Source organism: Butyricicoccus sp. Marseille-Q5471, from assembly GCF_951230135.1.
In the GTDB taxonomy this organism is placed as follows: domain Bacteria; phylum Bacillota; class Clostridia; order Oscillospirales; family Butyricicoccaceae; genus Agathobaculum.
In genome coordinates this window covers 286,195-343,518 of the sequence record NZ_CATNVC010000003.1, presented here as the reverse complement: position 1 = coordinate 343,518, position 57,324 = coordinate 286,195, and the positions used below count along the sequence as shown (strand labels likewise).

56 protein-coding genes (2 of these 56 cut by a window edge) are annotated in these 57,324 nt (G+C 56.9%); 18 read left to right on the top strand and 38 right to left on the bottom strand.

Translation table 11 applies throughout. From position 1 onward, the window contains the following. The 5 genes from QOX26_RS06190 to QOX26_RS06170 form a co-directional block, all read left to right on the top strand. Nucleotides 1-15, top strand: partial view of a carbohydrate ABC transporter permease gene (locus QOX26_RS06190; RefSeq protein ID WP_283674093.1) — the end only. It extends 828 nt beyond the left edge of the window; 15 of the gene's 843 nt are visible here — the last part of the coding sequence; its start codon lies beyond the left edge, outside the window; its stop codon occupies nt 13-15. Beyond that, nucleotides 12-842 carry a carbohydrate ABC transporter permease gene (locus QOX26_RS06185; RefSeq protein WP_283674092.1) on the top strand — a complete coding sequence of 277 codons (831 nt, stop codon included), beginning with the start codon at nt 12-14 and terminating at the stop codon, nt 840-842. Before QOX26_RS06190 ends, QOX26_RS06185 begins: the two co-directional genes overlap by 4 nt. A 16-nt stretch (nt 843-858) precedes the next feature. After that, complete coding sequence (gene malQ, locus QOX26_RS06180; RefSeq protein WP_283674091.1) at nt 859-2,364, top strand: 4-alpha-glucanotransferase; 1,506 nt, start codon at nt 859-861, stop codon at nt 2,362-2,364. After that, complete coding sequence (locus QOX26_RS06175; protein ID WP_283674090.1) at nt 2,361-4,733, top strand: glycogen/starch/alpha-glucan phosphorylase; 2,373 nt, start codon at nt 2,361-2,363, stop codon at nt 4,731-4,733. The genes malQ and QOX26_RS06175 overlap by 4 nt, the downstream gene beginning before the upstream one ends. A 258-nt stretch (nt 4,734-4,991) precedes the next feature. Beyond that, the gene (locus QOX26_RS06170) at nt 4,992-5,675 is read left to right on the top strand and encodes a PHP domain-containing protein (protein WP_283674089.1); all 684 of its coding nucleotides are present in this window, start codon (nt 4,992-4,994) and stop codon (nt 5,673-5,675) included. Between the two features lie 167 nt (nt 5,676-5,842). Here QOX26_RS06170 and QOX26_RS06165 read toward each other — a convergent pair whose 3' ends face one another. Continuing rightward, the gene (locus QOX26_RS06165; RefSeq protein ID WP_283674088.1) at nt 5,843-6,004 is read right to left on the bottom strand and encodes a hypothetical protein; all 162 of its coding nucleotides are present in this window, start codon (nt 6,002-6,004) and stop codon (nt 5,843-5,845) included. Between the two features lie 12 nt (nt 6,005-6,016). On the opposite strand from QOX26_RS06165, the gene QOX26_RS06160 reads away from it, so the two are divergent. Then, nucleotides 6,017-8,107 (top strand): heavy metal translocating P-type ATPase, encoded by a 2,091-nt coding sequence (locus QOX26_RS06160; RefSeq protein WP_283674087.1) that lies wholly within the window; start codon nt 6,017-6,019, stop codon nt 8,105-8,107. A 52-nt stretch (nt 8,108-8,159) separates the two neighbouring features. On the opposite strand, the gene QOX26_RS06155 is transcribed toward QOX26_RS06160, so the two are convergent. From QOX26_RS06155 to QOX26_RS06105, 11 genes are all read right to left on the bottom strand, one after another. Further along, nucleotides 8,160-8,537 (bottom strand): GNAT family N-acetyltransferase, encoded by a 378-nt coding sequence (locus QOX26_RS06155; protein WP_283674086.1) that lies wholly within the window; start codon nt 8,535-8,537, stop codon nt 8,160-8,162. 296 nt (nt 8,538-8,833) lie between these two features. Further along, nucleotides 8,834-9,748, bottom strand: a complete 915-nt coding sequence (locus QOX26_RS06150; protein WP_283674085.1) for a DMT family transporter — start codon at nt 9,746-9,748, stop codon at nt 8,834-8,836. Between the two features lie 110 nt (nt 9,749-9,858). Then, nucleotides 9,859-10,557, bottom strand: a complete 699-nt coding sequence (locus QOX26_RS06145; RefSeq protein ID WP_283674084.1) for an MgtC/SapB family protein — start codon at nt 10,555-10,557, stop codon at nt 9,859-9,861. 128 nt (nt 10,558-10,685) lie between these two features. Beyond that, nucleotides 10,686-11,447, bottom strand: a complete 762-nt coding sequence (locus QOX26_RS06140) for an HAD family hydrolase (protein WP_283674083.1) — start codon at nt 11,445-11,447, stop codon at nt 10,686-10,688. A 26-nt stretch (nt 11,448-11,473) separates the two neighbouring features. Next, a complete protein-coding gene (locus tag QOX26_RS06135) occupies nt 11,474-12,511 on the bottom strand; it encodes an endonuclease/exonuclease/phosphatase family protein (RefSeq protein WP_283674082.1) in 1,038 nt (345 codons plus the stop codon). Between the two features lie 30 nt (nt 12,512-12,541). Beyond that, the gene (locus QOX26_RS06130; RefSeq protein WP_283674081.1) at nt 12,542-13,540 is read right to left on the bottom strand and encodes a LacI family DNA-binding transcriptional regulator; all 999 of its coding nucleotides are present in this window, start codon (nt 13,538-13,540) and stop codon (nt 12,542-12,544) included. A 22-nt stretch (nt 13,541-13,562) separates the two neighbouring features. Next, entirely contained in the window at nt 13,563-13,997 is a 435-nt protein-coding gene (locus tag QOX26_RS06125; protein WP_283674080.1) for a hypothetical protein, read from the bottom strand. A gap of 294 nt (nt 13,998-14,291) precedes the next feature. Continuing rightward, a complete protein-coding gene (locus tag QOX26_RS06120; RefSeq protein WP_283674079.1) occupies nt 14,292-15,524 on the bottom strand; it encodes an ABC transporter substrate-binding protein in 1,233 nt (410 codons plus the stop codon). A gap of 50 nt (nt 15,525-15,574) precedes the next feature. Then, nucleotides 15,575-16,696, bottom strand: coding sequence for an ABC transporter ATP-binding protein (locus QOX26_RS06115; RefSeq protein ID WP_283674078.1), 1,122 nt, complete (start codon nt 16,694-16,696; stop codon nt 15,575-15,577). Between the two features lie 233 nt (nt 16,697-16,929). Next, nucleotides 16,930-18,765: an ABC transporter permease gene (locus QOX26_RS06110; RefSeq protein WP_283674077.1), complete on the bottom strand. Its 1,836-nt coding sequence runs from the start codon at nt 18,763-18,765 to the stop codon at nt 16,930-16,932. Next, complete coding sequence (locus QOX26_RS06105) at nt 18,762-19,541, bottom strand: HAD family hydrolase (RefSeq protein ID WP_283674076.1); 780 nt, start codon at nt 19,539-19,541, stop codon at nt 18,762-18,764. Before QOX26_RS06105 ends, QOX26_RS06110 begins: the two co-directional genes overlap by 4 nt. Nucleotides 19,542-19,778: 237 nt before the next feature. Here QOX26_RS06105 and QOX26_RS06100 point away from each other — a divergent pair, with 237 nt between their 5' ends. After that, on the top strand, nt 19,779-20,657 hold the full coding sequence (locus QOX26_RS06100; RefSeq protein ID WP_283674075.1) for a PfkB family carbohydrate kinase: 879 nt from the start codon (nt 19,779-19,781) through the stop codon (nt 20,655-20,657). A 96-nt stretch (nt 20,658-20,753) separates the two neighbouring features. Continuing rightward, complete coding sequence (locus QOX26_RS06095) at nt 20,754-21,770, top strand: LacI family DNA-binding transcriptional regulator (protein ID WP_283674074.1); 1,017 nt, start codon at nt 20,754-20,756, stop codon at nt 21,768-21,770. 73 nt (nt 21,771-21,843) lie between these two features. On the opposite strand, the gene QOX26_RS06090 is transcribed toward QOX26_RS06095, so the two are convergent. From QOX26_RS06090 to QOX26_RS06065, 6 genes are all read right to left on the bottom strand, one after another. Beyond that, nucleotides 21,844-21,963, bottom strand: a complete 120-nt coding sequence (locus QOX26_RS06090) for a hypothetical protein (protein ID WP_283674129.1) — start codon at nt 21,961-21,963, stop codon at nt 21,844-21,846. A 17-nt stretch (nt 21,964-21,980) separates the two neighbouring features. Then, entirely contained in the window at nt 21,981-22,382 is a 402-nt protein-coding gene (locus QOX26_RS06085; RefSeq protein WP_283674073.1) for a TraX family protein, read from the bottom strand. A gap of 170 nt (nt 22,383-22,552) precedes the next feature. Then, nucleotides 22,553-24,280, bottom strand: coding sequence for an ABC transporter ATP-binding protein (locus QOX26_RS06080; RefSeq protein ID WP_283674128.1), 1,728 nt, complete (start codon nt 24,278-24,280; stop codon nt 22,553-22,555). 43 nt (nt 24,281-24,323) lie between these two features. After that, the gene (locus QOX26_RS06075) at nt 24,324-25,127 is read right to left on the bottom strand and encodes a tRNA 2-thiocytidine biosynthesis TtcA family protein (protein ID WP_283674072.1); all 804 of its coding nucleotides are present in this window, start codon (nt 25,125-25,127) and stop codon (nt 24,324-24,326) included. Next, the gene (locus tag QOX26_RS06070; RefSeq protein WP_283674071.1) at nt 25,124-25,882 is read right to left on the bottom strand and encodes an SDR family NAD(P)-dependent oxidoreductase; all 759 of its coding nucleotides are present in this window, start codon (nt 25,880-25,882) and stop codon (nt 25,124-25,126) included. Before QOX26_RS06070 ends, QOX26_RS06075 begins: the two co-directional genes overlap by 4 nt. A 13-nt stretch (nt 25,883-25,895) precedes the next feature. Further along, nucleotides 25,896-26,219, bottom strand: a complete 324-nt coding sequence (locus QOX26_RS06065) for a hypothetical protein (RefSeq protein WP_283674070.1) — start codon at nt 26,217-26,219, stop codon at nt 25,896-25,898. A gap of 147 nt (nt 26,220-26,366) precedes the next feature. Here QOX26_RS06065 and rnr point away from each other — a divergent pair, with 147 nt between their 5' ends. From rnr to QOX26_RS06045, 4 genes are all read left to right on the top strand, one after another. Continuing rightward, nucleotides 26,367-28,601, top strand: coding sequence for a ribonuclease R (rnr, locus tag QOX26_RS06060; protein ID WP_283674069.1), 2,235 nt, complete (start codon nt 26,367-26,369; stop codon nt 28,599-28,601). Nucleotides 28,602-28,641: 40 nt separating this feature from the next. After that, a complete protein-coding gene (locus tag QOX26_RS06055) occupies nt 28,642-29,484 on the top strand; it encodes a patatin-like phospholipase family protein (protein ID WP_283674068.1) in 843 nt (280 codons plus the stop codon). A gap of 54 nt (nt 29,485-29,538) precedes the next feature. Continuing rightward, the gene (gene uraA / locus QOX26_RS06050; protein WP_283674067.1) at nt 29,539-30,813 is read left to right on the top strand and encodes a uracil permease; all 1,275 of its coding nucleotides are present in this window, start codon (nt 29,539-29,541) and stop codon (nt 30,811-30,813) included. Between the two features lie 115 nt (nt 30,814-30,928). Next, on the top strand, nt 30,929-32,017 hold the full coding sequence (locus tag QOX26_RS06045; RefSeq protein ID WP_283674066.1) for a hypothetical protein: 1,089 nt from the start codon (nt 30,929-30,931) through the stop codon (nt 32,015-32,017). A gap of 66 nt (nt 32,018-32,083) precedes the next feature. Here QOX26_RS06045 and gap read toward each other — a convergent pair whose 3' ends face one another. Continuing rightward, nucleotides 32,084-33,094 carry a type I glyceraldehyde-3-phosphate dehydrogenase gene (gene gap / locus QOX26_RS06040; protein WP_283674065.1) on the bottom strand — a complete coding sequence of 337 codons (1,011 nt, stop codon included), beginning with the start codon at nt 33,092-33,094 and terminating at the stop codon, nt 32,084-32,086. Nucleotides 33,095-33,350: 256 nt separating this feature from the next. Between gap and QOX26_RS06035 the strand changes: the two genes are divergently transcribed. Then, nucleotides 33,351-34,418: a sensor histidine kinase gene (locus QOX26_RS06035; protein ID WP_283674064.1), complete on the top strand. Its 1,068-nt coding sequence runs from the start codon at nt 33,351-33,353 to the stop codon at nt 34,416-34,418. A 49-nt stretch (nt 34,419-34,467) separates the two neighbouring features. On the opposite strand, the gene QOX26_RS06030 is transcribed toward QOX26_RS06035, so the two are convergent. The 4 genes from QOX26_RS06030 to QOX26_RS06015 form a co-directional block, all read right to left on the bottom strand. Next, the gene (locus QOX26_RS06030) at nt 34,468-35,097 is read right to left on the bottom strand and encodes an S-layer homology domain-containing protein (RefSeq protein ID WP_283674063.1); all 630 of its coding nucleotides are present in this window, start codon (nt 35,095-35,097) and stop codon (nt 34,468-34,470) included. A gap of 210 nt (nt 35,098-35,307) precedes the next feature. After that, nucleotides 35,308-36,702: an aminopeptidase gene (locus tag QOX26_RS06025; RefSeq protein WP_283674062.1), complete on the bottom strand. Its 1,395-nt coding sequence runs from the start codon at nt 36,700-36,702 to the stop codon at nt 35,308-35,310. Between the two features lie 12 nt (nt 36,703-36,714). Beyond that, nucleotides 36,715-37,296 (bottom strand): dephospho-CoA kinase, encoded by a 582-nt coding sequence (gene coaE, locus QOX26_RS06020; protein WP_283674061.1) that lies wholly within the window; start codon nt 37,294-37,296, stop codon nt 36,715-36,717. Nucleotides 37,297-37,351: 55 nt separating this feature from the next. Then, the gene (locus QOX26_RS06015; protein WP_283674060.1) at nt 37,352-38,377 is read right to left on the bottom strand and encodes an L-threonylcarbamoyladenylate synthase; all 1,026 of its coding nucleotides are present in this window, start codon (nt 38,375-38,377) and stop codon (nt 37,352-37,354) included. 109 nt (nt 38,378-38,486) lie between these two features. Between QOX26_RS06015 and QOX26_RS06010 the strand changes: the two genes are divergently transcribed. Continuing rightward, nucleotides 38,487-38,939, top strand: coding sequence for an HIRAN domain-containing protein (locus tag QOX26_RS06010; protein WP_283674059.1), 453 nt, complete (start codon nt 38,487-38,489; stop codon nt 38,937-38,939). Here QOX26_RS06010 and prfA read toward each other — a convergent pair whose 3' ends face one another. The 6 genes from prfA to QOX26_RS05980 form a co-directional block, all read right to left on the bottom strand. Further along, complete coding sequence (prfA, locus tag QOX26_RS06005; protein WP_283674058.1) at nt 38,940-40,004, bottom strand: peptide chain release factor 1; 1,065 nt, start codon at nt 40,002-40,004, stop codon at nt 38,940-38,942. A gap of 24 nt (nt 40,005-40,028) precedes the next feature. Beyond that, on the bottom strand, nt 40,029-40,427 hold the full coding sequence (locus QOX26_RS06000; RefSeq protein ID WP_283674057.1) for a hypothetical protein: 399 nt from the start codon (nt 40,425-40,427) through the stop codon (nt 40,029-40,031). Between the two features lie 17 nt (nt 40,428-40,444). Beyond that, a complete protein-coding gene (locus QOX26_RS05995) occupies nt 40,445-41,194 on the bottom strand; it encodes a YdcF family protein (protein ID WP_283674056.1) in 750 nt (249 codons plus the stop codon). Next, nucleotides 41,191-43,119: a ribosomal protection-like ABC-F family protein gene (gene abc-f / locus QOX26_RS05990; protein ID WP_283674055.1), complete on the bottom strand. Its 1,929-nt coding sequence runs from the start codon at nt 43,117-43,119 to the stop codon at nt 41,191-41,193. Before abc-f ends, QOX26_RS05995 begins: the two co-directional genes overlap by 4 nt. Nucleotides 43,120-43,352: 233 nt before the next feature. Continuing rightward, on the bottom strand, nt 43,353-44,090 hold the full coding sequence (locus QOX26_RS05985; RefSeq protein WP_283674054.1) for a hypothetical protein: 738 nt from the start codon (nt 44,088-44,090) through the stop codon (nt 43,353-43,355). A 20-nt stretch (nt 44,091-44,110) separates the two neighbouring features. Continuing rightward, nucleotides 44,111-44,629, bottom strand: a complete 519-nt coding sequence (locus tag QOX26_RS05980) for a peptidylprolyl isomerase (RefSeq protein WP_283674053.1) — start codon at nt 44,627-44,629, stop codon at nt 44,111-44,113. 339 nt (nt 44,630-44,968) lie between these two features. Here QOX26_RS05980 and QOX26_RS05975 point away from each other — a divergent pair, with 339 nt between their 5' ends. Continuing rightward, nucleotides 44,969-45,670, top strand: coding sequence for a ClpP family protease (locus tag QOX26_RS05975; RefSeq protein ID WP_283674052.1), 702 nt, complete (start codon nt 44,969-44,971; stop codon nt 45,668-45,670). Nucleotides 45,671-46,118: 448 nt separating this feature from the next. Here QOX26_RS05975 and QOX26_RS05970 read toward each other — a convergent pair whose 3' ends face one another. Beyond that, entirely contained in the window at nt 46,119-46,301 is a 183-nt protein-coding gene (locus QOX26_RS05970; RefSeq protein WP_283674051.1) for a hypothetical protein, read from the bottom strand. 549 nt (nt 46,302-46,850) lie between these two features. Here QOX26_RS05970 and QOX26_RS05965 point away from each other — a divergent pair. The 3 genes from QOX26_RS05965 to QOX26_RS05955 all read left to right on the top strand — a co-directional run bounded on the left by QOX26_RS05965 (nt 46,851) and on the right by QOX26_RS05955 (nt 49,421). Next, a complete protein-coding gene (locus QOX26_RS05965; RefSeq protein WP_283674050.1) occupies nt 46,851-48,008 on the top strand; it encodes an iron-containing alcohol dehydrogenase in 1,158 nt (385 codons plus the stop codon). 253 nt (nt 48,009-48,261) lie between these two features. Further along, entirely contained in the window at nt 48,262-49,170 is a 909-nt protein-coding gene (locus QOX26_RS05960) for an asparaginase (RefSeq protein ID WP_283674049.1), read from the top strand. A 62-nt stretch (nt 49,171-49,232) separates the two neighbouring features. After that, a complete protein-coding gene (locus tag QOX26_RS05955) occupies nt 49,233-49,421 on the top strand; it encodes a ferredoxin (RefSeq protein WP_283674048.1) in 189 nt (62 codons plus the stop codon). A 51-nt stretch (nt 49,422-49,472) separates the two neighbouring features. Here QOX26_RS05955 and QOX26_RS05950 read toward each other — a convergent pair whose 3' ends face one another. The 8 genes from QOX26_RS05950 to dnaN all read right to left on the bottom strand — a co-directional run. Next, nucleotides 49,473-50,105 carry a hypothetical protein gene (locus tag QOX26_RS05950; RefSeq protein ID WP_283674047.1) on the bottom strand — a complete coding sequence of 211 codons (633 nt, stop codon included), beginning with the start codon at nt 50,103-50,105 and terminating at the stop codon, nt 49,473-49,475. Nucleotides 50,106-50,118: 13 nt separating this feature from the next. Then, nucleotides 50,119-50,556, bottom strand: a complete 438-nt coding sequence (gene rnhA, locus QOX26_RS05945) for a ribonuclease HI (protein WP_283674046.1) — start codon at nt 50,554-50,556, stop codon at nt 50,119-50,121. Between the two features lie 296 nt (nt 50,557-50,852). Next, nucleotides 50,853-53,405 carry a DNA gyrase subunit A gene (gyrA, locus tag QOX26_RS05940; protein WP_283674045.1) on the bottom strand — a complete coding sequence of 851 codons (2,553 nt, stop codon included), beginning with the start codon at nt 53,403-53,405 and terminating at the stop codon, nt 50,853-50,855. Nucleotides 53,406-53,452: 47 nt separating this feature from the next. After that, on the bottom strand, nt 53,453-55,387 hold the full coding sequence (gene gyrB / locus QOX26_RS05935; RefSeq protein WP_283674044.1) for a DNA topoisomerase (ATP-hydrolyzing) subunit B: 1,935 nt from the start codon (nt 55,385-55,387) through the stop codon (nt 53,453-53,455). A gap of 28 nt (nt 55,388-55,415) precedes the next feature. Beyond that, a complete protein-coding gene (gene remB / locus QOX26_RS05930) occupies nt 55,416-55,691 on the bottom strand; it encodes an extracellular matrix regulator RemB (RefSeq protein ID WP_283674043.1) in 276 nt (91 codons plus the stop codon). Nucleotides 55,692-55,834: 143 nt separating this feature from the next. Beyond that, on the bottom strand, nt 55,835-56,935 hold the full coding sequence (gene recF / locus QOX26_RS05925; protein WP_283674042.1) for a DNA replication/repair protein RecF: 1,101 nt from the start codon (nt 56,933-56,935) through the stop codon (nt 55,835-55,837). A 21-nt stretch (nt 56,936-56,956) separates the two neighbouring features. Beyond that, the gene (locus tag QOX26_RS05920) at nt 56,957-57,175 is read right to left on the bottom strand and encodes an RNA-binding S4 domain-containing protein (RefSeq protein WP_283674041.1); all 219 of its coding nucleotides are present in this window, start codon (nt 57,173-57,175) and stop codon (nt 56,957-56,959) included. After that, on the bottom strand, nt 57,168-57,324 hold the end of the coding sequence (dnaN, locus tag QOX26_RS05915) for a DNA polymerase III subunit beta (RefSeq protein WP_283674040.1). Its footprint extends 953 nt past the window's final position; 157 of the gene's 1,110 nt are visible here — the last part of the coding sequence; its start codon lies beyond the right edge, outside the window — the gene reads right to left on this strand; the stop codon is at nt 57,168-57,170. Before dnaN ends, QOX26_RS05920 begins: the two co-directional genes overlap by 8 nt.

The following is a 57,324-nucleotide window of genomic DNA, read 5'->3' as shown; positions in this document are numbered from 1 at the left end:
GAGGTGCAGCAATGAAGAAAAGGCGAAATCCCGCGCTGACCATTCTGTTTTCGGTCATTTCGGTCGTGTATATCGCACCGATTCTGATTGTGCTGATGAACTCCTTCAAGCGCAAGGCCTATATTAACCGCTATCCCTTCGCTCTGCCCAACGCCGACACCTTTGTCGGGCTGGAGAACTACACCTCTGGCATCGAAAAAATTGACTTCTGGCGGGCATTCGGCTACAGTGTGTTTATCACAACCGTGTCGGTCGCTGTCATTTTACTGTGCACCTCAATGTGCGCGTGGTATATCACGCGCGTGCCCGGGCCGTTCAGCCGCATTTTCTATACGCTATGCCTGTTTGCCATGGTTGTGCCCTTCCAAATGGTCATGTTTCCCCTGTCCAAGGTGACCGATTTGCTGCGTTTGAACACGCCCATCGGCATTGTGCCGGTTTATCTGGGCTTCGGTGCGGGTCTGGCCGTGTTTTTGTTCTGCGGCTTCATGCGGTCGATTCCGATTGAGGTCGAGGAGGCCGCGATGATTGACGGCTGCTCACCCACGCAGACCTTCTTCTTCGCCGTGCTGCCCATGCTGCGGCCGACGCTGATTTCGGTCGGCATTCTGGAAACGATGTGGATTTGGAACGACTATCTGCTGCCGCTGCTCGTGCTCAACCAGAAAAAATACAAAACCCTGCCCATCGCCATCCAATACCTCAAGGGCGGCTACGGCTCGATCGACTGGGGCGCGATGATGGCAATGCTTGTGCTCGCCATCGTGCCGATCATCGTTTTTTATCTGGCGCTGCAAAAGCACATCATCAAGGGCGTGGCCGCGGGCGCGGTCAAGGGCTGAAAAGGAGGGGTTTTTTATGCGAACAAGCGGCATTTTGCTGCACATTACCTCGCTGCCGTCCCGTTGGGGCGTTGGCACGCTGGGCGCTGAGGCACGTGCCTTTGTCGACCGCCTGCACGAGGCCGGGCAGACATTTTGGCAGATTCTCCCCGTCGGCCCGACCGGCTACGGCGACTCGCCCTACCAGTCGTTTTCGACCTTCGCGGGCAATCCGTACCTGATTGACCTCGACACCCTGTGCGACGAGCACCTGCTTGCCCCCGCCGAATACCAGACCATAGACTGGGGACAGGACGCGGAGCACGTGGACTTCGGCCTGCTCTATCAGCACCGTTTCGAGGTGCTCGACCGAGCATGCTCACGGCTGCTGGAAACAGAAAACGAGGATTTTGACACATTCTGCACCGAAAACGCCGACTGGCTTGAGGATTACGCGCTGTTTTTCGCCCTCAAGACGGCACACGGCGGCGCACCGTGGTCCGAATGGGAACTTGGGCTGCGCTTCCGCGAGCGACAGGCGCTTGAGGCTGCAAGGCTTGAGCATGCTTACCAAATGTCGCTCTGCCGCGCGGCGCAGTACCTGTTTTTCCGGCAGTGGGCGGCGCTCAAGACCTACGCAAACGGCCTTGGCGTGCGCATCATCGGCGATTTGCCTATCTACGTTTCGGCGGACAGCGCCGATGTGTGGGCAAACCCCGGTCTGTTCCAGCTTGACGCGTCGCTGCGCCCGACCGAGGTTGCCGGTGTGCCGCCCGACGGCTTTACCGACAAGGGGCAGCTTTGGGGCAATCCCCTGTTCGACTGGGACGCGCACGCCCGCGAGGGCTATTCGTGGTGGATTTCGCGCGTGCGGCGGCAGTTTGACCTGTTCGACGTGCTGCGCATCGACCATTTCCGCGGCTTTGACACCTATTACGCCGTGCCCGCGGGCGATGCGGACGCGAAAAACGGCCGCTGGCGGCAGGGGCCGGGCATGGAGCTGTTTCGCGCCCTGCACGATGCGCTCGGCGCGCGACCGATTATCGCGGAGGACTTGGGCTATCTGACCGATTCGGTGCGCCGTTTGCTGCTGGAATCGGGTTTTCCGGGCATGAAGCTGCTGCAATTTGCCTTTGACAGCCGCGAGGACAGCGACTATCTGCCCCACAACTACACCAAAAACTGCGTGGTCTATGCGGGCACGCATGATAACGATACCATCAACGGCTGGATGCAGACCGCGCCTTCCGAGGACGCCGCCTTTGCCCGCGCCTATCTGCGCCTGACCGCCGAAGAGGGTTGGAACTGGGGCGTGATGCGTGCCGTCTGGGCGAGCGCGGGCGACACCGCCATCGTCACCATGCAGGACGTGCTCGGCCTTGGGAGCGAGGCGCGGATGAACACTCCGTCCACCCTCGGCGGCAACTGGACGTGGCGCATGCGTCCGGGCGCGTTCACCGAAACCCTTACGCGGCGGCTATATCACGATACCGCGCTTTACCGCCGTCTTCCACCCGATGCATCAAAGGAGGAATCCAAATGACCGAACGAATGAAGGCCGTACAAACCGCACTGGACACATTTTTGCTGCGCGAATATCACAAAACGGCCGCCGAAGCCAGTCCAAACGAGCTGCACATGGCGTTGTCACGCGCGATGATGAACGTCATTTCCGCCGATTGGCGCACCAGCCGCGCGGCGCACGCCGCCGCACGCCATACATTTTATCTTTCGGCAGAATTTCTCGTCGGCCGCGCAATTTTCAACAACCTGCTCTGCCTTGGCATGACGCAGGAGGTCGAAGAATTGCTGCGCGCGCAGGGCGCCTCGCTTGAGGAACTGGAGTCGGTTGAGGACGCCGCGCTCGGCAACGGCGGTTTGGGACGGCTCGCCGCCTGCTATCTCGACTCGGCCGCCACCCTGTCGCTCCCGCTTGACGGCTACGGTATCCGCTACCGCTACGGTCTGTTCAAGCAGCAGATCGAGCAGGGTTTTCAAAAGGAACAGCCGGACGACTGGACGCACTGGGGCGACCCGTGGTCGGTGCGCTGCGACGAGGAAGCGGTTGAGGTTGCCTTCGGGCGGCACACCGTCCGCGCCGTGCCGTACGATATGCCGGTCATCGGCTACGGCACGCACAACATCGGCACGCTGCGCCTGTGGCAGGCGGAGCCGCTGATTCCCTTTGATTTCATGCGCTTTAACGATCAGGATTACGACGGCGCGGTTGAAGCCAAAAACCGTGCCGAGGATATTTCCCGGGTGCTATACCCGAACGACTCGAGCGACGAGGGCAAGATTCTGCGGCTGGAGCAGGAGTATTTCTTCTCCTCGGCCTCGCTGCAGGACATGGTGCGCGCCTACAAGCGCGTGCACGGCACAGATTTTTTGCAGTTTGCCGCCCTGCACGCCGTGCAGCTCAATGACACGCACCCCGTGCTCGCCATTCCCGAGCTGATTCGCCTGCTGAAAAACGAGGGGCTTTCCTTCGACGACGCATTTGAAATCGCTCGCGCGGTCTTCTGCTACACCAACCATACCGTCATGCCCGAGGCGCTCGAAACCTGGCCGAAGGACTTGCTTGAACGCGCCGTGCCCGGCATGTACGCCATCATCGAGCAGATTGACGCCCGCCTGCACCGCGAGCTGACCGACCGCGGCGTGCCTGCCGACCGCATTTCCCGCATGTCCATTACCCGGGGGGACGCGGCGCACATGGCCGATCTTGCGGTTTACGCAGGGCGTTTCGTCAACGGCGTCGCGCGGCTGCACACCGAAATCCTCAAAAGCAGCGTGCTCGCCGACTGGTACGCCGTCTACCCCGAGCGCTTCCAGAACAAGACCAACGGCATCACCCAGCGCCGCTGGCTGGCGCTCGCAAACCCTGAATTGTCGGCGCTGCTCACCCGCCTGCTCGGCTCAGAGCGCTGGCTGACCGACCTGTCCGCCCTGCGTGAGCTGCTGTCCTTTGAAAACGACCAAGGCGTGCTGCGGGAGTTTATTTCAATAAAGAAAACCCGCCATCAGGCCTTTGCCGCGTGGCTGCGGCGCGTGCACGGCATCGAGGTCGATCCCGACACGGTTTTTGACGTGCAAATCAAGCGCATTCACGAGTACAAGCGCCAATTGCTGGGCATTCTGGCGATTTTGGAGCTGTATTTTGAGATAAAAAGCGGCGAGCTCTCCGATTTTGCGCCGACCACCTTCTTTTTCGCGGGCAAATCCGCGCCCGGCTATCTGCGTGCCAAGGGCATCATCAAGCTGATTGGCGCGGTGTCCGACCTGATTGCGGCCGACCCTGCCGTCGCGGGAAAAATCCGCGTGGTGTTTGTGCCCAATTATAATGTAACGGCCGCGCAGCAAATCATTGCGGCGGCCGACGTGTCCGAGCAGATTTCAACCGCGGGCACCGAAGCCAGCGGCACCGGCAACATGAAGCTGATGGCGAACGGCGCGGTCACGCTCGGCACGCTCGACGGCGCGAACGTCGAAATTGTCGAGGAAGCGGGACTGGAGGCCAACTATATTTTCGGCGCACATGTTGAGGAAATTCACGACCGCGCGGCGGACTACGACCCGAACGCGCTCTACCAGTCGGACAGCCGCATCCGCCGCGTGCTCGACGCGCTTGTGGACGGCACGCTTGACGACGGCGGCACGGGATATTTTCAGGAGCTGTACGACTCGATTCTCAAGGGCGCATCGTGGCACAATCCCGACCAGTATTACCTGCTGCTCGATTTTGGGCGCTATCTGGACGCAAAGCTGACCGTCAACCGCGATACGTGCGATGAAATCGCCTTCGCGCGCAAGGGCTGGCGCAACATCTGCACCTGCGGCAAATTCTCGTCCGATCGGGCGATTGCGGAGTACGCGAGCGATATTTGGAAGATCGAGTCCACCGCACGATAAGGGGGACCCAGTCCCTCCTATGGGTACCGCTCCCGCGGAAACGGCTCGACACCCCCGTTTCTGCGCTGCGGCGGCGCGATTGAAGGAGAAAAAGGCAGGCACTTGTCCTGCCTTTTTGTTATTTATCGTCGTGTTTTTCCCTGCGGAAGAGTTTTTCTTCGATACGCTCCCCCCGCCCTTGACATTTTGGGAAATTTGCGTTATGATAATCACAGAACGAAACGCAAACGTTTACGGTTTTGCATCTGGAGGGCTATCATGTATAAAATCGAGACCCATCTGCACACCACCTACATCAGCCACTGCGGCTGGCTGGGCGCGCAGGCGCTCATGAAGGCCTACTCGGCCGCCGGCTATTCCGCCATCTGTGTCACTGACCACTATAACCGCGAATGCTTCGACTATGCCGATATCGACCTGACCGCGCCCGGCAGCAAAACCGATGCGTTTCTGCTCGGCTACCGCCGTTTAAAGCGCGAAGCCGAAAAGTACGGCATCCTGATTTACGAGGGCGCGGAGCTGCGTTTTGACGAATCCAACAACGATTATCTGCTCTACGGCTTCAGCCACGACCTGCTCGCCGATCCGGATCAGGTCATCCGCGAGGGACTGGCTGCCTTCGTCCCGAAATACCGCGCAGACGGCGCACTGCTCGTGCAGGCGCATCCGTTCCGCAACAAATGCACCCCCGCTCCGGCCGAATATCTGGATGGCGTTGAGGTGCTCAACATCAATCCCCGCCACGACAGCCGCAACGACCTCGCCCGCGCCTATGCCGAGGAACACGGTCTGATTATGACCGCGGGATCGGATTGCCACCGTCCCGGCGACGAGGGCGCGTCCGGCATTTTGAGCGACACGCTGCCCCGGAACAGCGTCGAATTTGCACAGCTGCTGCGTTCGGGCAACTACACCCTGATTGAGCCGAACGACGAGCATTGAATCCGTCAAAAGAGGAGGTTTTGCCCTCCTCTTTTTTTGTGCATTCATGCCGTGTGATTTTCTGCATACCCTATTGACAAAACCCCGCCGCAGGATTAATATGAATACATGAACATATGAGCAAGTATTCATATATTGTTGATAAGGAGGACGACTCCATGGCAGAATTAAATGGAAAGCAGGCCTGCTCCTGCGGGCACGACCACCATGAGCACGACCACGGCGAGGCATGCGCCTGCGGACACGACCACCATGAGCACGACCACGGCGAGCATTGCGCCTGCGGGCACGACCATCACGAACACGCTGAGCATGCTCACAATCACCACTCCCCTGCTCCTGTGGACACTCATCGCCGCGCGGGCGGCAAAAAATGCATTTATACCCTGCAAAACCTCGGCTGTGCGCACTGCGCATCGCAAATGCAGCACCAAATCAGCGGTCTGGACGGCGTTTCCGACTGCGTTCTCGTCTACGAAACCCGCAAGCTTCACGTGACCGGCGACAACCCGGACGCACTGCTCCCCCGCATCCGCGAAATCTGTTCGTCGATCGAGAGCGAAGCACGTGTGCTCGCCCCGGAGGACGAGGACGAAGAAGTCTCGGGCGGTCATCCGCTGCTTGAAATCGGCGCGGGCGCGGCGCTCCTGCTCGCAGGTATGGCGCTGCCGCTGCCCTCCCCCGTCAAGCTCGTCTGTCTGCTCGCGTCCTACCTCATTCTCGGTTGGCGCGTGCTGTGGACAGCGGTGCGAAACATCGCAAAGGGCCGCGTGTTTGACGAAAACTTCCTCATGTCGCTCGCGACCATCGGCGCGGTCGTCATCGGCGAGTACGCCGAGGCGGTCGGTGTCATGCTGTTTTACCGCATCGGCGAGTATTTTGAGGATCGCGCGGTCGAACGCAGCCGCCGCCAGATTATGGACGCGGTCGATTTGCGCCCCGAAACGGTTGAACTGCGCGAAAACGGCGCAACACGCACCATTCCCGCGGGCGAAGCGCGCGTGGGCGATTTGGTGCTCGTCCGACCGGGCGACCGCGTACCGCTTGACGGCGAGGTCGTCGAGGGCGAAAGCCGTCTGGACACCTCGGCCATCACGGGCGAGCCGGTACCGGTGCGTGCCGCGGCGGGGGACAGCGTGCTGTCCGGCTGCGTCAACGTCGACGGCCTGCTCTGCCTGCGCGTCACGCACGAGTTGTCCGAAAGCATGGTCACGCGCATTCTCGACAGCGTTGAGAACGCCGCCGCGCAAAAGCCCAAGCTCGACCGCTTCATCACACGCTTTTCGCGCGTTTACACGCCGGCCGTCGTGCTCGTCGCACTGCTGACCGCGCTCATCCCCGGCTTTATAACAGGGGAATGGTCGAAATGGGTGTACACCGCGCTCACTTTTCTGGTCATTTCGTGCCCCTGTGCGCTCGTTTTGAGCGTTCCGCTGACCTATTTCGCGGGCATCGGCGCAGGCTCGAAGCGCGGCATCCTGTTTAAGGGCGGCGTTTCGCTCGAGGCGCTCGCCGACGTGAAGGCCATTGTCATGGACAAAACCGGCACGATTACCAAGGGCAATTTCGTTGTGCAGCAGGTCGTTCCAGTCGACGGACAGCGGGCAGAGGATTTGCTCGCGCTGGCTGTGGCCTGCGAAGCCGCCTCGACCCACCCGATTGCAAAATCCATCCTCGCGGCGGCAGCCGAGCAGGGCGTGCAGCCTCTGCCGGTATCCGATGTGCGCGAGCAGGCGGGCGAGGGTGTTTCGGCACAAATTTCTGATAAAACTGTGCTTTGCGGCAACAAAAAGCTGATGCAGCGGTACAACATCGACCTTTCTGGCTATCAGGGTGAGAAGGGGAGCACCGAGGTGCTGCTCGCCGCGGACGGACGGCTGATCGGCCACATTTCGATTGCCGACACGGTTAAGGACGACGCGCAGGATGCGGTTTCGCGCATGAAGCGGCAGGGTCTGCACACCGCGATGCTGACCGGCGACGCGGAGGACAGCGCGGATGCAGTTGCCGCCACCGTCGGCATCGACGAGGTGCGCGCCCGTCTGCTGCCGGGCGACAAGCTCGACGCGCTGGGCGACCTGCGGGCGAAAAACGGCGCTGTGATGTTCGTCGGCGACGGTATCAACGATGCACCCGTGCTTGCGGGTGCGGACGTCGGCGCGGCGATGGGCTCGGGCGCGGATGCGGCCATCGAAGCGGCTGACGTGGTGTTCATGAACTCCGAGCTGTCCGCTGTGCCGACCGCCGTGTCTATCGCGCGGGAAACCGGCAAAATCGCGCGGCAGAACATCATTTTCGCCCTCGCGGTCAAGGCGCTCGTCATGGTGCTCGGCTTTATGAACATCGCCTCGATGTGGCTTGCCGTGTTTGCCGATTCCGGCGTTGCCATGCTGTGTGTTTTGAACTCGATTCGGCTGCTTTACAAGAAATAATCCATGCTAAAAAAGAGGGAGGCTGCCGCGGCAGTCTCCCTCTTTTCTGTTGTTACAGTGCGCGGCGCATGTAAATCACGTCGTCCATCGGGTTGTCATAATACGCGGGGATTTGCTCAAACCCCAGCTTTTCATACAAATGAACCGCCCCTTGCAGCGGTTTTATCGTATCGAGCACCATTTCCTGATAGCCTTGCGCCTTGGCCGAGGCAAGAATCGCTTCCCCAAGTCCGCGTCCCGCCTTCAGCTTGCGAAACGCCTCCTTCACGTACAGCCGCTTCATTTCGCAGCGTTTTTCCGTCAGCCTGCGAAACGCCACACAGCCGATGACAGTGCCTTCCTCGGTCAGTGCCACCAGTATCTGTCCGTTCGGGGCGGCGTATTTGCTTTGCAGATCCTCAAGCTCCTGCTCGATGTGCTGAAAATGCAAATCGCGGTTTTAAAGGCGCGTATACTCGAGAATGAGCTGCTTCACTTCGTCTAGGGCAACACCGCACAATTCTAAGTGCGGGATTGCGCAGTCAGATTTTTTGCCAGATGTGTCAAAAAGCGCAGCAAATACTTTGTGTATTGGCGAGCATTTTTGGCGCATATGACGGAAAAGATGCAAGCAAGCGTGCGCTTAAGGCGCTAGCCGCGAATTGTGCGGTGTTGCCCTAAATACCTGCTGCCGTCCACAATGCTGACCGCCATGCTGTTTCCCTCCATATCAAAATGAATTGCTTGCTATTCCGCCTGAGCATGCTCAGCACACTTGGTTTTGCCCTCCGGCAGCTGCGCAAGCACGATGGACACGAACACGAGCACACAGCCGAGCATCTCGCGCCCCGACAGGTGCTGGTGCAGAATCAGCCAGCCCGCGAGCACCGCAAAAACCGATTCAAGGCTCATAATCAGCGACGCGACGGTCGGGTTCATGCCGCGCTGACCGATGATTTGGATGGTGTATCCCACGCCGCTCGACAGCACGCCTGCATAGAGCAGCGGCTTCCATGCGGCGAGCAGCTGGGGCAGGGAAGGCTCTTCGAACACGAGCATACCAAGCAGCGCCACCGCGCCGCAGACGAAAAACTGGATGCACGACATCTTGACACCGTTGCACAGCGGGATGAAATGGTCAATCAGCAGGATATGTCCCGAAAACATGGTGGCCGAAATAAAGACCAGAATGTCTCCGAAATTGAGCGGTGACCCGTCCTTGAAGCATAGAAAATACAGACCGAGCAGCGCAACGGCAACGCCGCACCACACGAGTCTGCCGCAGCGGCGGCCAAGCAGAAGGCCGAGCAGCGGCACGATTAAGATGTAGCACGCGGTCAAAAAACCGGCCTTGCCGACCGAGGTGTACTGCAGGCCGATCTGCTGCAAAATGCTCGCCACGCCGAGCACCGTGCCGCAGCAAATTCCGCCCGTCAGCAGAGTTTTTCTGCTGTTTCGGCGCTCCTCCGCCGCTTGTTTCGGCGCAGTGCCGCTTCGGCTGAGCACCGCGACCACGGGCAGCATCGATACGCCCGCAATCAGCGAGCGCACACACAAAAACGTCCACGGACCGACATGGTCCATGCCGACGCTCTGCGCCACAAACGCCACGCCCCAAATCATTGCCGCCAACAGCAGGAGCAAAGGACCTTTTACTTTCATGAATCATTTCCCCCCAAACTATGCGTATTTTCCCATTGTAGCATAGCTTCCGCGCCCCTGCAAGCGCACAAAGCGCCCCGTTTATGAAAACGGGGCGCTTTTCTTTGGTTTTACATGGCATCCCTGCGGTTTTCCATCCGCATGAGTCCCGGCGCGGTGGCCAGATGCTGCAAAAACTCATGCTGCGCGGTCTCAAAGCCCTTGACCGGGAAATTCGCACGAAAAGAAATAATGTACGTATTGTGCTTGGTGCGGCCGAACGACAGGTCGATGAGCGTTGCAAAATAATGCTCCGCCAATCGGTTGAGCTCGACTAATACATCGCCCATGTGCTCGCACTCCAGCTCCATTTCAAGCTCGGGACGGTTGCCGGTGCGCACGCGCTGCTGAATGCCGTCAAACGACACGAGCGTAAAGAACACCGCTGCCGTGCCCAGAAACGTCAGCCAATAATAACCCATACCAGCCGCAAGACCGAGACAGGCGACCGACCAGACGCTCGCCGCCGTCGTCAGACCGCGCACGGTGAAGCCCTCGCGCAGAATTGCGCCCGCGCCGAGAAAGCCGATGCCGTTAATGACCTGCGCACCCAGACGGGCGGGATCGGGTGCGGTGCCGAACTCTACATGTGTCTGATAATAGAGGATGCAGCTTATAATCATCACCACGCACGAGCCGAGCGCGACCAACATATGCGTGCGGATGCCCGCCGGGTGCGACGAGCGCGCCCGCTGTGCGCCGACTGCCAGACCGACGCCCATGCCTGCCAGCAGCCGCAGAATAATATCAACAATCGTGATTTGACCCACGTGGTTTTCACCTCCTCATGATTTCCCCGGAAATACGTGGACGCCGCGCCCCGTAGTTCGGGACGCGGCTCACACTGGATGAAAAAGGAGAAAGAGTAGAGAGTTTAGCGAAACAATCTGTCCCCGGCTTATGCCGGGCCGTTGGGATTGACGCGGTCAAGATACTCGACCACACCCAGAATACTGTCCACCACACAGTCGGGTTGGCAATCGGGAGCTACGCCGACATCCTTCTTTTGGGACAGAAAGGATTTGATTTGAATGGCCGCGCCAAAGCCGGCCTGCTTTGCGCCGATGACGTCGCGCGAGAGGGTATCGCCCACGTAAACGCAGTTTTTCGGCTCGGACTGCATCTGGCGCAGGGAAACTTCAAAAATACCGGGATGCGGCTTGCGGTAGCCGGTCACGCTTGACAGCGTTACATCCTGAAAATAATCGCGGATACCGTACCGCTCGAGCACGTTAAACACGGAATACAGCGACGCGGTGTTGGAAATCACACCCAGCTTATAGCCGCGCTCCTGCAGCGCCTGCAATGCCTCTGCCACGCCGGGGCGCAGCTCGCGATGGTAGTAGGTGACCTCCCACAGGTCGGCCAACTCCTCGGCAATGGCGGCAACCTTGTCTCGGTCGAGTGCGAAATCCGCCAGATAATAGTCCGGCCAGATCTCCTCTGGCTTCTTTTCGAGCGCGTTTTCCTCGCTCCACTTTTTATAACGCACCACACCGGCATTGACGCGGTTCCAGAAGGTGATGGCGTTGCAGCTTGTGTCCAAACCGTGCCGGTGCAGGGTCTCCATCAGCCTCGTGGTGACGGCCTCCGTTGTTTCAGCATTGTACCAGATGTCCTCCAGGGTGCCCCCCATGTCGAACAGAATGGTGTCGAACATGTTGTAAGTCCCTCCTTTTATTGTTTTTATCGCAGCTTGAGCGCTGCCCAAACTGCGTTGTGGTCGCTTAGCTCTTCGCCGGTGAAGGCGGCAAGTGCGCTGTCCGCCGGGGCAAAGCCGCAGTCCTCCGTTTTGGTGGAGACCACACGGCTGTCCATCGTTATCAGTCCGCGCGGCAGAATCCAGTCGAGCCGCATGGGCAGTGTGCTGCCGTCCGGCAGGGGTTTGCGCCGGGTCGGCTCGCCGCCGCCCGATGCCCGCCGCCACGCGTAACCCGCTCGCTCGCACAGGGGCAGCAGCGGCTCAAATTCGTCCACATGCGCCATCTGTTCCTGCTGCAGCGCAGGGCATTCGGCCAGTTTGCCGATTTCCTGCTTGTCGCGTCCGTCAAAGGTGTTGGTGTTCAGGTCGCCGCCCAGGATGACCGGCATACCGGGGAATACCCGCATGCACTCGTCCAGCACGGCCTGCATCTGCGCGAGCCGCCCTGCACCGTCCGTGCGGTTTTCCAGATGAATCGACGCGACGCCGACCGGTTTTCCGCCCACGTCGAGCTTTGCCAGCACGGCGTTTCGGCCGCCGATGCGGCGCTGTCGGTCAAAGTACCAGTTATAGCTTTCGGGCAGGCGCAGCGTTTCGGCCCAGACGATGGGGTAGCGCGAAAACACCGCGTTGCCGTGATAGCCCTTGGGGTGGGTTGGGTCGGTCAATTCGATGAATTCCAACCCGAATACGTAGTTCAGGCCGAGCGCTTCGGCGATTTCGCGCGCAGTGTCGCGCCCTCCCGAGCGGTTACAGCCATCGTCCAATTCGTTGGCGAGAATCAGGTCAAACGGTTGAATTTTGGGGCAAAATCGCAAAAAATCGATTGTTTCCTGTAGGTTTACGCCGCGCTCCATGTTGAATACCAGTGTGCGCAGCATGCCGTCCGGTGCGGGCGGCGGACACAGGGTGCAAATTTCGGCCTGCGCAAACTGCGGTATGGCATCCATCAGCGCACACTGCGGCTCGCGCTCGAGCCGCTCGGCCATGCGCAGCCGGAGCGTCGGTTCGATTGTCAGCATGATGGTTTTCCCCCTTTTGGCGGCTCGCCGTCAGCGGCGGCGGCAGGTGTCACGGATAATCAGCTCAGGCTCGAGGATATCGGCAACCGGCGTCATATCGCCCGCAATCTGTGCGAACAGATGATCAACGGCGCGGCGGCCAAGCTCGGCCTTGTGCTGTGAAACGGTGGTCAAATTGATGCGGGGCAGGCCGGCAAAGTCGATATTATCGAAGCCGAGCAGCGAAACATCCTCCGGAATGCGCACGCCGCACTCCTCGGCCGCCTGCAGCACGGAAAGCGCAATGCGGTCGGAATAGGCGAAAATCGCATGGGGAAGGGGGCCTTCGCGGAAAAGCTGCAGCGCACGCGCGTGGTTGTGCTGGTAGGAATCGCCCTCAGCAGGGCTGGGATATTCGCGGCCGGACAGTCCGGCTTCCTCCATCGCCTTGCGGAAACCCGCGATACGGAAGTGCCGCGTGCGCGAGCCCTCACGGCCGCCGAGAAAGGCAATATCGCGATGGCCAAGGCAGAGCAGATACCGCGTGGCTTCATACGCGCCGCGCTTGTTGTCTACCACAACATAGCTGCACTGATCGTCATGGTTGTTGCCGAGATACACACGCGGGGTAGACCCCAGCGCGTGCTCCAGCTTGCGCTGGGAGCCGGGCGAGACGGGCGCGATAATCAGGCCATCGATCTGCTGTGAAAGCAGGCTGTCCAGCACGAGGGTTTCGCGCGCTTCTTCGCGCAGCGAATTGCAGAGCAGCACACGATACCCGTTCTCCCGCGCACGCATCTCGACCGAGAGTCCCAAGCCGGAGAAATAAGGGTTCGAAATATCGGGAACGATGAGCCCGATCGTTTTGGTATTTTTCATGACCAGTCCGCGTGCGGCCTTGTTGGGCACATAACCCATTTCGGCGCAGGCGGCGCGCACACGCGCCTTGGTTGCATCGCTGATTTCGGGGCGGTCGTCAAGCACGCGCGACACGGTCGCAAAGCTGACGCCCGCACGCACGGCGACGTCCTTGATGGTCACACGCTTCATGCCTGCGACCTCCTCTTTCTATTCAGTCAGCCTGCGGGGCAGGCTTGCGGATTTTCAAGTAAATACTCCAGGAAACGGCGTTGCCGAGCAAAACCGGGGCAAGGCCATACAGGGAAACCACATACAGCATGGTAGCGCGTGCGGCAGGTTCCAGCTGAAACGCCGCCACATAGAACGTCAGCACAAGCACGGCAAGTCCGACAAAGCTGTACGGCACCATGCGTTTATCGTGCAGCAGGAAGAACACGCAGCACACCGCGGTGCCGATCAGGGCAATTAAAATGCAGTGAACCGTGGTTGAAATGAGGTCGCTGCCAAAGTAGAGATGGCGGTACATCGGTCCGACCAGCAGCGCATAGGCCGCGCCGAACACGCCCGCAAAGACGAGGGACAGCAGGAAGCACATCATCACGATGGGACTTTTGCGCTTGCCCTCCTTGGTAACAAAAAGCGCCATAGCTATCTTTCTCCAATCATTACACACGCCGCCGGGCGGCGCGGGCGGGGAAGTGGTCGTTCCCGGCGGGTCATCCCCGCCGGAAAGCAACCATCGCAATTATAGAATCCGTTCCAACGGAGCTCCGCTTCATTGGAACCCTGCGCCGTGCGCATTTTAATAGAAAATCGCGTTGCGATTTTCATGAAATCCGGGGACATGCGCCTCGGATTTCATACAAACCGGCGAAGAATTGTGCCCGAAGGGCGCGGTTCGAAGCCGGAACACTCGATTGAAACGAACGTTTCAATCGAATCAGCCCAAGAGCGTCCAGAAATCACGCACAGGGTTGATATTGTCATAGATGTCGGTGGGGTTAAAGTCGGAAACGTTGATTTCGCTGTACGGGGTAGAGCCTTCAGCGGGTTCGATGTCATCGCGCACCGGCCAGCCGCCGAGCGTGTTAAAGGGATCATAGCCGCTGGTGTCGCCGTCTGTGCCGCCCATCATGAAGCGAATCAGCAGCTTTGCAGCGTTCGGATGCTCGCAGCCCTCGACGACGTATACGGTGTTGATGGCCGGAATACCGGTGGTCGGCGTCAGATTGATCGGCGCGAGGCACCAGTCGTTATCCTTGTTCTTGCGCAGCTTAGAGGACGCGCAGAAGCCGATCGGCGGATTTGCTTGACCCTTTGTGCCGACTGATTCGGCGATTTCGTCCGAGGACGAGGTGAAAATCGGGGAATTGTCATGCAGGCGCTTGAGGAATTCATAGCCTGCGTTCTCGCAGCCGTCGGACAGCACGAGGTCTTCGCCCGTCAGCTCCTTATAAGCGGCCTCGAGCTGCGCCGGTGCATCGCCCACGCAGAAGCCGGTAATCCACGAACCCCAGGAGATGTTGTCCAGCGGGTTCTGCATCATCAGGCGTCCCTTCCACTCCGGCTGGGTGATTTCCCAAATGTTCGTTACCGGAGGGCCGTCGGGATTGGCTTCGCTGTTGTAGAACAGCTGGGTCAGCTCGATGTACAACGGGGTCTGCGTCTCGCGCAGCTTCGCATCGATGTGATCCATAATCGCCGCCGGCTGATAGTTATAGAACTTCTTTTCCAGAATGTACTCGTTGTAGAGCGAGCCGTCCTGATCCTTAATATGTACGACGTCGGCCACGTGCTGGCCTGCATCGTATTCGCGGGTGACCTTTTCGAGCAGCTCATTGGTTGAAATATCGAACGGTTCGCACACCACGCCCGGATATTTCGCGTTGAACGCTTCTGCAACCTTGGTGCAGCGGGAGGAAATGGAGTAAAGCGTGACCTTGCCCTCTGCCTTGGCCAGTTCGTAGAGCTCGTCGTCGGTCTCGTCGGTGTTGAAAATGCCGGAGGACTGCTCCCACGGTGTCAGCTCAGCTTGGCCCGAAGCTGCCTCCTGGTTGGGGTCGACCGCTGCGCCGGGGTCTGCCGCGTCACTGCCGCCACCACCGCATGCGGTCAGTGAGAGTGCCATTACCGCCGCCATCGTGCCGGCGAACCATCGTTTGTGCTGTAACATAAATTTGCCTCCTTACTCGCTCTCTTTTCATATTTTGGTGCGATATTCCATCACACAGAGTACTTAATCAGGTTCTCGCTCTTTTTGTCAAACACATTGATTTTCTTCGGATCGATGGACAGATACACCGTCTGATCGGGGCTGTAATGGGTGATGCCCAGTGCCTTAATGACCATGGACACGCCGCACATCTTAGCCGTGACCAGCGTTTCCGAGCCTGCGGGCATCGAGGTGTAAATCTTCGCTTCGATGTCGTCGGGGGACTGGCGCTCGGTATTGATTGTGACCTGCTCGGGACGAATGCCGAGCACCGCGTCGAACGTGCCGCTCGTCGGCGCGCCCGGGGTCATATCGCTCTTCGGGAAGGACAGCTTGCCTGCCGCGCCGTCGATTTCCATGCCGGCGGCCGTGACCGTCGCCTTGACGTCGACAAAGTTGATGCGCGGGTTGCCGATGAAGTCGGCCACGTACAGGTTTGCGGGGTTGTTGTACAATTCCAGCGGCGGCGCGACCTGAATGATGACGCCTTCCTTGAAAATTGCAATCTTGGTGGACATGGTCAGCGCCTCGACCTGATCGTGGGTAACGTAAATCATGGTCGTTCCGGTCTCGGTGTGCAGGCGCTTGAGCTCGGAGCGCATGTCAACGCGGAGCTTTGCGTCAAGGTTGGACAGCGGCTCGTCAAGCAGCAGCAGGCGGGGTTCGGACGCAATCGCACGGGCGATGGCAACGCGCTGCTGCTGGCCGCCGGACAGCTCGGAGGGGTAGCGGTCAATGTACTGACCGATCTGCATGCGCTCGAGCGCATCGGTCACGCGCTTGTTGACCTCTTCCTTGGACATTTTCTTAATGTTCAGACCAAAGGCGATGTTTTCGCGCACGGTCATGTGCGGCCACAGCGCGTAGGACTGGAAAACGAGGTTGAGCCCGCGCTCGGACGGGGGTGCAAAGTGCGCCTCGGCGGCGTTGACAATCTCCTTGCCGTCCATGTAAATCGTGCCGTTCTGGGGTTTTTCCAAACCGGAAACCACGCGCAGGGTCGTCGTCTTGCCGCAGCCGGACGGCCCCAAAAGGGTCATAAAGTCGCCGTCCTCAATGGTCAGCTCCACGTCCTTGAGGATGTGGTTTTTGCCGTAAAACTTATCAATATGCTTCAGTTCGATTTTGCTCATTCCCGAAACTCCTTTGTCAGATATGTAATCCCATTCCGCCGAAGCTCTGCCTCGTCGGAATGCTGCGCTTGTGGGAGCGCAGCGACTTGCAATCGGTATTTTCCGGCCACTTGTTGTCGGAAAATACACCTTGACTCAGCGGCTCAGTGCCGCGCCCTGGGGGTATCGAAGTGTGGTTTCGTAAGGAACCATACTTCGTATATAGGGGGAATCGGATTTCCCCTATACCTTTTTTAGCCGCCCATGCTCTTCGCCAAATCCGCGTCGCCGAAGATGTTGGCCAGCGCATAAACGAGGAATACAATCGAGAACATCACGATTGCTACACAGTTGGACGCCTGCGGCGAGTTGCCGTTTGCATACTGGAACGCGAGATAGGGCAGTGTGGACGTTTTGGGCGTCATAATCAGGATAATCAGGTCAAGTTCCTTCATAATGGATACGAAAATCAGCATGAAGCCCGAGATGAAGCCGCCCTTGGACAGCGGGAACACAATGCGGACAAAGCGCTTGAAGAAGCCTGCACCCGCGATTGCGGCTGCCTCCTCCAATTCGCCGCCGATTTGCAGCATGTTGGACGTGCCTGCACGGGATGCGAAGGGCAGATGCTTGACAACCGAGGTGATGGTCAGCAGTGCGAAGGTGCCGTACAGCGAGGGCACGAGCGTCACGCCGAACAGCGTCTGCGGACGAGAGAACATCGAAAGGAAGATGCCGCCGAACGCGATGGACGGAATCAGGTAGGGGATGAACACCAATTGCTCCACCACTCTGCCATGCAGCTTGCCGCGGCCCTTGGCGCAGATATAACCGATGATCTGGCCGAAGATGGTGCCGAAGATGCCGTTGACAAAGGTCAGCTTGAGCGAGTTGATGAGTGCGTTGATGAAGTTTGGATTGCGGAAGATACCGGGCAGACCCTCCATAATCTCCTTGCGTGAACCGTCGCCGACCCAGTAATAGGTGGTTAAGTTGGCAAGCGAGTAGGTGCCCTGCTTGAGCATAAAGGACTCAAGAATCAGGATGAGAATCGGCATGATAATGCCGACCGCGAAGAAGGCAATCAGCACAATCGTGATAATCGGTTTTTGTGCGCCGAGCCGAATCGGAGTTGAGCGGCCGCCCTTGCCGCCGATGGTGGCATAGGATTTACGCGAACCAATCAGCTTCTGGTTGACAAACACCGAAATCGATGCAATGCAAATCATAATCAGCGCCATTGCGAAGGCGGTTTGGGTGTTTTGTGACTTGCTGTTCATGTAAAGCTGGCTGGACAGGGTGACGAAATTCACCTTGGAACCTAAGTAATTGATAACGCCGAAGGTGCCGATGGCCTTGGAGAAGGTCAGGATGACCGCTGACAGCATAGCCGGCAGCACCAGCGGGAAGGTGATTTTACGAAGAATCATCGCTTTGCCTGCGCCCTGAATCTCGCCCATTTCCTCAAGCTCGGAGTTAATGGAGTTGAGTGCGGACGAGACGAGCAGGTACGCATAGGCATAATAGTGAAGGGAGAGCACCGTAATGATGGCCACCGGGCCGTAAGCCAGCCAGTCTGGCACGTTGATGCCCAGGCTCATCAGGAATCCGGGCGAGCCGCCGATGCGCTCGGTCTTGAACATGGTCAGCCATGCCTGCGATTTGCACCACGAGGGAATCATATAAGGAATGATAACCGCAAGCGAGAAGAATTTTTTGAAGGGAAGATCGGTGCGAACCATCAGCCATGCAAGCACCGAGCCGATTGTAATCGCGCAGACTGAAACGCAAGAGCCGATCAGCAGCGAGTTGAGCAGCGGCTGCACCAGCAGCTTGGTGGTCAGGTTGCTTGCGAGCAGTCTCTGCCAGTAGTAAAGCGTGAACGCTCCGGCGACGCCGCCGGACTGCCGCACATCGCGCTGTGCGAGTGTGAACGTGGTGGAAATCATGTCGAGCAGCGGCAGAACAATCAGATAGGTCAGCAGTACGATGGCAATCAGCACGATTACGTTGTACGGATTGGTGACCACCGCTTTGAGCTGGTTTTTCAGTCGCCTGCTCTTCGAATAATTCTGGTCCTTTGGTTTCATGTTTCTTGTGCACCCTCCCTCAGATTTTGGTTATACGCTTCTACGATGGGCACGATTTCCGGCAGGGTTTCAATGCGGAAATCGGCTTCATATCCCATATCGCGGTATTTTTCGTCCTTGTGGTAGATGCGGGGATTGTCAATTTGAATCATCAGCGGCCAGCCTGCGTTCCGCACGCCGCGCACGTCCCGGGAAATAGTGTCGCCGATATAACAGGCTTCGCTTTTGCAAATCCCCATATCACGCAGCGCAATTTCGAAAATTTCCGGCCGCGGCTTGCGGATACCGCACACGCTGCTCATCACCAGTGTTTCAAAATACTGGTCGACGCCGTGTTCCTTTAAAATACGCGGAACAAAGGTAACACTCATAATATTGGAGATGACGCCCAGCCGGTAGCCCCGGCTTTTGAGCGCCTCGAGCGTTTCGTGCAAACCTTTTCGCTGTACAATCTCTTTCCGGCGGCGGTCGAACATGTAGCTCAGCTCTTCGCCCAGACCTTTGATTCGGTCAGGCGGTATGCCGAAGTCCCGCAGCATGTACTCTCTCCAGATGACATCACCCGGCAGTTCGATCAGCTCTTGCTCGGTAAACTTTTTATAGGCCTTTGCGCCTTCATTAACGTGTGGAAGCAGAAGCTCTGGCGTTTTTGTGGTCTCTATGCCGTGAACCTGCAGATAACCGTGCAGCTCCTCCGCATAAGCTTTGTCATTGGCAGGCGTTGCGTCCTGGGTGTGCACCGTGCCGCCGATGTCAAAGAATATCGCTCGGATCATGGACTTTCCCCCCTTTTGCGCCGTTCATCGACGGCGCGTTCTGCGCAAACGTTTTCGGTTGATGGACTTATCCTACCATTCCAGACTCTGGATGTCAACGGGGTTTCATGCGATTTTCCCATTTATACGAAATTGCCCCCTCGGTTTTCGGCAAATTTGCACAATAGACGTTTGGCAACCAAACTGCTATACTGGCCTTAACGCAAACGATTACGAAAACAGAAAAGAGGACAAATTATGACTTATGATTTGATGCTGATTGGACCTGCGACCCGAGATGTCAACATTGACTACACCGGACAGGAGGTACACGAGATCGGCGGCGCGGTCTATTTCTGTGCCTATGCGGCCAAGGCTGGCGGAGCAAACGTTTACGCCTCGGTCAAAATTAACGCCGAAGACCGTGATATTTTAGATGCATTTGAGTTCGACGCCGACCATATTGCCCTGCTTCCCTCGCCGCACACCACGCTTATGCGCAACACCTATTTCACCGCCGACCGCGAGCGCCGCCGCGCCGAATGTCTGGCGCAGTCCGCCCCCATCACACCCGACCAGATTCCGGATGTGGACTGCGGTCTGTACCATCTGGCCGGCCTGCTGTACGGCGATTTTCCGAACGAGCTGATTGAGGCACTTTCCAAAAAAGGCAAGGTTTCGGCGGATATTCAGGGATTTCTGCGCCATAATGAGTCGGGTACGATGAATTTCCACGACTGGGCGTATAAGAAGGACTATCTGCACTACTTTGACTTCCTTAAGACCGACGCGGCCGAGGCCGAAATCCTGACCGGCACCGACGACCGCCGTGCCGCCGCGAAAATGCTGTACGACTGGGGCGCAAAGGAGATTCTCATCTCGCACAACAGCGAAATGCTCGTGTTTGACGGTGAAACCTACTACACCTGCCCGGTCAAGGCACGCAACCTGTCGGGACGCACCGGCCGCGGCGACACCACCTTCGGCGCGTACCTCGCCAAGCGCATGACGGGCGCGGACATCGGCGAGGCGCTCGAGTTCGCCACCGCCGCAGTTTCACTGAAAATGGAAACCCCTGGCCCGCTGCGCGGCGGCGAAGCGGACGTGCAAGCCTATATCAACGAATTTTACCACTGATTTTCGTCTATTTTCTACATAAAAAGGCTTGTTTTACGTCCCGCAATACAGTATGATGGATTTACGAAAAATTTGCACGCGGGAGGACTGATAACGATGCGGCGTGTGACAATTAAGGATATTGCGCGGATTGCAGGCGTTTCCTATGCCACCGTATCGCGCGCGCTCAGCGGCTCAAATGAGATCAGCGAGCAAACGCGCAAACGCATTCTGGAAATCTGTGAGCAGGAGGGCTATCGCGCAAACGTTCTCGCGCGCAGTCTCATCTGCCGCCAGACCCGTGTGCTCGGTCTGATTATTCCGGATGTGACCAACCCCTTCTATTCCGAGCTGTCGCTGGGCATTGAGACCTATGCCCGCAAGCTCGGCTACAACGTCATGCTGTGCAACAGCCAGCCGGACGGCAGCGCGACCGAGGAGCTGTTTGAGTTTCTGGTCGGCCATCAGGTGGACGGCATTATTTTGGCCAGCTCGCGCAACGAAGCGCGCGGGTGGGTGACCAAGTATTTCCGCACCGTGCCGACTGTGCTGCTTGGCGATTCGCTCGCCGAGGACGACGAGGGCGAGGTCAACGCGGTCAGCATCGACAACCGCGCGGGCGGACGCATCGCGGCCGAATACCTGCACTCACTTGGGCACCAAAAGGTGCTTTATCTGGGGCTGCGCCCGGGTTCGCTGACCCATCAACTGCGTTTTCGCGGCTTTTGCAGCGCGATGGAGCAGTTCGGCGGACAGCCGGAGGTGTTGGAAAACCACGAGGAGGCGTCCTCCATCGCGGCAGGCTACACGCTGGGCAAGCAGGCGTTTGCGCGCGGGTTTGACGGCACGGCCATCTTTGCCGCGACCGATTCCATCGCACTGGGCGTGCTGCAGGCGGCGGACGAATTCGGCCTGAGCGTTCCGAACGACCTGTCTCTGTTGGGTTTTGACAACATTATTTACTCGTCGCTGCCCAAAATCACGCTTTCAACCATCGATCAGCGCAAGCAGATGCTTGCGGAAGCCGCAGTCAGCCTGCTGCTAGATGTGATTGAAAACCCCGCGCGGGACGAATACACCCGCCGGCTCATCAAGCCCGCGCTGGTGGAGCGGCAGTCATGCAAACGGGTATAAGAGCATATGCAAAAGGCGTCATCGTTTTTCTCAAACGATGACGCCCTTTTTTTCAGGCTCGGATTGTAGGCCGTCACAACACATACATTGCAAGCAGGCTTAACAGCAAAATATGTGCCGGATAGAACAGATACGAAAAGTATTTAAACACCGTTCCCGCACGTCCGTTTAGTGTTTTCTTGCCGTTGTACATCCAAATAAAGAGTAAACTCAACAGGGCAAGTCCCTGCTGATGAAGTGCAGGTTGGTCGCACGCACTTTGTCAATCAGCCTTAAAAAGAGCAGGGCAATCAGAAATGTAAACATCACATTTTGATGAAACGGCCCGATGATTTGTCCGCCCATCATCAGATTATATGGAATTTCGGAAATAATCGCGAACAGCAGCATGTTTTGCAGGTACTTCTTTTTGCTCGATGTGTGCAGATACCCCTCGGTAATCTGAAAAGCAAAAATGGGAAACGCCAGTCTTCCGATTTGTGTCATCCATCCGTATCCGGCGACGTTTACCACGGTCATATAAGCGTGATCGAACAGCATAAACAGCATGGCTAGAATCTTCAGCCACTCTCTGCTAATGATTTGGTAACGGTGCGTTGTTGTTGATTCCATTTTATCTCCCAATATTCTATACACAGATCGGTGTGTTGTTTTCTGTTATGATACCATGCGGCACGCCGTTTCTCAACTTGGTCGTTTGAGCCGCGCAAAGCAAACGCGTCAGTCACTCTGTTTGTGGCTGACGCGTTTTCAATCGTCTTCAAATTCCGCTTTCGTATCCCTTACAGCTTGGTCGCCAGCTCATACAGATGCGCATATACGCCGTTCTGTGCGAGCAATTCCTCGTGTGTGCCCTGCTCGCTCACGCCCTCCTCGGTCAGCACGACGATTTTGTCCGCGCTGCGGATGGTGGACAGCCGGTGCGCAATCGTCAGCACCGTGCGCCCCTTGGCCAGACGCTCCAGACTTTGCTGCACCAGCCGCTCGGACTCGTTATCCAGCGCTGAGGTGGCTTCGTCGAGAATCAGGATGGGCGGGTTCTTTAAAAACACACGCGCAATCGAAATGCGCTGCTTCTGCCCGCCCGACAGGCGCACGCCGCGCTCGCCGACATAGGTGTCGTAGCCGTTCGGGGTGGCCTCGATAAACTCGTGCGCACCCGCCTGCTTCGCGGCTTCGATGACCTCATCCCGTGTCGCATCCGGCCTGCCATAGGCGATGTTTTCAAAAATCGTGCCCGAAAACAGGTATACGTCCTGCTGCACCACGCCGATACGGCGGCGCAGGCTTTCGAGCGAAACCGTGCGCACGTCCTGTCCGTCGACGGTGACGCGCCCGCCGGTTACATCGTAAAACCGCGGAATCAGGTTGCAAATCGTCGTCTTGCCGCCGCCCGACGGGCCGACCAGCGCGACAGACTGCCCCGCGTGAATGTCCAAATCGAGATGATCGAGAATCACCGTGTCCAGATCGTCCGCATAGGCGAAGGACACGTCCTCAAACCGGATGTCGCCGCGCACGGTTTGCAGCTCAATCGCGTTTTCCGGATCGCGGATGTCGGGCACGGCGTCCATGACCTCGAAAAAGCGCTCAATGCCGGTCATACCGCGCTGGAACTGCTCGGTAAACTCAACGATGCGGCGGATGGTGGCGAGCAGCGTCGTCACGTACAGCAGATAAGCCATGAAATCCGCCGGATCAATCTGGCGGTACATCATGAACAGACCGCCCGCCACGATGACTACGAGGTACATCACACCGTCAAACGCGCGGGTGGTGGCGTTGAACGCGCCCATCCAGTGGTAATTTTCTTTTTTGATATCGAGCCAGTCGCGGTTGCCCTGCTCGAACTTGTCAATCTCGCGCGCCTCGCCCGTGAAGGACTTGACCACGCGCACGCCGAGCAGGCTGTCCTCCACCTGCGCGTTAACCTCGCCCACCTGCTTGCGGTTTTTGCCGAAGGTCGCGCGCATTTTGTGGTTGAATTTCGAGGAAACAACCGCCATCAGCGGTACAATCGCGAAGATAATCAGCGTCAGCGGCACGTTAATCGTGCACAGGATGACGAACGAAACCACCATTTTCAGTCCCGCGATGAAAAACTCCTCGGGGCAGTGGTGCGCAAACTCGGTCACGTCGAACAGGTCGCTCGTGATGCGTGCCATGAGCTGACCGACCTTGGTCGAGGCAAAATAGCTGAAGGACAGCTTCTGCAAATGGCCGAACAGTGCGCTGCGCATGTCGGTTTCGATTTTTGCGCCCATCACATGGCCGACGTTCGACATGAAATAGCTCGCCGCCACGTCAATCACGCGCAGCACAAGGTAGAGCGCCGCGACGCGCAGGATGAGGCCCGCCGACAGCAGCGACAGGTCGTCCATGCCGAGCTGGGCGAGATGGCGCACCATCAGAGGCAGCACGATCTCGCACAGCGTCGTCAGCGCAGCGCAGAACAAATCGAGCGCCAGCACGCGGCGGTAGGGTTTAAAATACGGTGCAAAACGGCGCATGAGCGCGCCGGTGGATTGTTTCAAGGTTCTGATGTTCCTTTCTTTATGTACGGAAGCGGTCTAAAAAGCTGTGTCTGCCGTCCGCGTCCTGCCAGCCGAGCAGCTTTGCGGTGTCGACGCCAGACACGGCATTCAAAATATTGGCTTCAATCTGCGGATTCTGTGCCGCGAGCGTGGCGATGAGCGCCTTAATCTCCGCCCGCTTGGTGTCGTGCTCGAGCAGCTTTGCCGGGCAGTCGCAGGGCAAAAAGGTCAGGCCACAGTGCCGCACCCACTCGCTCACCGCGCGCTCGCGCACGAAATACAGCGGACGAATCAGCTCCATCCCCTCGTAATGCTTGGACTGCACGCGCGGCAGCATGGCCTGCACCTGCCCGCCGTAAAGGAGTCCCATCAGTACGGTTTCGATTGCATCGTCATAGTGATGACCGAGGGCGATTTTGTTGCAGCCGCGCTTTTGCGCCTCGGCATAGAGGTAACCGCGCCGCATCTTGGCGCACAAAAAGCACGGATGCTCGGCCGCGTGGTTTGCCGCAACGCGCAGCACGTTGGTCTCGAATATTTCCAGGGGAATGCCCAATTCGCGGGCGTTCTGTTCCAGCTTTTCCCGCCCCGCGATCTGATAGCCGGGATCCATGGCGAGAAATGTCAAAGAAAAGGGGAGGGTGCGCTGCAAATCCTGCAAAAGCAGCGCGAGCAGCATCGAATCCTTGCCGCCGGAAATACAGACGGCCACACGGTCGCCCTCCCGCACCAGTCCGAACTCCTGCACGGCGCGGACGAAGGGCTTGCGCAGTATGCGCACAAATTCGCGCTGTAAACTGCGCCGAATCTCGATTTCTGTCATTTTCCATCCGCCTTTTTGCCTTGGAAATGATAGGTGATGCGCGCGAGCAACCAGTCGGGCGCGAAGTGGCGCGCGACGGTCATCGCCTTCATCGGCACGCCGGGGACGATTTCGGCCTTGCCCGCGAACATGCCTATGATGGCCTCCTTGGCTACGCGCTCGCAGCTCAGGCCGCCTAGTGCAAACTTGACGCCCGCCACCTTGTTAAACTCGGTATTGACCGGACCCGGGCAGAGCGCACAGACCTTGACCGGACTCTTCTTGTGCCGCAGCTCCTCGCGCAGCGCCTGTGTCAGGCGCAGCACATAGTTTTTGGTCGCGTAATAGGTCGCCATCAGCGGGCCGGGCAGATAGCCGGCCGAGGACGCAACGTTCAGGATATACCCGTGTCCGCGGCCGACAAAGTCCCGCGCGAACAGCTTGGTCAAAATATGCACCGCGCGGATGTTGGTGTCAATCATGCGCAGCTCATCGTCCAAATCGGTGATGAGAAAATCGCCGAACAGGCCGAAGCCCGCGTTATTGATGACGATGTCGAGATCCTCGCCACGCGCAGCCTCGTAGAGCAGACGGCACTCGGCCGCGTCCGACACATCGGCGGCGATGATGTGGCACACCGTCGGCAGCGACGCCGCGAGCGTGCGCAAACGATCCTCCCGTCGGGCGACCAAGGTCAGCTCATATCCCATGCCGGAGAGGATTTTGGCCATTTCGCGTCCCAAACCGGCGGACGCTCCTGTAATCAGTGCACGCATATGCGGCGCCTCCTTAAACTTTATACTTGCGCAAAATGCGGCTGTACCAGAAAATCAGCACAAAAAGACCGCCTAGACCGCAGACCATGGTCAGCACGCCCGCGACCGCCATCGACCACAGCGCTGCAAGGCCGCAGCCGACAAAGCTCAGCCCGTAAACGCACCACATGACAGCGTTTTCGCGGTTGTAGGCAGGGATGTCCCTGATGCTTTCGGGCGCAACCGTGCTGCCCAACCAGAAGTGCATGGGGGTTTTGCGCCGATCTGCCCACGCGCCCACCGCGAAAAACACTGCCGCGCACACGAAACAAATGACCGCCATCGGGATTCCCTCCATGCAGACACCCCCTTTTTTTGCCGATTTTATCACATAGTAAGTGTACCATGCGGCGGCGTTACCGTCAAACACAGGTTTACGCCATTTTTCCTTTTAATCTGCACAAAAAAATGGTATACTACATAATAGAAAACAGGAGGGCAAGTTATGGAAAATCTCATTCAAGAGCTGCTTAAAAAGCTCGTTTCGCCCATGAAAATTGAAGAAATACGCCACGTGATGCCCGGCGTCGGCAAGCAGGAGCTGAAAAGCCTGCTCGACCGGCTGACAAGTGACGGCAGCATCATGAAAAACAAGAAAAACCGCTATGCCGTCCCCTCGCATTACGGCTGCTGCGCGGGCAAGTTCCTCGCGACCGAGCGCGGGTTTGCCTTTGTTGCACCCGAGGTTGAGGACGGCGCGCCCAAGCCGGATGATCTCTTCATCCCGCCGAACGCGACCGGCGGCGCATGGCACGGCGACCGCGTGCTCGTCAAGGTGAGCGAACGCAAAAACAACCGCGGCCGGCGCGAAGCTGTCGTCATCCGCATTCTGTCCCGCGCGGGCGGCGAGCTGACGGGCGAACTCAAGCTGCGCGGCAAGCGGTACTTCGTCGAGCCGACGAGCAAGAAATACCCCGAAATCGAAATCCACCGGCGCGACATCGGCACCGCCAAGCCCGGCGATCGCGTCGCCGTTGCGGTTTCGTACTACGGCGACGACACGGTCGGCCCGCAGGGCAGCATTTCCGCAAGTCTGGGCGCAGAGGGCACGATGGAAACCGCCATCGCCGCCATTCTGCACGAAAACCACATTTTTGAGGAATTCCCGCGCGAAACGCTCGATCAGGCCGAGAATATTCCCCAAACAGTCGATATGGCGACGGCGGGCGACCGCCTTGACCTGCGCGACAAGCTGATTTTCACCATCGACGGCGACGACGCCAAGGACTTTGACGACGCGGTTTCGCTCGAACTGCTCGAAAACGGGCACATGCTGCTCGGCGTGCACATCGCGGACGTAAGCCACTATGTCACCCCGCTCTCGCCGCTTGACACCGAGGCCTACCGCCGCGGTACCTCGGTCTATTATCCGGGACACGTGGTGCCCATGCTGCCGTTTGCGCTCAGCCACGGCATCTGCTCGTTAAATCCCGATGTGGATCGCCTGACCTTCTCCGCGCTGATGGAGGTTGACAAGGACGGACGGCGCTACGGCGCGAAGTTCGCAAAATCCATCATCTGCTCCAAGGCGCGCATGACCTACAACAAGGTAAACCACATTCTCGCCGGAGACGACGCGCTGCGGAAGGAATACGATTTCCTCGTGCCGACCGCCGAGCGGATGAACGCCCTTGCCCACGCGCTTGAAAAGCGCAGGGTGGAGCGCGGCGCGCTTGAGCTTGACATTCCCGAAGCACAGATTGTTGTGGACGAGAGCGGAAAGCCGATTGACGTACAGTACCGCGACCGCGGCGAGTCGGAAAAGCTGATTGAGGAATTCATGCTGATGGCGAACGAAGCCGTTGCGGAATTCATGTGCAAGCGCGGCGACCCGACCGTGTACCGCGTCCACGAAAACCCCGACCCCGAAAAGCTGCGTGTGTTCGCGGCCTTCGCGCGGCCGTTCGGCTACCGCGTTGACCCGTCCAAGGCGGAGGATACCTTCCAGCTGCAAACCGTGCTCAAGGGCGCGAAGGGCGACCCCAAGCAGCGCATTCTGCCGACGCTGCTGCTGCGTTCGCTCGCCCGCGCACGCTATTCCGATGAGTGCATCGGCCACTACGGCCTGAAGGCCAAGTTTTATCTGCATTTCACCTCGCCCATCCGCCGTTATCCCGATCTTGTCGCCCACCGGATGCTGCAAAAGGCACTGCTGGGTGAGGAATTCGCCAAAACCGACGCAGGCATGTGCGAGGAGGCCGCAAAGCAGTCCACCACGCGCGAGCAGGCCGCCGACAACGCCGAGCGCGACATCGATAAGCTGTTTATGGCCGCCTATATGCGCCAGTTCATCGGACAGGAGTTCGACGGCGAGGTGTCCGGCGTGCAGTCGTTCGGCGTGTTCGTCGCGCTGGCAAACGGCTGTGAGGGACTCATCCGCGTCGAGCTGCTCGGCGGAGACTATTATCAGTACGATGAGGAGCACATGGCGCTCGTCGGCCGGTCGACCGGCAAACGGCTGAGCATCGGCACGCCGATCCGCGTGACGCTTGTCAGCGCGAGCGAGGTGACCGGACAAATCGACTTCACCCCTGCCGACCCCGCAATGGCGCCGTCTGCCGACACCATCGCCGTGGCCGACGCGAAACGGGATGTGCGCAGTGCGCGGCCTGCCCGTCCAAACGGCAAGAAGCCCGCGTCCTCCCGCGGCCGCAAGCGCCCGCCGCGCATCCGCCGCTGACCCGAAACATCTTGGTTTTATCAAAAGGAGACTTCGCAACATGCCCGGTTTGGTTCTTGAGGGCGGCACCTTCCGCCCGGTTTTTTCCTGCGGTGTGATGGATGCCCTGCTTGACCACGGCGTAATGTTCGATTACGTCATTGGTGTGTCGGCAGGCATCACCTACGCCATGTCCTATCTATCCCGCCAGCGCGGCCGCAACCTTGAGGTGCTGACCACTTACCGCGGGGACAAACGCTATATCGGCGCGCGTAATCTGGTGCGCGACCACTCGCTTTTCGGCGTGGACTTTGTTTTTCAGACCATTCCCTCCCAGCTCATTCCATTTGACTGGGACACTTTTAACAAGTATAATGGGAATGTTTTGGTTGGTGTGACCAATGCCGAAACCGGTAAAATCGAGTATCTGGACGGCAAGCAGCTCGACAAGCCCAGCACCATGCTGCGCGCGACCTGCGCGATTCCGTTTTACTTTCCGGTGGTCATGATTGACGGCACACCCTACTACGACGGCGGTCTTGCCGACCCGATTCCGATTGTCAGAAGCCTGCACGACGGCAATGAAAAGAACCTGATCGTGCTGACGCAGCCGGATGAGTACCGCAAAACCGTCACACGCGGCACCGCGCTTTCGGCGCGCGCGCTGCGGAACAAATATCCGAACCTGTCCGAAACGATGCTCGCGCGGGCAAAGCACTATAACGAAACCGTGTGCTTCTGCCGTCAGCTTGTCAAAAAGCAGCCGCAGAATACGGTGCTGCTACAGCCCGAGCACAAGCTCGAAAGCTTTGAAAAGGACATAAACAAGCTGCAATGGGGTTACGACATGGGGTATCGTCTGGCTTGCGACCGTATGGACGATATTCTGGCGTTATTTTCATAAATCCGGGGCGGGGGAACGCTCCAAAACATATAAAAAAGGGGATTTGATAACACAATGGAACGAAAGATCATTCAGATTGAAGACAAGGTACCGGCAAAACTGCTCGTGCCGCTTTCCATCCAGCACATGTTCGCTATGTTCGGCGCGTCGGTGCTCGTGCCGTTCCTGTTCGGCATCAGCCCGGCAATCGTGCTGTTCATGAACGGCGTGGGCACACTGCTCTTTATCGCCATCACCAAGGGCAAGGCGCCTGCTTATCTCGGCTCGTCCTTCGCCTTTCTCGCGCCGGCGGGCATCGTCATCTCACAGTGGGGCTACCAATATGCGCTGGGCGGCTTTGTTGCGGTCGGTGCGCTCGGCTGTGTGCTTGCGCTGATCGTCTACAAGTTCGGCACCGACTGGATTAGCGTTGTGCTGCCCTCGGCCGCGATGGGCCCTGTTGTCGCTCTGATTGGTCTGGAGCTTGCCGGTACGGCGGCAAACACCGCCGGACTGCTGGGAGACGCGGTTGAGATGAAAAACGTCATCGTATTCTGCGTCACACTGGGTGTTGCGGTGTTCGGCAACGTGCTGTTCCGTGGCTTCCTGTCGATTATCCCGATTTTGGTTTCCATCATCGCGGGCTATGTAGCGGCTGTTGCAACCGGCGTGACCACAGGCGCACAAATCATGGCGGCGCTGCGTCAGCCGCTCTTCCAACTCCCCAACTTCCAGACCCCGCGCTTTAATCTGGAAGCGATTTTGATTATTCTGCCCGTTATTCTGGTTATTGCAAGCGAGCACATCGGCCACCAGATTGTAACGAGCAAAATCGTCGGCCGCGACCTGCTGAAGGATCCCGGCCTGCACCGCTCGCTGTTTGCGGACAACTTCTCGACCATGATTTCCGGCTTCATCGGCTCGGTGCCGACCACGACCTACGGCGAGAACATCGGCGTTATGGCGATGACCAAGGTGTACTCGGTGCGCGTCATCGGCGGCGCGGCTGTGCTGTCCATCCTGTGCTCGTTCATCGGGCCGCTCGCCGCGCTCATCCAGACCATTCCCGGCCCGGTGATCGGCGGCATCTCCTTCCTGCTGTACGGCATGATCGGCACGTCCGGCATCCGCATTCTGGTCGATAACAAGGTCGATTACGGCAAAAACCGCAATCTGACGCTGACCTCAGTCATCTTCGTTGTCGGCCTGTCGGGCATCGCGCTGAAGCTCGGCAATGTTGAGCTCAAGGGCATGGTGCTGGCGGCTGTTGTCGGCATGGTGCTCAGCCTCGTGTTCTACGTGTTCGACAAGCTCAAGTGGTCGAACGATCTGCACGAAGCCGAAGAATAAAAACAGAAAAAACAAAAAGTCAGGCATTTGTCCTGACTTTTTGCTTTTCCCCCACCATATTTTTCCACATGCTATTTGCATTGCCTACATATGATAGAAAAAAAGGAGGCAGCGAATGAACATGCAAGGGAAACGAACGCATTATTTCGTCGCAGCGAACAGCTCGGCGGGTTACCAGAATCTCATTGAAACCAATGTGACCGATTTGGAAACGGTCTATGTGCTGACGGGTGAGGTCACGCCGTGCAGCTACGCGGTGCTCGCCCAAACGGCCGACCGGCTGACGGAGCAGGGCATTGATTTGGAGTGCATCCACTCGGCCTATGCGCCGGATGAGCTGGACGGGCTGATTCTGCGTCAACAAAAAATCGGCGTTTTTGCCGATCATCTTCTGCCCGAGGGGTTAGAGGAGTGTTTTTCCAAGGTCATCTCCATCGACCTGACCGGCGCACTCACGGGGTCTATCGACGCCGAAAAGCTGACCGTGCTCGGCGAACAAATCCACACCGCGAGCGAGAAAGCCTATCAGACCTTCGCCAAGGCCATTTTGGTGCACGACGAATGGGAAGCCATTTACATCGGCCACATGGATTTTGCCAAGGCCGACCGTCTCACCTCCAAGGTGATTGCGATGCTGCTGCCCGAAACGCCGGTCGGCGAGCCGACCATCGCGCGGCACCGCTTTTTCGGCGGCGCGACCTATAAGGGCTCGCTCGACTATGTGCCGCAGATTACCGCGCCGCTCAGCAAGCGCTATTTCATCAAGGGGCGCCCCGGCTCGGGTAAGTCCACCATGCTCAAGAAAATCGCGCAGAAGGCCGCTGCGCTCGGCTATGAGGTCGAGGTATATCATTGCGGCTTTGACCCCAAGAGCCTTGACATGGTGCTGATACAGCCGCTGAATCTGTGTATTTTTGACAGTACCGCCCCGCACGAGTATTTTCCGGACTCCGCGCGCGATGAAGTCATTGATATGTACGCCGAGCTGATTGACGCAGGCACCGATGAAGCGAACCAAGCAGCGCTCGACGACATCCGCGGCCGGTATCAGAAAATTGTGCAGCAGGGTGTGGCCTATCTTGCCGAGGCAAAGCAGCACGGGGACGCGCGAAACGCACTGCTCGAGCAGAGTATTGACAACGGCGCCGTCCTTTCGATCATCGATATGCTGACGCTGTCGCTGCTGTCCGACTGCGGGCTGTAACGGCAAACAAAAAACGCTCCCTCGAGAGGGAGCGTTTTCTTATGCTATTTCGATGCGAGGAATGGATTACTTCGCGTCAACCTTAGCCATGTGCTCAACGAGCATCAGCAGCTTGTTGGAGTAGCCCCACTCGTTATCGTACCAAGAAACAACCTTCACGAAGGTGTCGGTCAGCGCAATGCCGGCCTTGGCGTCGAAGATGGAGGTGCGGGGATCACCCAGGAAATCAGAGGAAACAACGTCCTCGTCGGTGTAGCCCAGAATGCCGGCCAGTTCGCCTTCGGAAGCAGCCTTCATTGCAGCGCAGATCTCATCGTACTTAGCGGGCTTCGCGAGGTTGACGGTCAGGTCAACAACAGATACGTCCAGGGTCGGAACACGCATGGACATACCGGTCAGCTTGCCGTTGAGCTTGGGGTAAACCTTGCCAACAGCCTTTGCAGCGCCGGTCGAAGAGGGGATGATGTTGCCGGTAGCCGCACGGCCGCCGCGCCAGTCCTTCTTGGAGGGGCCGTCAACAACCTTCTGGGTGCCGGTAGCGGAGTGAACGGTGGTCATCAGGCCATCGGTGATGCCGAATGCTTCGTCCAGAACCTTGGCGATCGGAGCCAGGCAGTTGGTGGTGCAGGAAGCGTTGGAAACAACGGTCATGTCCTTGGTGTAGGTGTCGTTGTTAACGCCCATAACGAACATCGGAGCGTCAGCGGAAGGAGCAGAGATGATAACCTTCTTTGCGCCGCCCTGGATGTGCGCCTGGCACTTCTCAGTGGTGGTGAACACGCCGGTAGACTCAACAACGTAGTCTGCGCCGACTTCGCCCCACGGGATTTCAGCCGGATTCATCTTGTCAAAGAACTTGATCTTCTTGCCGTCAACAGTGATAGAGCTGTCGTCGAACTCGATCGTGCCGTCATAGCGGCCATGCATGGTGTCATACTTGAGCATATACGCCATGTAGTCCGGCGTCATGAACGGATCGTTTACTGCTACGAACTCGATATTCGAATTCTTCAGACCAGCGCGGAAAACCATACGGCCGATACGGCCAAAACCATTGATGCCTACTTTGATACCCATTGTAGAAATCCTCCTCGAAATAATAACATTATGTCAGTCGATGGTCATATTATACACTATTTTTACTAAATGACGCAAGGTGTAATATTTGTGAAATTTTTGTCATTAGCGATAGGCTTTTTGTATATTTTTCTTTGCAATAATTGTAAGAGCGGTGTTATAATAAGTTAGAAGCACTAAATATAGTATTGCACTCCCTGCCCGTATCTATTCACGTAAAAAAATACGGGCGGGCTGCGTGATATGGAGGATAGAGATGGCGGAAACATTTTTCACCCAAATCGAGGACGACACCATCCGAGCATTATTGAACCATACCACATTGCACAATGCAGCGCTGATAATTGTGGGATCATCGCTGCATATTGAGCGTCTGAACGAACGCGGTGCGCAGCTGACCGGGCTGCATCCGCTTGAGCGAATCGACCAAATTCTAAGTCCGCGCGCCACCGTTGCGCTGAAGGACTGCATTGCCGACCATTTGCCGCGCACGATTGAGGAAGAGTTGGACGCAATTGTTTATCGGCTTGAGCTGCTGCCCCGATCAGAGGGCGCGCTGCTTGCCTTTATTCGGGATGAACGCACCCAGTACGACGGTACGCTGCGCATCGTGCAGCAGCAGTCTGCGGCGGTGCTCAGCGCACTGCTGAGTGAGGCCGAGCAAGTGGAAAACCCCGCGCTTGCCGCGCGCATTCGCAAGCAGTGTCTGCGCATGCAGCGTATGCTGAGCCATTGTGATTTTTTACACGACCCGCCGGTGACCGAACAGCTTCATCTGCTTTTCAGTGATGTAGCTGCTCTTTGCCGCGACTGTGCAGCGCGGGTTTCCGCGCAGATCGGCCGTTCCATCACCGTGCATACGCCTGATTCCTTTCTATTGCTGTGCGAGCCGGATCTGCTGCGCGCCGCCGTGCTCAACCTGCTGACCAACGCGGTGCAGGCCTCGCCGAGAGACGCGGAAATCGAACTGAGCCTAAACCCCGACAACTACGCGCCCACCATCACAATTTCTGACCGCGGCCCGGGACTGGACGCGCATCTGTTTCAGCAGCTGCTCGAGGGCTGGCAGTGCACCATTACGCTGGAGGATTACCGCAGCATCACCTCCAAGGGCGCATCGCTTGGCCTTGGTCTGCCGCTCGTACAGCGCATTGCGCTGCTGCATGGCGGTATGCTGCTGTTTTCCCCGCGGCAAAACGGCGGCAGCCAGTTTCATCTGGTGCTGTCGCACCTGCCCGAATGGATGGCCGACAACAATTTTCACGCACCAATGTCTGTTGAGCAAGCCTTCACCACCGATGAAATCGAACTATCTGTATTTTAACCAAAAACCGCATAAAAAAGCCTTCACACAAGCGTGTGAAGGCTTTTTTTTACGCTGCGACAGGCTGCCGCAGGCTGAGGTTATATACAATCTGTGCCATTTCGGCGCGGGAAACCTGTGCGCGGGGCGCAAAGGTGCCGTCCGAATTGCCTTGCAGCAGCTCGCCCGCGACGCAGAATTTCAGGCTCTCCTGCGCCCATGTACCGATATCCTTTGCATCCGTAAAGGTATCGAGCGAAACCGTGGTCGGGTCGACCGCCGTCTTCAGCTTAATCCACTGGCAGTACCGCTCGAGCACGCAGGCGAATTCCTCGCGCGTAATCGTGGCAAGTGGCTTCATCGTCCGGTCGGAGTTGCCGGTCATGATGCCTGCGTAAAAACAGAAGGAGACCGCCGTCAACCGATCGGGCGAAATCGTTGCATAATCGGGTGCTTCGCTGAGCGAAGAGCCGCCCTGTGTGGTCAGATTGCCGCGCTGTCTCGCGTCGCGGTAGATTACCTCGGCCACCTGTTCGCGTGTCATCTTCTGATCCGGGGCGAAGGCGCCTCCGACCTGATCCATCAATCCGTTTTGGGTTACATAAGCCGCCGCCGCGTCATACCATGCCGCATGCGCCGGTGCAGCCGCTGACAAGACCAGAACCATTGCCATGAGAAGGCTTATCCATCGTTTTTTCATCGTCACATCTCCTTTTATCAGGCTGTGAAGTCCCCCGGCTTCGTTTTCATTATAACACAGCATCCACAGGAGAAAGGTGTCAGTTATGTAACACTTTCAAGTCATATTCCGGTAATATATGTTTTTATATGATATTTAACGGTAAATTTGCTGGAATTATTTTTTAAAACATAAAAGAATCCCCTGTGCCGAAACGCAGGGGATTTCCTCTTAATCCTTGTAAAACGCGCCGAAGCCCTTGTATGCCATATACAAATCGAGCTTTGCGATGCACTCAAACGGTGCATGCATGGAAAGCACAGGCACGCCGGCATCGACAGTGTCAATGTTACGGTTGGCCAGGTACATGGCAACCGTGCCGCCGCCGCCCTGATCGACCTTGCCCAGCTGGCCGGTCTGCCAAATGATATCTGCCTTGTCAAAAATACAGCGAATACGTGCCATCAGCTCGGCTGTTGCATCCGATGTGCCCGATTTTCCGCGCGAACCGGTATACTTAACCAGTGCAAAGCCGCAGTTGACCTTGGCGTCGTTGCGCTTTTCCGAAACATCGGGGAAGTTGGGGTCAAACGCGTTGCACACGTCCGCCGACAGGCAAATGGAGTTTTCGTAGCATTCCCCGGGCAATACATCGGCGTCACGGCAAATGTCATCCATAAAGGTATCAAATGCGCGGGACTGCATGCCGGTCACGCCGTCCGAACCGATCTCTTCCTTGTCCACCAGCAGGCAGACGCAGGTGTGCGTCGGCGCGCCCTTGAGGTCGAACAGCGCGGTCGCGGCGGTGTAGGAGCACACGCGGTCGTCATGCCCATAAGCGCCGACGAACGAACGGTCAAATCCGATATCGCTCGCCTTGAAAGCGGGCACGCAGGTCAGCTCGGCCGAGAGGAAATCGGCCTCTACCATGCCGTATTCCTTGTTCAAATACTCCATAATGGCGAGTTTTACGCGCTCGGTGCACTTTTCATCCTTGGTTTCGGACGGAATTGAGCCGATCAGCACGTTCAAGCCCTCGCCGGTGAGCACCTCGGTCGCCTTTTTGGTCATCTGCTGCGTCGCAAGATGGGGCAGCAGGTCGGTAATCACGAATTTCGGATCGTTTTCCTTGTCACCCACGCGGATGTTGACCGTGCGCACCTTGCCGTTGTGGCATACGCAGACCACGCCGCGCAGCTCCAGCGGAATTGCTGCCCACTGGTACTTCTTGATGCCGCCGTAATAGTGCGTCTTGAAGTACGCCATGCCGCCTTCCTCATAAAGAGGCACGGTGCGAATGTCGATGCGGGGCGCGTCCAGATGCGCAGCGGTCAGCCGCACACCCTCGGACAGCGGCTTTTTGCCGATTACGGCAAGTGTTACGCCCTTCAAGCGGTTGATTTGATAGATTTTATCGCCCGTTTTGAGCGCGTCGCCGCGCTTATACGCACGAAATCCGCGTTCTTCGGCCTGCCGTACCAGTTCGGCAACTGCGTCACGCTCGGTTTTGCCCTCGTCGAGAAACTTCTTGTAACCCTCGGCATAGGTCTGCATGCCCTTCTTATCCGACCCCGTCAGACGGTCGAAACCGGGTTTTTTGTCGTAAAAAAGCTGTTCGGATGTCATAATTTCTCTCCTTTATACGAGTTTTTGATATAGAGCATCGACAGCCTGCGCCAAAAGCGTCAAACTGCCGTTGTTTTCGATGAGATAGGCACAGCGTGCGCGGTAAAAATCATCCTCGGGCTGCGCCAACACGCGGGCACGCGCCGCCTGCTCGCTCAGTCCATCACGCTCTATCACGCGCCGGATGCGGGTTTCGCGGTCGGCCAGCACGCCGATGACCGACTGACACAGCGTATCCGCGCCGCTCTCAAACAGCGTCGGCGCGTCATACAGCACGATGGGACGGTCGGCCTGCTCCAAAATTGCCTCCACCGAAGCGCGGCGGATGTAGGGCGTCGTAATTTGGTTGAGCAGACTTAGCTTCTCCCGATCGGAAAATACAATGCCCGCCAGTTTTTTACGGTCAAGCGTTCCGGTTTCGGTCAAAACGTCGCCGAACGCCTGCGCAAGCTCACCGAGCATTTTTTGATTTTGCGTGCACAGCGTATGATACACCGCGTCCGCGTCGACCCAACCTGCGCCGTGCGCCTGCATCAGCGCCGCGACTGTGCCCTTGCCCGTGCCGCTGCCGCCGGTTAATCCTATGATTTTCATTATACCACATCCTTATGCGAAATTTTATCCACAGGTTTGTGGATAAAATCGTGGATTACAGCTCAATCACGTGAAACCCCGCCGCTTTTTTGATGCGGTTGGCCACTGCCAGACCCAGTCCGTCGTCAGACGGGCACTGCGCCCAAATCGCGTTTACGGCAGTGTCGTCAAACGCCCGCAGACGGTCGAACACCTCGCGTGCCTGCGCGGGCAAATCGTCCGAACGGCCGAACGGCTCGGTGACGCAGGTCGGAAACGTCGAAACGCACTCATCAAAACAGAGTACGCCGTCACCGGCCTGCGCATGCGCCGCGATGTAGGCCGCGCTTGCTTCCGGCGTGCCGCGCACGACGGTGACAGGCGCTTTGGGCGCGTAATGCCGGTATTTCATGCCGGGTGCGGACACACGAATATCGTCCCCGATTTTTTCATACAGCGCGCGGTCGACCTCAACCTCGCCCAGCACCGTTTCGAGCTGCTCAAGCGTCACGCCGCCCGGTCGGAGCAGCCGCGGCTTTTCGCCGACGAGCGAAATCACGGTCGACTCCACGCCAACACCGCACGCGCCGCCGTCCAAAATCGCGGCAATTTTGCCATCCATGTCGCGCAGCACGTGCTCCGCGGTCGTGGTGGACGGCCGTCCCGAGGTGTTCGCGGAGGGCGCGGCAAGCGGCACGCCCGCGGTGCGGATCAAATCCCGCGCGATCGGATGCGCGGGCAGGCGCACGCCGACTGTGTTCAGTCCCGCCGAGACCTCAATCGGGATGATGCTGCCCTTGGGCACAATCATGGTCAGCGGACCGGGCCAAAATGCATCCGCAAGCAGCTTTGCCGAGGCGGGAACCGCCGGGCAGAGGTCAAAAATCTGCTCAAAGTCCGCAATGTGGACAATCAGCGGATTATCCTGCGGTCTGCCCTTTGCGGCGAATATTTTCGCCACAGCAGCCCCATTCAGCGCGTTTGCAGCCAGTCCGTACACCGTTTCTGTGGGAATTCCCACCACTTCACCGGCAAGAATCAGGTCTGCTGCGGTTTTTATGGCATTTTTATCAAGTTGTGGGGATAGTTTTTCTGTTTTCATAAAGAAACACTTCCAAAGTGGAAATTTAAATCCGATTTTTAAAAGGGTAATTTAACGGACACCCGCTCTGATAAAATGAATGCATCCTATCAGAAGGGGCGTGCACGATATGTCGGAGCATTACATCACCATCACAAAGGAAATCACCAAAACCGTTCGTTATGAATCGGGATTTGACGCGCAAACCTTTGTCACCGTGACCGGTTTTAAGCATTATTACGGTCTCGACCCGTTTCAAATCGGCCAGCTGATTCGCTGCCGCAAAGAGCCGGGCAATCCCTATGACAGCGACGCAATTCGCGCTTTTCTGCCCGTTTTGGGCACGGTTGGCTACCTTGCAAACGCTCCGCAGACCAAGGCCGGCGGCACGCTGAGCGCCGGACGCGTTTACGCGCAGGTTCCCGACCGGTTTTACATCCGCGTGCTGTTTACCACGTTCACCAAGGTCATTTGCCGCGTTGAAACCGACCGTGATCTCGCGCATTTGGACGCCGAGCTGAACCGGCAGCTTGCCGCGCGGGGCAGCTGGGACGAAGCCGATTTTTCACCCGCGCTGCGGTGATTACTGCTCGCCCTGCGCCTTGAGCTTTTCCGCCGTATCGGCTGTAATCAGCGCGTCGAGCACCTCGTCGAGGTCGCCGTTCATGAACTGATCAAGCTTGTACAACGTCAGCTTAATGCGGTGTTCACTAACACGATTTTCCGGGAAATTATAGGTGCGAATGCGCTCGGAGCGATCGCCTGTGCCAACCTGGCTGCGGCGATCGGCCGCGATGGCGGCGTTCTGCTTTTCAACCTCGGCCTCGTACAGGCGCGAACGAAGCACGCGCATTGCCTTGTCCTTGTTCTTGTGCTGACTGCGCTCGTCCTGACACTCAACGACCGTGTTCGTCGGGATGTGTGTGATGCGGATTGCGGATGAGGTCTTGTTGATATGTTGTCCGCCCGCGCCGCTTGAACGGAAGGTATCAATGCGTAAATCTGCGGGATTTAGGTAAAAATCCACCTCTTCCGCTTCTGGAAGTACAGCAACGGTTACGGTAGAAGTGTGCACACGCCCCTGCGATTCGGTTTCCGGCACACGCTGCACGCGGTGCACGCCCGACTCAAATTTGAGCCGAGAGTAAACTTTTTCGCCCGCAACGCGGAACACAATTTCCTTAAAGCCGCCGAGCTCGGTCTCATTTGCGCTCATAACCTCGGTTTCCCAGCCGCGCCGTGCGGCGTACATTGAGTACATACGGTACAGCGAGTTTGCAAACAGCGCCGATTCCTCGCCGCCCGCACCGCCGCGAATTTCGACAAAAATGTTTTTGTCGTCGTTCGGGTCTTTGGGTAATAACAGAATTTTCAGCTCATCTTCCAGCCGCGCAAGGTCGTTTTTGGCCTGCTGCAGCTCGTCCTGCGCAAGCTCGCGCAGGTCGGGGTCGGACAGCATTTCGGTCGCATCCTCAATCGTGCGGCCTGCCTGCGCCCACGCGCGGTAGGTCGTGACGATTGGCTCTAAATCATTGCGCTCCTTCAAAAGCTTGGCCGCGCGGGTCGGATCATCGTACAAATTCGGCTCGGAAAGACGCATTTCCAGCTCATCCAGCCGCGCGGAGAGCGATTTTACTTTTTCAAACATGATTTCACCTCGATTTTGGCGGAATTATAGCTTTGGCGGCTGTCCCGCCGCAGAAAGTGCGGTGAGCAGCTCCTCGAGAGCTGCATCCCGATGGTCAAAAAAAGGACGAAAAACCGCCCGATACTGCTCAATTGCGGCCAACGTGACCGTTTCATAGCCTGCTTTTCCGTCCTCTGCCGGATAGCAGACGCAGTAAATCACAAGCACGGCGATGCGCTCCGCGGCCTCAATCGACAGCGCATGGCCGCTTTCCTCGATGATCTGCATCGCAAACGCGACCTGATACTGCGCCGGAATGCGCACCAAACGCGCGGACAGGTCGTTGTACAGCCGCGCGGCCTGCTCGTCGGTCAGCTTGTTTTCGCTGAGCATGCTCAGCAGGGCAAGCACCCTTGCTTCGGCCTCAGCCGGCATGGTCTGCATTGCTGTTTCCTCCTTTTTTACCACCAACGCCCCGTCAGCATCAGCCCCAAAATCGAGCAATACTCGCGGCAATGCACGGAAATCCGCTGCGCGGGATAGGGCGTGGGGGCGGGAATGCCATAAGGGTCAAGTCCGCCGCGGCGCATGAGCACGCGCGCACGGGCAAGGTGAAAATCGCTCGTAATGACAGCGGTGCGGTCGCCCGTGCCAACAAATTCACGAGCGTTTGTAATGTTCTGAATTGTGTTGTTTGAGGCCGATTCCTTTAGTAAACGGTCACGATCCGCACCGTTTTCTACCATATAGTCAAACATTGCCTCAGCTTCCGGAACAGGCTCGTTGCTGCCCTGACCGCCGCACAAAATGGCTTTAGCGTTTGGGTGTGCGGCCAAATAATCGAGCGCGGTGTCGAGCCGCGCCGAGAGCGCCGCGGATGGGCGGCCATTTCCATAAACCCGCGCGCCGAGCACCAGCACGAAATCCGCGTCGCTCGCTTGGCTATCCGACTGCATCCCACCGATGATAATGCCCTGAATTGCAATAAAAGAAACCAAAAACAACGAAAATAGCACCTTTCCAAGGATAGAAAGTGCGTGAAACGCCTTATGCTTTTGCTGATTTCGTAGCATCAGCCACTCGCCGGCACAGCCGACAGCCAGTGCCAGAAAAAATACGCCGCCGAATCGGCTGGGGTCCCACGGAAGCTGCACGACACCGATAATTGCGCAAATAACAGCTAAAACAGACCAAAAACAATACTTTTTCACGTCTGCATCGCCTCCAACTCGGCAGCGACAGCTTCCCATTCTTCCATTTTAGCGGTCAGTTTTTCGTCGCTGGCCTCTTTTTCACTCATCAGTTCAAGCAATTTGCCTGAATCGGACGACGATACAATCATTTGCTGCTCCAAATCGGCAGACTGCTGCTCCAACTGCGCAATTTCACGCTCGAGCGAGGACAGCTGTTTTTGCAGATTTTTCGTGCCGCCCGTGCGTTTGGGACGCTCTGCAGGCTTGGGCACATCGTCGAGCGTCGGCACGGCGCGCTCCTTTTTGCGCGGCGCAGGAGCGGACTCCGGCGCGGGCAGAGCGCCGCCCTTTTCTCTCCATGCAAGAAATTCGCTGTATGAACCGATGAAATCAGTCAAAACACCGTTATCCAGATACAAAACGCGGGTCGCAAACCGCTCCACAAAATAGCGGTCATGTGACACGAACAGCAACGTGCCGTCAAACGATTCGACCGCCGACTCAATCCATTCGCGGGATGCGAGATCAAGATGGTTGGTCGGTTCGTCCAAAATCAGCAGGTTGAGCGGATCGTACATCAGCTCGCACAAGCGCAGACGGCTTTTTTCGCCGCCGCTGAGCATGCTCACGGTCTTCATCTGCGTTTCGCCCGTGAACTGGAACGCGCCGAGACGGTTTCTCGCCACCTGCATGGTGACATTTTTGTCGTAAATCAGCGTGTCAATCAGGTTGCGGTGCTCATTTGGAAAGTGCACCTGCTGCGGCAGATAGGCGGGCTTGAGACCCACGCCCTTGCGGATGACGCCGTGGTCCGGCTCCTGCTCACCGAGCAGGATTTTAAGCAATGTGGTCTTTCCCGCGCCGTTCGCACCCAGAATCGCCACCTTTTCACGATTTCGGATATTGAAACTCACATCATCTAAAACCGTCCTATCACCAAAGGTTTTTGTAATTTCACGAACCTTCAGCACCTCTTCGGTTTCATAATTCGGGTCGCCGAAGCGCACGCTCATCGACTTGTCGGTCTTGGGACGGTCGGTCACCCTCATGCGCGAAATACGCTTTTCGATGGACGCCGCACGCTTCGCCAGATGCTCGGTTCCGTGCTCATGCATCTTTCGGGCAACATCCTCCAAACGCTTTTTCTCGGCCACCTCGTGCTCATGGTGCTTTTGCTGCTCCTCACGCCGACGCTCGCGCTCGACCGCGTAAAAAGAGTAGTTTCCGGCATAAAAATCGCAGGTGCAGTCGTGAATTTCGATGATTCTATCGCAGCATTGATCCAAAAACCAGCGGTCGTGCGAAATGGTGAGCACGGTGCCGCGATAACGCTCCAAATACTCGCCCAGCCAGCCAACCGCGTCCATATCGAGGTGGTTGGTCGGCTCGTCGAGCAGCAAAATATCGGTCTTTTCCAAAATGATGCGGGCAAGGTTGATCCGGGTTTTTTCGCCGCCCGAGAGCAGCTCAAACGGCTGCTGACGCATTTTCTGCGGGATTTCCAAACCGTTGCACACCTGATCAATCTCAAAATCGCGGTTATAGCCGCCGAGCGCGTCCAATCGCGCTTCCAGCGCGGCATAGCGCTTAAGCAGCGAGGTATCATCCGGCCGATGCGCCATTTCGGCGGTCAGCGCCTCAAGCGCGGCAATGATTTCATCCGACTCGCGGAAGGCCAGACGCAGCACATCCTCGACCGTTGCGTGCGCAGGAAAATCAGGCATCTGATCAATGATGCCCGCGCTTTTGCCCTGACCGATTGAAACGGTGCCGCCGTCATGGGGCAGGCGGCCGGTGAGAATGTTGAGCAGGGTGGTCTTGCCCGCGCCGTTCGCGCCGAGCACAGCCACCTTTTCACCCGGCTGAATATCGAACGAAATGTCCTGTAAAATCAGGCGGTCACCGTAATATTTGGTTAAATTCTGTACGGAAATATCGGCCAAAACAACTTGGCTCCTTTCGGAATTACTTAAAAACAGGGGAGAGCCGCATGCTCCCCCCTGCGCCGCGGCGCAGAAGCGCAGCGGCATAAAACAGGAAATAGCAGAAATCTGCTATTTCCGTCAAAAAGCACGACATGCGCGTGGTTTTTGACACAAACCGACGGAGAATTGTGCCTGTAAGGCGCGGTTCGGAGTCGGAATACTCGATTGCAAGCGTGGTTGCAATCGAATTTTTAGTACGGCATCAGCGGAATCTGCTGCGGCTCAGCCGCGCCCTCAGGCAGCAGCATCGCCGTCAAATCGGGACGGGCAGTCTCGATAAAGTTTACCCCGCCGCGAATCAGATAAGTCAGCGCATCCATATGCTCGGTCTGCAAGCTCATCGTAAACAGACCGGCGCGGCGGCAGGCACGCAGCAAGGCCGGCGTCCAATCCGTCACGACGGCGCGCAGGCCGAACAGACCGGTCGTCTGCGCGGCACGTACGAGCGCTTCGATGTTGTCCGGCACGGCGGGCAGCTCGCCCATGATATGCAGCTCCGGGTTTGCAACGGCAAGACGCGCGGCCTCGACCAGTCCCAACCCGACAAAAATCGTCTCATCCAGGCATTCGGCATGGCGCAGCGTCATCCGAAGCTGCGGCAGCAGTGTCTGATTGCGCACGGTAATCGCAATTTTGGCGCGGCAGGTCTTTGCAAGCTCAATGGCTTGTCCGGCCGGCACCAGCTGGGGACAGGCCTGATGCAGTTCCGCATAGCTGTAATCGCTGATGTTCATGCGCGTGCCGTCAGCCGCATTGCTGTAGCCATCGGCCGAAAGCACGGCAATGCCGTCCGCCGTCATATCAACGGACAGACAACAGCCCTTCGCGCCCTCTTCGTTACCGGCAAGGATGGATTCCAGACTATCCCGGTCTGTCCCCATACAGCCGGACGCCGAAAGTACAAACGTATCCTTGTTGGTATAATACATATACCTACCCTCTTTCTGTCTTACAGGGTCTCAGGCTCCTCGTAGGTCACACCCTGGGTGTCAACGGTAACGCGCTTCATGCGCTGCTCCTGGCGGGGACGGTCGTGCCAGTCGCGGGGCGTGTTGACGATGCCATCGGCCACGTCCATGCCTTCAATCACCATGCCGAAGGAAGCATACTGGCCGTCCAGATGCGGGGAATCGGTGGTCATGAGGAAAAACTGGCTGCCGGCAGAGTTGGGATCGGCAGTGCGCGCCATGGACAGCACGCCGCGGCTGTGAATCAGATCGTTCTGGAAGCCGTTCTGGGTGAATTCACCGCGGATGGTGTAATCCGGGCCGCCGCGTCCGGTGCCTTCGGGGTCGCCGCCCTGAATCATGAAGCCCGGGATAACACGGTGGAAAATCGTATTGTCATAAAAACCCTTGTTGATCAGCGAAATAAAATTGCGCACGGTGTTCGGGGCAATTTCGGGATATAATTCGGCGCGGATAATACCGCCCTGTTCCATTTCAATCGTAACGATAGGATTGCTCATTACATTATCACTCCAAATTCAAATTTTGCGTATACTTATGATTATTGTAGCAAATATAATTGAATTGAGCAAGTCATGTTTCCATAATGCAAACATCTCCCTTGGTTCTTTCACATTTTTCACCCAGTTATTCACAGCCGGTCGGTGGATAACTGGGGATAACTATGTGGACAAAGTGGATAACTCCTTGTATTCCCCTGCCGAAGACGATGAAATGAGGGAATTCTCTGTTTACGATTTGTAATATTCCCAGTAATTTTCTGTCAGCTTTTGTATAAACCCTTTCCACAGGCGGCACACTTTGTTTGCAGGGTATCCTGCAGGAAGGGAGCAGCAGCAATGGCAGACGAAACAGAAAAAATTGAAGCACCGGAAGAAAACAGCATTGCGCAGACCGGTTCGATAACGGCAAGAACCAAGCACGGAACGGTTCACTGTATCACAATCATCGGGCAGATTGAAGGGCATATGGAACTGCCCTCACAGAATAAAACCACCAAGTACGAGCATTTGATTCCGCAGATTACGGCGGTAGAGCAGTCGGACGAAATTGACGGCCTGCTGATTTTGCTCAACACTGTGGGCGGTGATGTGGAAGCGGGTCTTGCAATCGCGGAGCTTATCGCGGGCATGCGCAAGCCGACCGTTTCGCTTGTACTAGGCGGCGGCCATTCCATCGGTGTGCCGCTCGCAGTGGCGGCGAAAAAGAGCTTTATAGCGGCCTCGGCGGCGATGACCATCCATCCGGTGCGCATGAACGGCACGATTATCGCCGTGCCGCAGGCGTTTGAGTATCTCGCAAAAATTCAGGAGCGGATTGTTGACTTCATCACCTCGCACTCAAAAATCAAGTCTGACCGTCTGCTCGAGCTGATGCGCGAAACCGGACAGCTGACGGCCGACGTGGGCACGGTTATTTCCGGGGAAACCGCGGTAGAAACCGGCCTGATTGACGAGGTCGGCACGCTGAGCGACGCCCTCGACGCACTGTATCAAATGATGGGGGAAAAACCAAAAGAGCCGCCCGAACCGCAAAAGTAACCTACAATAGTCCTAACGCGACGTAAATATCAAAAAGTCAGGACTTGCGCCTGACTTTTTGCCTGCGTCACAGCATATCATAAAATAGATTGCGAACCCGCAATTTCATAAAAACCGGGGCTCTGCCTCGGTTTTTATACAAACCGACGTAGAATTGTGCCTGAAAGGCGCGGTTCGGAGTCGGAATACTCGATTGAAAGCATGCTTTCAATCGAAGCACAAAACAAGGGCCCCGTCACCAGACAGGACCCTTTAATTTTGAACCATGCAGTTTTCCTTTCCTTGGGAAACATTGATTCTTTGTATTCAATTTTTTCCGATTTGTATGCATCCTATCGTTCACGGGAGTCGCCCGACTGCGGTTCGTTGTTCTTGATTTCGATTACCTTCTTACATTCGGGAACTCTATGTGAAATTTTGCTGAGCAGCGTCTCTTTCTTGCGAGTCATTACCGTACATCAACCCGAATCATTTTCAGGAGCCTTTGATACCATCTCATTGCCCGTCTCTGATTCGCTTTTGCTTCACCATACTCATCAGTATGCCCATCGGCCACTGGGTGAACACTATTTTTGGTCTGGTGCAGGTGTTTTGATTTCATATTCCGCAGACGCGCTTCGGGTTCTTTCATGCGTGAACCTTGCTTTCCTGCCGCTTTGATCCGCGATTCTCTGTCTTGTGCTCTGGACGAGGATTGGTCTAATCGAGGATAGCTTCCCCAGAGGTTTCGTCCCCACTTACCGGAGGCCGATCATGCTTTGCAGGCGGTTCGAGGTTGTTACTTGGAACTCGCGTTTTTTAATAGCTATCACCTGAATCGTTTCTTTCGGTTACAGCGTCGCAGCGAGTCCCGCGAACTGGTAGGACGCTTCTTCTAATACCATTGGACTCACTTCCTTTCTGCTTTGCCAGCTCATTTCGTCTTACAGAATGATTGGGGTGTCGCCCCGCTCCAAAGCCCCTGCTTTGGCATTTGGTGTTTGCCCTTCTTCTTTCTGTGCCCTTATAATATCATTGATATTGCACAACGTCAAGTGTATTTCGATGTCTTTTTATGGTGAAAATAAACGAGTATTTCCACCTCTTTTCAGCGTTTTACCTCTTTGCATGACGCTTTGAATTTGATATAATAAATACGTTGGGGTTTGTATGCCCCTCTTTTTTTTAAGGAGGTTTTATTATGGATATTTTTAGTTTTTATATGCCTACCCGCATCTTTTTCGGCCAGGGCGCGGTCAAAAAGCTGGCGCGCGCAAAGCTGCCCGCAGGCAAGGGTCTGATTATCACCGGCGGCACCTCGACCACCCGTCTGGGCTATGTCGGCAAGGTGTCTGATGCGCTCGCTGAGGGTGGGCACAAAACCATCGTTTACAATAAGGTGCAACCGAATCCGACCATTGAAAGCGTTCGTGAATGCGCCGCGCTCTGCCGGAGCGAGGGATGCTCCTTCGTGGTCGGTCTGGGCGGCGGCTCGTCGATTGATACCGCCAAGGCGGTCTCCATCATGGCGACCAACGACGGCGACTGGTGGGATTACATCCACGGCGGCTCGGGCAAGGGACAGCGCATCAAGAATGACGGTCTGCCGCTTGTTGCCGTCACCACAACTGCGGGCACGGGCACCGAGGCCGATCCCTGGACCGTTATTTCCAACGGCGAGGAGAAAATCGGCGGCGGCGGCGACAAGACGTTTCCCGCGATTTCTATTGTCGATCCCGACTTTATGATGACCGTTCCGCCTCATTTGACTGCATATCAGGGCTTTGACGCACTGTTTCATGCTTGTGAAGGCATGCTGGCCAACATTTCCAGTCCGATGAGCGAAATGTTCAGCCTGCGCGCCATTGAGCTGATTGGACAGGCTCTGCCGACCGCTGTGCAGGATGGCGGCGACAAGGATGCACGTGCAAGCGTTGCACTGGCCAACACGCTCGCCGGCTTCGTTGAGACGCTCTCTTCGTGCACGAGCGAACACGCCATCGAGCACGCGCTGTCCGCATTCCACCCGAATCTGCCCCACGGCGCGGGGCTTATCATGATTTCACAGGCCTACTGGAAGCGTTTTTACGCCTCCTCGGGCGACCGCATGGTCGCAATGGCGCGTGCACTCGGCTTTGCCGACGCATCTGCACCTGAGCACTTCGTCGAAGCGCTGCACACCCTGCAAAAGCGCTGCGATGTAGCGAGCCTTAAAATGTCCGATTACGGCGTAGACGGCAACGATCTGGGCAAATATGCCGACAATGCGCGCGACACGATGGGCGGTCTGTTCCGCGTCGATCCGCGCGAGCTGACCCGCGATGATGTGATTGAAATTTTACAGGAAAGCTATAAATAATGCACTTATTCTGAGGTGACAATGAGTGAATCAACATATTTCTAAAATTATATCGTGGATCATGATTGTCATTGCAATTTTATTTATAGGGTTTGCGTTGATGAACCCGCAGGCAGGCTTTCCCTGGAGTCAGGAAACCACCTATGTGCTTTATATGGTGTATATTCTCCTGATTATTTTCTTTATGATGGCGCCATTCCAGAAAAAATAGAAACAGTAATCTGTTATCAAACAAAAGAAGGTTATTTTTCGCATGAAACACATTTTGATGATCGCCACCGGCGGCACAATTGCCTGCCGTCAGCAGGGACGCGGCCTTGCACCCTCGCTGACCGGCGAGGAGCTGCTCGAATTTTTGCCCGAAATCCGCAACATTTGCCGGGTCGTGGTGGAAAATCCGCTGTCGATCGACTCAACCGATATGACCGCTGAAGATCGGATGAAAATTGCGACCACCGTTTGGCAGAATTACGACCGGTATGACGGTTTTGTCGTCGCGCACGGCACGGATACGCTATCCTACACAGCCGCATTTCTGTATCACGTGCTCAAAAACCTCAACAAACCCGTCATTTTAACCGGCTCTCAGCTGCCGATGGGCGTTGAAGATTCGGATGCCGAGCGCAATTTGCTCGATGCGTTCCGCGTCGCGTCCGCGGGTTATGTGGGCGTCGCCGCTGTGCTGCACGGCAAGGTCATCCGCGGCAACCACGTGGTCAAGGTGCACACCACCGATATGGACGCGTTCCAATCCATCGGCGCGCCGCTTGCCGGCACGGTGGATGACGAGGGCAATGTACGGCTGAATATCGTGCCGCTGCTCGGCGGCGAACCGCGGTTTGTCGATCAGGTCGATCCCAAAATCGTGCTGATGAAGCTGGTGCCCGATCTTGACCCCTCCATTTTCGATTTTTTAAGCCGCTATCCCAAGGTCATTATCGAAGGCTTTGGCTCGGGCGGTATCCCGACGAGGCTGGAAAAGGTCGTGCAAAAGCTGATTATGAGCGGCACCAAGGTGTATTTGACCTCCCAGTGCATCGAGGGCGAAACCAATCTGCACAAATATGAGGTCGGCCGCCGTGCCGAGGCCATGGGTGCGATTTCGCTCGGCCACCGCACAACGGAGGATGCGCTTGCGGCAATCATGTGCGGAGAACTGTAAAATTTTCTGTTATAAACTCGCTCCTTTCCGTGCATACTTTGCTTGGAAAGGAGTGTTTTAATATGCAGATTACCATTGATCGCGGCGGCTGTATTTCGTGCGGCCTGTGTGAAGGCACCTGCCCGAGCGTTTTCCGCATTGCGGAGGACGGTCTTGCCGAGGTGTATGAGCAGCCTACCGCTGCCAATCAGGCAGAAGCCAAGGAAGCCGCAGACGCTTGTCCGGTATCGGTCATCCACGCAGAAGGTTAACACACTTCGCAAAAATAAAAAACCCCGAACGGTTTGTTTCGGGGTTTTTTATTATTTCTTGATATTTGCTTCGTAAAACTTCTCAAACAGGCTCATCATCAGGCCCTTGCGCCGGTTTTTGCCAAGGTGTTTCAGGTATTTCCAGCAGGAAATCGCCGTAATCAGCCCGCCGACGGTGCAGACAATCATGTCCTGCATGGTGTCGCTCACGCCGGTCAGCGCAACCTGCTGCGGATCTGCGCCAAACAGGGACACGCCATACTCCCAAATCTCCCACAGCACCGCGCTGGTCATGGAAAACATCCACGTATACGCTGCGGCATTGAACGCGTCCCGCCGATCGAGACGGCGATCTGGCTTGTGATAGAAATAGACGATTGTGCCCAGTGCGGCAAAGAGAAAACCGGATAAAAAGTGCAGGATTTTGTCCCAAAGCGGAATAAAATCATATGCACCGAACAAACTTGCGAACGAAACCGCCGCAAACACAAAGCCGTTGAATACCAGCTCCAGCAGCGGCACAGGCTTCAAATGCGCGACCTTATACAGCACAAACGGGACAGCCGGCAGCGCAAGTCCGGCCACCGCGAGCAGCATATTATAAGCGGTGCAGTCAAACGAAAGGCGGTACACGATTGCCGCCACGGTCAACACATAATAGGCGATCAGCGTGATACGACGCATGAACGGCCTCCTCTCAGCGGTTTTTTTGGTATTCGGCGACGGCGAGCTCATCGCAGCGGTTGTTGTACGGATTATCGGCATGACCCTTGACCCAGTGAAAGGTCACATCGTGCTGATCGAGCAAATCGAGCAATCTTCCCCACAATTCCGGGTTCTTAGCAGGTTTTTTATCCGACTTAATCCAATTTTTCGCACGCCAGCCCTTAGCCCATCCCTTGACAATGCCGTCAATGACGTATTTCGAATCGGAATACAAATCGACCTGACAGCGCTCGGTGAGCGTTTCGAGGGCGGTAATGACGCCGAGCAGCTCCATGCGGTTGTTGGTGGTGTTCGGCTCAAAGCCGGACATTTCTTTTTCAAACTTGCCGTACTTGAGCACCGCGCCCCAGCCGCCCGGTCCAGGGTTGCCGGAGCACGCGCCGTCGGTATAGATGGTTACATTCTTCATAGTATCTCCCAAAAAAGCGTTTCCCCTATTGTATCACAAGATTTCCAAAAATAAAACCGCAAATAAACTTCTTAGAATCCCCCGCGCCGCAGCGCGCATTCAAAAGGACTGGCGGCATCGCCGTCAGTCCCAAAAAGGCAGGACATGCGCCTGCCTTTTTGACCCCGACCCAGCCGCCTTGGGCGGCGTCATTCGGGTATCGAAAGTCGGTTTCCTCGGGAACCGATTTTCGTATCTAGGGGACTTATGAAGTCCCCTGGAAGAGAAAAAGCGGGCGTCTAAACGCCCGCTTTTCCTCATTCACTCTCTTCTTCCGATAAGTCGGTGGTATCTTCTTCTTCTCTATCGGTGCGCGCGATGGAAATGACCTTAACGTCCTCTCCCGTACGCATCACGATAACACCCTGCGAGCCGCGGCCGCAGGTACGGATTTCCTCAACCGGCGTACGAATAATAACGCCGTCGTCCGTAATGATCATCACATCGTTGTCGGTGTCCACAATCGACAGACCGGCCACAGGCCCTGTCTTTTCGGTCAGATTGTGCAGCATAATGCCGCCGCCGCCGCGGTGATGCACGGTGTATTCCTCCACACCGGTGCGCTTGCCATAGCCGTTTTCGGTCACGGTCAGCACCTGTGCGCCCGGACGTGCCCGCCCCGCGCCGATGACATAGTCACCCTCGGCCAGACGGATGCCGCGCACGCCGGTGGCGACGCGTCCCATCGCGCGGACTTCGTTTTCGTCGAAGCAAATCGCGCGGCCGTTATGGGTCGCAATGAGAATATTCTGGCTGCCGTCGGTCAGGCGCACGTCGACGAGTGCGTCATCCTCATTGAGGTTGAGCGCACGCAGGCCGGCTCTGCGGATATTTTGCAGATCGCTGAGCACAATACGCTTGGCGATGCCCTTCTTCGTGACAAAGAACAGGTATTTATCGCCCGCAAATTCCTTAATCGGGAACATTGCGGTGATTTTTTCATCGGGATCAAGCTCAAGCAGGTTTACGATGTTCATGCCCTTGGCGGTGCGTCCCGTCTCGGGAATCTGGTAGCCCTTGAGCTTGTAGACCTTGCCGCGGTCGGAGAAGAACAGAATCGTATCGTGCGTCGAGCCGGTGAAGATGTCCTTTGCAAAATCCTCCTCGCGAGTGGACATTGCGGACACACCGCGGCCGCCACGGCGCTGCGAGCGGTAAACCGAGGTCGGCTGACGCTTGATATAGCCGAAATGCGTCAGCGTGTACGCGCAGTCCTGCTCCTCGATGAGATCCTCAATATCAATTTCATCGGCAACGCTGGCAATCTCGGTGCGGCGCTCATCGCCGTATTTGGCCTTGATTTCCTGCATTTCCGCCTTAACAACCTCAAGAATGTTCTCGTCCGACGACAAAATACGCATAAACTCGTTAATTCTGCCTTCAAGCTCCTGATATTCATCGTCAATCTTCTGCTGCTCGAGGCCGGACAGACGACCCAGACGCATGTCGACAATTGCCTGCGCCTGCGGCTCATCCATGTGGAATTCGAAGTGATCCGAACCGTCCACAATGCCCAAAAGCGCAACCTGGTCAACCCAGAACGGCTCAGCCATCAGGTTTTCCTTGGCTTCCGCCTCGTTTTTAGAGGCGCGGATGATAGCAATGATGCGGTCGATGTTATCGGTCGCAACCTTAAGACCCTGCAGAATGTGCGCGCGATCCTGTGCCTTTTTCAGGTCAAACCGCGTGCGGCGGGCGATAACATCCTTCTGGAAGGCGATATACTGGTCAATAATCTGGCGCAGCGAGAGAAAACGCGGCTGCACCTTTTCCGGCGCGGCGGCCGAAATCGGCACGAGTGCCAGATGAATCATCGAGCAGGTGTCTTCCAGCTGGCTGAATTTATAAAGCTGGTTCAAAATGACCTGCGCGTTTGCGTCACGGCGCACGTCAATCACGATGCGCATGCCTTCACGCGAGGAATGATCCTGAATATTCGTGATGCCCTCAACGCGTTTGTCCTTGACGAGGTTCGCCATTGACTCGACAAGACGCGCTTTGTTGACCATATACGGAATTTCGGTAATGATAATCTGGCTGCGGCCGTTGGCCAATTCCTCGATTTCGCAGCGGGCGCGCACCTTGATCTTGCCGCGGCCGGTTGCATAAGCGGCGCGGATTCCCGAACGACCCATCACAATGCCGCCGGTCGGGAAGTCAGGCCCCTTGATGAACTGGCAGATTTCGTCCAGCTCGGCCTCCGGATGGTCGATGACATAGCAAACGCCGTCGATGACCTCGGTCAGGTTGTGAGGCGGAATATTGGTCGCCATGCCGACCGCGATACCCGACGAGCCGTTGACCAGCAGCGTCGGAAAGCGGGAGGGCAGGACGGACGGCTCCTTGCGGTCGTCGTCAAAGTTGGGCACGAAATCAACCGTGTCCTTCTTGATATCGGCAAGCAGGGAGTTCGAAATCTTGGACATACGGGCCTCGGTGTAACGATAAGCTGCCGGGGGGTCGCCGTCGATCGAACCGAAGTTGCCGTGACCATCAATCAGCGGATAGCGCAGCGAAAAGCGCTGCGCCATACGGACGAGCGCGTCGTAAACCGATGCGTCGCCGTGCGGATGGTAACGGCCGAGCACGTTACCGACCGTGGTCGCGGATTTGCGGTAGGGTTTGTCCGAGGTCAGGCCGTCCTCATACATGGCGTAGAGGATGCGGCGGTGCACGGGCTTGAGGCCGTCGCGCACATCGGGCAGCGCGCGGCCGACGATAACGCTCATCGCGTAATCGATGTAGCTCTTTCTCATTTCCCGGTCAAGGTCGACCGGGACAATTTTTTGCTGTTCGTATTCTTGACTCATTCTATGCCTCCAAAGGATTGTTGGCGCGTTTCAAAGCCGGAATTGGCTTAGATGTCGAGATTGATAACGTTCTTTGCGTTGCGCTCGATGAATTCGCGGCGCGGCTCTACCTTTTCGCCCATCAGCAGAGAGAAGGTTTCGTCCGCAGCGACAGCGTCCTCCATCGTGATTTGCAGCAAGGTGCGGCGGGTCGGGTCCATCGTGGTCTCCCACAGCTGGTGGGGGTCCATCTCGCCCAGGCCTTTATAGCGCTGGATGCGGACATTATCGCCCATTTCCGCAAGGCACGCGCGCTGCTGCTCTTCGGTATACACATAGCGCACATCCTTGCCCTTTTCGTTCTTGTAAAGCGGCGGCTGCGCGATATAAACGTGTCCCTTTTCAATCAGCGGACGCATAAAGCGGAAGAAAAACGTCAAAAGCAGGGTGCGGATATGGCTGCCGTCGACGTCGGCATCGGCCATCAGGATGATTTTTCCGTAGCGGAGCTTGGTCGTGTCGAAATCGTCGCCGAAGCCCGCGCCGAAGGCGGTAATCATCGGGACGAGCTTTTCGTTGCCGTACACACGGTCAAGTCTTGCCTTTTCGACGTTCAGCATCTTGCCCCAAAGCGGCAGGATGGCCTGATATTTACGGTCGCGGCCTTCCTTGGCCGAGCCGCCTGCGGAATCACCCTCGACGATGTAAATTTCGGTATAGGTCGGGTCTTTTTCCTGACAGTCGGCCAGCTTGCCGGGCAGTGCAGCCGAGTCGAGCGCCGACTTGCGGCGGGTCATCTCGCGCGCCTTCTGCGCCGCCATGCGGGCACGGGACGCGGCCTGCGCCTTTTCGATGATGGTGCGAGCAACGGCGGGATTTTCCTCAAAGAAGGTCATCAGCTTGTCGCCGACCATGGTTTCGACGAGCGTACGCATTTCGCTGTTGCCGAGTTTGGTCTTGGTCTGTCCCTCGAACTGCGCTTCCTGCAGCTTGACCGAGATAATCGCGGTCAGGCCTTCGCGCGCGTCCTCGCCCTTAAAGGCTTCGCCTTCCTTGATCAGGCCGAATTTGCGGCCGTAATCGTTAATCACGCGGGTCAGCGCCGATTTAAAGCCGGTTTCGTGCGTGCCACCCTCGGTGGTGTTGATGTTGTTGGCAAACGACACGAGCGACTCGGAATAGCCGTCGGTATACTGCATGGCAACCTCGGCCATCGAGGTTTCGCGGCTGCCCTCCATGTAAATCACTTCATCATGCAGCGGGGTTTTGGCGCGGTTCAAATGCTGCACAAACTGGCGGATGCCGCCCTCGTAGTGCATGATTTCCTCGTTAACCTCGTCGTCGCGCTCGTCCCGCAGCGTGATTTTGATGCCGGCATTCAAAAACGCCTGATCGCGCAGACGCTTTTCCAGAATATCAAACTCAAATTCAGTGGTCTCGAAAATTTCCGGATCGGCATGGAAGCGAATGGTCGTGCCGGTTTCGCTCTCGCACGGTACATTTTCCATTTTCTTTGCGGTTACGCCGCGCTCAAAGCGCATGGTGTGCTTTTCGCTGCCGTCGCGCACCTCAGCCTCCATCCAGTCGGACAGGGCGTTTACAACCGACGAGCCTACGCCATGCAGACCACCGGAAACCTTGTAGCCGTCGCCGCCGAACTTGCCGCCGGCATGCAGCACGGTCAAAACAACCTCGAGCGTCGGGATTCCCATCTGCGGATGAATGCCGCAGGGAATACCGCGGCCGTTATCCTGCACGCGGATGATGTTGCCCTTTTCGATGGTGACCTCAATATGCGTGCAGTAGCCCGCGAGCGCCTCGTCGATCGAGTTATCGACGATTTCATACACCAAATGGTGCAGACCCTGCGCCGAGGTCGAGCCGATGTACATGCCCGGACGTTTTCGGACGGCCTCCAGACCTTCCAAAACCTGAATCTGGCTTTCGTCGTACGTCTCTGTGACCTTTAGGTCGAGCATTTCGTCTTTGATTTCTTCACTCATACTCAAAAATTCCTTTCATGGAATGCCATTACATACCCAGCGCTTTTTCCGCGCGCCGTTGGAGCACCTTGCTCGACAGCTGGGTCAAATAAAGATATTCACCCAGTTCGCTGACGCAGAGCACTGCGGCGCGGGGCAAATCGTCGTACAGCTCAATGATGCGGCCCTCTTCCTGCATCCGCTCGATGAGCCGGCGCGTGCGGCGGGATGCGGTTGCGGTGTCCATATCAAACACGCACACGACCTGCCGCATGGGCACAATATAGTCCTGTCCCAGATGGAGATACAAATCGGTTCCTCCCATCCTGCTTATGCCCGATGTTGCTGTGCGCACGAGGTGGACACAATAGAGAAGGGGTACTATCGGGTACCCCCTTTGCGCTTCAGCATCGCTAAAATATATTATACCACTTTTTCCACAGTTTGTGTATGTATCTGTGGATAAAATTAATATTTTTTTCCGTTTTGTATGGGAAATATACCACCCGCGTGCAATTTTTCTGCGGCTTCGTCCTCACAGCAGGTAATGAGCACCTGTCCGTCCCCGATGCGGTTCAAAACGAAGTCCTGCCGGCGGCGGTCAAGCTCGGACAGCACATCATCCAGCAGCAACACGGGATATTCGCCGTCCTCGTCGAAAAACAGCTCGCGCTCGGCAAGCTTTAAGGACAGCGTGCACGTGCGTACCTGTCCCTGCGAGCCGAAGGCGGCGGCACTGCGGCCGTTCAGGTCGAGCAGCAAATCGTCCTTATGCGGCCCTGAAAGACAGGATTTTCCCGCAATTTCAGCAGTTTTGTGCGAAAAAACATGGGAAATAAGCTCCTGCTCAATCTGAGCGGCGGGAGCAAACGGATCGGTCACCGTGGACACGGTTTTGTACGCGCCGGTCAGTGCTTCGTGCGGCGCGATGTCGCTTTGCACGAGTGCTGCGGCAGCCAGCAGCTTTTTGATGTAATACGCGCGGTAGCGGATGATCTGCGCGCCGAGCTTTGCCATGCGCAGCGAAAAATCCTCCCAAAGATCCAATAAGGCAGGTTTTTGCTCCGCATCGCGCAGAATACGGGTCTTATGCTCGTGCGTGCGGCTGTATTCCTCCAAAAATCGGGCGTAATTCGGCCGCAGCTGGCACAAAGCGGTGTCCAAAAACCGTCGTCTCGCGCTTGCGCCCTGCCGGATGAGCAGCAAATCGTCCGGACAGAACAGCACAGTTTTTAGCACACCCGCCGCGTCGCTCTGCCGCTTCTGGCGCACGCCGTTTTTAAAAATTTCCATGGATTTCGTACGAAACAACCGCAGCTCCAGTTGAAAATCACGGTTTTGCGCGTTAAATTCCGCTAAAATACGGGAGGAATCGGTTCCAAACCGCAAACCCTCTTTTTTTTGCGCCGTGCGAAACAGCTGCATGGTTGAACAGGCTGCAACCGCTTCAAGCAGGTTGGTTTTACCTTGTCCGTTTTCGCCGCAGATGAGGTTCACCGACGGGTCAAAAACGAAGGATTCCTGCTCATAATTGCGAAAATTATGCAGTTCGAGCGTATTGATGTGCATTTTTTCTCCAATAAACCGCGTTTAATTTCCGGTGCGGACAACAAAGGTTTCGCCGCCGGCGGTCACGACCTGATCGCCGTCATGCAGCTTTTTGCCGCGCATGGTGCACGGCTCGCCGTTGACGAACACCTGACCGTCGGCGATGAGGATTTTAGCCTCGCCGCCCGAACACACGATATTTGCGAACTTTAAGAACGCGTCAAGCTTAATAAACTCGCCTTTTACAGAAATATCAGTCATTTGCCTTTAACCTCACCGGCAGCACCAAATAGGTGTATTTATCGCCTTCAATGGGTGTGATGACAACAGGATTGAGCGCGCCCTTAAGCGACAGCCGCACGGTTTCCTCACCCGAAGCACGCAGGGCGTCAAGCAGATAACGGTTGTTG

Bases quoted from the DNA above. Each gene is read 5' to 3' on its own strand.
- QOX26_RS06185 (WP_283674092.1), top strand. From the start codon at position 12: ATGAAGAAAAGGCGAAATCCCGCGCTGACCATTCTGTTTTCGGTCATT.
- malQ (WP_283674091.1), top strand. From the start codon at position 859: ATGCGAACAAGCGGCATTTTGCTGCACATTACCTCGCTGCCGTCCCGT.
- QOX26_RS06175 (WP_283674090.1), top strand. From the start codon at position 2,361: ATGACCGAACGAATGAAGGCCGTACAAACCGCACTGGACACATTTTTG.
- QOX26_RS06170 (WP_283674089.1), top strand. From the start codon at position 4,992: ATGTATAAAATCGAGACCCATCTGCACACCACCTACATCAGCCACTGC.
- QOX26_RS06150 (WP_283674085.1), bottom strand. From the start codon at position 9,748: ATGAAAGTAAAAGGTCCTTTGCTCCTGCTGTTGGCGGCAATGATTTGG.
- QOX26_RS06140 (WP_283674083.1), bottom strand. From the start codon at position 11,447: ATGTTCGACACCATTCTGTTCGACATGGGGGGCACCCTGGAGGACATC.
- QOX26_RS06135 (WP_283674082.1), bottom strand. From the start codon at position 12,511: ATGCTGACAATCGAACCGACGCTCCGGCTGCGCATGGCCGAGCGGCTC.
- QOX26_RS06130 (WP_283674081.1), bottom strand. From the start codon at position 13,540: ATGAAGCGTGTGACCATCAAGGACGTCGCCGTGCGTGCGGGCGTCAGC.
- QOX26_RS06125 (WP_283674080.1), bottom strand. From the start codon at position 13,997: ATGGCGCTTTTTGTTACCAAGGAGGGCAAGCGCAAAAGTCCCATCGTG.
- QOX26_RS06120 (WP_283674079.1), bottom strand. From the start codon at position 15,524: ATGTTACAGCACAAACGATGGTTCGCCGGCACGATGGCGGCGGTAATG.
- QOX26_RS06115 (WP_283674078.1), bottom strand. From the start codon at position 16,696: ATGAGCAAAATCGAACTGAAGCATATTGATAAGTTTTACGGCAAAAAC.
- QOX26_RS06110 (WP_283674077.1), bottom strand. From the start codon at position 18,765: ATGAAACCAAAGGACCAGAATTATTCGAAGAGCAGGCGACTGAAAAAC.
- QOX26_RS06105 (WP_283674076.1), bottom strand. From the start codon at position 19,541: ATGATCCGAGCGATATTCTTTGACATCGGCGGCACGGTGCACACCCAG.
- QOX26_RS06100 (WP_283674075.1), top strand. From the start codon at position 19,779: ATGACTTATGATTTGATGCTGATTGGACCTGCGACCCGAGATGTCAAC.
- QOX26_RS06095 (WP_283674074.1), top strand. From the start codon at position 20,754: ATGCGGCGTGTGACAATTAAGGATATTGCGCGGATTGCAGGCGTTTCC.
- QOX26_RS06090 (WP_283674129.1), bottom strand. From the start codon at position 21,963: ATGTACAACGGCAAGAAAACACTAAACGGACGTGCGGGAACGGTGTTT.
- QOX26_RS06085 (WP_283674073.1), bottom strand. From the start codon at position 22,382: ATGGAATCAACAACAACGCACCGTTACCAAATCATTAGCAGAGAGTGG.
- QOX26_RS06080 (WP_283674128.1), bottom strand. From the start codon at position 24,280: ATGCGCCGTTTTGCACCGTATTTTAAACCCTACCGCCGCGTGCTGGCG.
- QOX26_RS06075 (WP_283674072.1), bottom strand. From the start codon at position 25,127: ATGACAGAAATCGAGATTCGGCGCAGTTTACAGCGCGAATTTGTGCGC.
- QOX26_RS06070 (WP_283674071.1), bottom strand. From the start codon at position 25,882: ATGCGTGCACTGATTACAGGAGCGTCCGCCGGTTTGGGACGCGAAATG.
- QOX26_RS06065 (WP_283674070.1), bottom strand. From the start codon at position 26,219: ATGGAGGGAATCCCGATGGCGGTCATTTGTTTCGTGTGCGCGGCAGTG.
- rnr (WP_283674069.1), top strand. From the start codon at position 26,367: ATGGAAAATCTCATTCAAGAGCTGCTTAAAAAGCTCGTTTCGCCCATG.
- QOX26_RS06055 (WP_283674068.1), top strand. From the start codon at position 28,642: ATGCCCGGTTTGGTTCTTGAGGGCGGCACCTTCCGCCCGGTTTTTTCC.
- uraA (WP_283674067.1), top strand. From the start codon at position 29,539: ATGGAACGAAAGATCATTCAGATTGAAGACAAGGTACCGGCAAAACTG.
- QOX26_RS06045 (WP_283674066.1), top strand. From the start codon at position 30,929: ATGAACATGCAAGGGAAACGAACGCATTATTTCGTCGCAGCGAACAGC.
- gap (WP_283674065.1), bottom strand. From the start codon at position 33,094: ATGGGTATCAAAGTAGGCATCAATGGTTTTGGCCGTATCGGCCGTATG.
- QOX26_RS06035 (WP_283674064.1), top strand. From the start codon at position 33,351: ATGGCGGAAACATTTTTCACCCAAATCGAGGACGACACCATCCGAGCA.
- QOX26_RS06030 (WP_283674063.1), bottom strand. From the start codon at position 35,097: ATGAAAAAACGATGGATAAGCCTTCTCATGGCAATGGTTCTGGTCTTG.
- QOX26_RS06025 (WP_283674062.1), bottom strand. From the start codon at position 36,702: ATGACATCCGAACAGCTTTTTTACGACAAAAAACCCGGTTTCGACCGT.
- coaE (WP_283674061.1), bottom strand. From the start codon at position 37,296: ATGAAAATCATAGGATTAACCGGCGGCAGCGGCACGGGCAAGGGCACA.
- QOX26_RS06015 (WP_283674060.1), bottom strand. From the start codon at position 38,377: ATGAAAACAGAAAAACTATCCCCACAACTTGATAAAAATGCCATAAAA.
- QOX26_RS06010 (WP_283674059.1), top strand. From the start codon at position 38,487: ATGTCGGAGCATTACATCACCATCACAAAGGAAATCACCAAAACCGTT.
- prfA (WP_283674058.1), bottom strand. From the start codon at position 40,004: ATGTTTGAAAAAGTAAAATCGCTCTCCGCGCGGCTGGATGAGCTGGAA.
- QOX26_RS06000 (WP_283674057.1), bottom strand. From the start codon at position 40,427: ATGCAGACCATGCCGGCTGAGGCCGAAGCAAGGGTGCTTGCCCTGCTG.
- QOX26_RS05985 (WP_283674054.1), bottom strand. From the start codon at position 44,090: ATGTATTATACCAACAAGGATACGTTTGTACTTTCGGCGTCCGGCTGT.
- QOX26_RS05980 (WP_283674053.1), bottom strand. From the start codon at position 44,629: ATGAGCAATCCTATCGTTACGATTGAAATGGAACAGGGCGGTATTATC.
- QOX26_RS05975 (WP_283674052.1), top strand. From the start codon at position 44,969: ATGGCAGACGAAACAGAAAAAATTGAAGCACCGGAAGAAAACAGCATT.
- QOX26_RS05970 (WP_283674051.1), bottom strand. From the start codon at position 46,301: ATGAAAGAACCCGAAGCGCGTCTGCGGAATATGAAATCAAAACACCTG.
- QOX26_RS05965 (WP_283674050.1), top strand. From the start codon at position 46,851: ATGGATATTTTTAGTTTTTATATGCCTACCCGCATCTTTTTCGGCCAG.
- QOX26_RS05960 (WP_283674049.1), top strand. From the start codon at position 48,262: ATGAAACACATTTTGATGATCGCCACCGGCGGCACAATTGCCTGCCGT.
- QOX26_RS05955 (WP_283674048.1), top strand. From the start codon at position 49,233: ATGCAGATTACCATTGATCGCGGCGGCTGTATTTCGTGCGGCCTGTGT.
- QOX26_RS05950 (WP_283674047.1), bottom strand. From the start codon at position 50,105: ATGCGTCGTATCACGCTGATCGCCTATTATGTGTTGACCGTGGCGGCA.
- rnhA (WP_283674046.1), bottom strand. From the start codon at position 50,556: ATGAAGAATGTAACCATCTATACCGACGGCGCGTGCTCCGGCAACCCT.
- gyrA (WP_283674045.1), bottom strand. From the start codon at position 53,405: ATGAGTCAAGAATACGAACAGCAAAAAATTGTCCCGGTCGACCTTGAC.
- gyrB (WP_283674044.1), bottom strand. From the start codon at position 55,387: ATGAGTGAAGAAATCAAAGACGAAATGCTCGACCTAAAGGTCACAGAG.
- remB (WP_283674043.1), bottom strand. From the start codon at position 55,691: ATGGGAGGAACCGATTTGTATCTCCATCTGGGACAGGACTATATTGTG.
- recF (WP_283674042.1), bottom strand. From the start codon at position 56,935: ATGCACATCAATACGCTCGAACTGCATAATTTTCGCAATTATGAGCAG.
- QOX26_RS05920 (WP_283674041.1), bottom strand. From the start codon at position 57,175: ATGACTGATATTTCTGTAAAAGGCGAGTTTATTAAGCTTGACGCGTTC.